Consider the following 57,671-nt stretch of genomic DNA (forward strand, 5'->3'; position numbering starts at 1 on the left):
AATGTTAAAGTTAGAATATCAGTTCAGGGGGTATTTATGATATCCCGCTTTCCTTGTATGAAATTACGATGAGCAACTAAAATTATAAAAACGCTTTTAGACAGTGTAAGAGACTCCTTAAACCTTAAAGAATCAGTTCATTATTATTGTTGATTTTCTTTTCAAAACAGTCAAGATTATAAATAGTGGTTTCAGCAATATTCTGAAGGGCGGTTTCGGTAAGAAAGGCCTGGTGGCTGGTGATAAGCACGTTCTTAAAAGTCATCAGCCGCGCAATGGTATCGTCCTGCAAAATATCTTCGGAATGGTCTTCGAAAAAAAGACCTTCTTCCTCCTCGTACACGTCCATCCCGAAATAACCGATGTGGCCGGTTTTCAATGCTGCAATTACAGCCTTGGTATCTACCAGTCCGCCCCGGCTGGTGTTGATGAGCATCACCCCCTTCTTCATCCTTTCAATTTTTCGTTGGTTGATGATGTACCTGGTTTTTTCGGTAAGGGGCACGTGCAGGCTGATGATGTCGCTTTCGGTACACAACTGCTCACAGCTTACATATTCCAGTCCGAATTTCTGTTGTAATTCCAAACCTGGCTCAAGATCGTGTGCCAGGATGCGGCAGCCAAAACCATCCAAAATACGAACCAGCACGGCACCTATTTTACCTACGCCTATAATGCCTACGGTTTTTCCGTTGAGGTCAAAACCCGTCAGGCCGTCCAGCGAAAAGTTTTGTTCCATTACCCTGCGGTTGGCACGGATCAGCTTGCGGTTAAGAGCCAAAATAAGGGCAGTTGCGTGCTCGGCAATGGCATAGGGCGAATAGGCGGGTACACGCGCCACTTGTATGCCCAGTTCTTTGGCTTTCTGTAGGTCCACGTGGTTAAAACCTGCCGACCGCAAAGCGATGTATTTGATACCGAACCCTTGAAGCTTTTCAAGGACGGAAGCTGAGGCATCGTCTCCGGCAAATAGGCATATGGCCTGGCTACCCTCAGCTAATATTGCGGTTTCTTCTGTAAGTCGTACATCCAGCCATTGGATATCATGTTTGCCTGCATTGGCTTTTTCCAGGCTGGGTTTATCAAATTTATGGGTGCTGTAGTTGGTTACTTTCATCATATATTATTTTGAGAGAATATTTGCAAAAGCCCACGTAGTCCATCATCTATCTGATGGTGTTTTACAACCTCTCCAAAAGAGGTCAGGCTCAGTTGATTATTGACAAGCCCCGCCATGGCATTGCTCTCTCCCTTCACTAAGGCTTCTACTGCCGCAGCTCCCAAACGTATCCCCAACACGCGGTCAGCAGCCGAGGGGCTGCCACCCCGTTGCACATGACCTAGGGTGGTTATCCGTAAATCCACTGTGGGGTTCACCTCCCTAATTTTGGAAGCCACCAGATCTACGCCCAGTTCATCTCCTTCGGAGACTACTACGATCAATGTTTCTTCACTCTGATAATGGCATACCTTATCAAGCAGCCGGATAAAGTCATCAGCACTTTCGGGTATAAGAATACCATCGGCCCCTGTACCCAAACCACTGTGGATGGCAATGTAGCCCGAGTCGCGCCCCATCACCTCTACCAAAAATACCCGATTGTGCGATTCAGCGGTGTCCCTGATCTTATCAATGTTTTGAATGGCGGTATTTACAGCCGTATCAAAACCCAGGGTGTAGTCAGAGCCTGTAAGATCATTGTCAATAGTTCCCGGAATTCCGATAAAAGGGAATTTGTATATTTCAGAAAATGCCAGTAGTCCTTTAAAAGTACCGTCTCCGCCTATGGCAATAAGGGCGTCTATTCCTTTTTCTTGTAGCTTTTGCAGGGCTGCCTTTCGGCCTTCCAACTTACGGAAGCGTTCACTGCGGGCTGTTTTGAGCAGGGTGCCGCCCCGGTGCACCGCTTTTTGAAGTACTTTCCCATCAAGTGCCACAAAGTCTCCATCAATCATTCCTTCATAGCCCCTGCGGATGCCGGTAATTTTGATACCTTCAGATATGGCTGCTTTGGTCGCTCCATAGAGGGCGGCATTCATCCCCGGGGAATCGCCCCCTGAGGTAAAAATGCCAATGTGTTTTACATTTTTGTCCATTCCTTATAATTCTTCTTTTACCTCACCACATTGCATCATCTTTTCACCAAAGTAGGGGTTACGGACTTCCCTGGCCTCTGCCATCCAATAAGCGCCCTTGCCTTCAAAAGCCATAGGGCAATAGGTGGCGTAGAGCTCCATATCTTTTTTCAGGTCGAAACTCTTTACTGTGCAGTACACTATTTCGGAGATATGGCTGAAGTAAGAGCGCTTCTCCTCTAGGTTCTTTACGTGCTGCAACTCTGCCAGTTTAGCGGTGTAAAGCGAGGAGTGTTGTTCCCAGGCTTCCGTGCCTTTGGTTTTAAGGGAAGAACCGTCCACTGCCGCTACTTTTTCAGCCATTTCCACTGCGGCCTTATCTGCTGCTGCAACATTGCTGTTTACCAAAGCATTTTTCATTTCGAGATAAGCGTCCACTACTTCCTCTAAGTCTTGATTGACAGCAGCATCTGCGCGGTAAGGATCGTCCAGAATAATGATGTCCTGATTGGCAAAATTATCCCGGATGGAGGTGTGTTGGCGATGGATATTTTCTCCCTGCTCCATTTTATTGTGATGTTCTTCCATTATGGAATGGTCATGCCCTGCTTCTGTGGCTTCCATTTCATCATGGTGTTCGTGGTCACCATGTTCGTTCTGTTGATTGCCGTTGCAGGCACCTAGCAGCATCAGAGCTGCTATGGTAGTTGCCATCAAAATTGATTTCATCGTGTTCATTGCTGTTTATTTTTTAGATTTTGATCAGTTTCCGCTTTTGGCGTAAGCTGTGGCGTTGGCCTCGTTTTTAAAGTATGCTATCGTTCCCTCTTTGTCCAGCAGCACGATGTAGGCTTCGGTCTTGTCCACTTTTTCACCTGTTTGTGGGTCGGTGGCCATGCGTGCAGTTTCCTGTTCGTTCAGTGTTTTTACACACATCTGGCAGCAGCCGTAGTAGGTTTTGCCATTTACCGGCACAGGAATCTGATCTTTGGCCATATAGGCATCGTTCACCATACATACCTGCTTAGCAGGCACCTGGTCGCCCACCACATAATTACCGGTTCCGCCCTGCGCACTCATTTTGTGTTCGTGTTCCCGGTGATTGGGATTACCTGCCTTATCTATGCCGTTCTGGCGTTCTTCCATTTGGGAATGGTCGTGGTTGTTATGCTCGTTTTGAGGGTTGTTGTTGCAGGCTGCGAAAGCTATTGTTCCTGCCATCAGCAGGATCAGATTCATTGTTTTCATTGTGTTGCTGCTTTAAAATTAGAATGGGGTGCAATGGCCGGTTTTTTACCGTACCAGCGGTTAAATACCATACAGGCGGTTAGGTCTCCGGTTACGTTTACGGCTGTGCGGAACATGCCCAGCAAGCGCTCTACACCAATAATGATGATGATGCCTTCGGCAGGAATGCCTACACTGCTGAGCACCGAGGCCAAAATGACCACTCCACCGCCTGGAATGGCCGGGGTACCAATGGAGGCAGCCACAATGGTAATGACCACTGCAATAATGTTGAGCAGGCTCATTTCCAAACCGTAAGCCTGAGCAATAAAGAGGGTGGTAACCGTTTGGTAGAGGGCAGTACCATCCATATTGACCGTGGCTCCAATGGGGATAATAAAGTTACTGATGGATTTGTCTACTTTTAGCTCTTCTTCCGCTGTTTTAAGTGAAAGTGGCATTACGGCTGCCGAGCTGGTAGTAGAAAAGGCAAGTAGTTGTACATCCCTGATTTTACGCAGAAAGTGAAAGGGATTGCTTTTGCCTAAAACGGCTACCAATGTAAGGTAAACGCCCACCAGTACTAATAATCCGCCTAATACCACCAGCACGTAATACCCCAATCCGGCCAACGAACTTAGCCCCACACTTGAGGTAAGTTGTGCCATCAGGCCAAATACGGCCAGAGGTACCAGTTTCATAGCCCACTTTACGACTGTCATACAAATTTCCTGAATGGCACTGAGGAGCAGTTTTACCGGACGCAGTAAATTATCTGGCAAGGCCAGTACTGCCACACCTATGATAATGGTAAATATAACGATGCTGAGCATTTCGCCACTGACCATAGCCGCCAGCGGGTTTTCAGGCAGCAGGTTGGAGATAGCTCTGGGTATGCTGTTGATACCAAAGGAAAGCTCCGCGCCTCCCTGAACAGCTCCGGCCAGTTCATTGGCATGTTCGGCTACCGCTTGCCGGTGCAGGTAGCTGCCCGATTTGAAAAGTGTGGCCAGTACCACGCCTATGGTTACGGAAATGGTGGTGGTACCCACAAAATAAAGAAGCACACCGCCTCCCAGCTTCTTCAGGTTTTCCTTATCGTTGCTGGCAATGCCGGTGATAATGGAAGCCACAATAAGGGGGATCATGATCATCTGCACCAGCTTTAGGAACAGTATACCCGGCAGGGCGAGCCAGTTGCCCAAAATATCGGCTGTACTCTTGGTCAACCAGCCATTTTGGGGGCTGAGCAAAAGACCAAGGCCTACTCCCAAAAACAGGGCAATGATCACCTTTAGCCACAGCCGGTTTTCTACCAGCTTTTGCAGGTAGGTATTCAGTGATTTTAAAGACTTAATTTCTGTGCTAAACATATTTTAATTATTAGGCAAGCCCTATTTTATTTTGGAGATAGACACACTGCACCGCATTAATTAATTCAACCCCTTCCTTAAACGGGCGTTGAAAAGCTTTTCTTCCCATTATCAATCCTGTACCTCCGGCTCTCTTATTGATAACTGCTGTCGTTATCGCGTCAACCAAGTCGGACTCACCTTTTGAACCACCCCCGGAATTGATCAACCCTATTTTACCCATATAGCAATTGGCCACTTGCAACCTGCACAAGTCAATGGGATGGTCTGTGGTTAACGCTTCATACATTGCATCGTCATATTTGCCAAAACCTATATCCTTAAAACCAAAGTTGTTTGTCGGCAATTTTTGCTTAATGATGTCTGCCTGGATGGTCACACCCAAATGATTGGCCTGCCCTGTTAAATCTGCCGCTGCGTGATAATCTCCTTTCTCTGTCTTAAAAGCTTCATTGCGCAGATAACACCACAGGATGGTCGCCATTCCCAAATTGTGGGCTTCTTCAAAGGCTTCAGCTATTTCTTTAAGCTGCCTGTCGCTTTCTTCGGAACCAAAATAGATGGTGGCTCCCACGGCAACGGCTCCCATATCCCAGGCATTTTTTACTTTTCCAAATAATGTTTGGTCATATTTGTTGGGATAGGTAAGCAGTTCGTTGTGGTTGATCTTAACGATAAAGGGGATTTTGTGAGCATACTTCCCAGCATTTAATCCCAGCACACCAAAGGTGGAAGCCACTGCATTGCAGCCGGCTTCCAGGGCAAGTTTTATGATGTTTTCGGGATCAAAATAAACTGGATTTTTATAGAAAGAAAAAGCCGCGCTATGCTCAACCCCTTGGTCCACGGGCAGAATACTCAAGTAACCTGTGCCACCAAGATTCCCGTGGTTGTACAACTGTGAGAGACTCCGCAGCACTTGTGGATTCCTGTTGCTATTTGCAAATACCTTGTCAAGACTATTTTTGCTTGGAGTTTGCAATTCATCCTTTGTTATTTTTTCACATACGTGATCCAGGTAGAAGGATGCTTTTTCTTCTAATAGATCTGTGATATTTATATCTGTTTTCATTTTAATACGAATTAATGAATCCCCAAACTTTCATTGGTTTTGGAAATGGATTTATGGGCATCGGTCTCAATTCCCGTAAGTGCCCTAATGGCATCAATGGTCTCCGGAATTACGATGGCCTGATTGTCCACCAAGTAGGCGTAAAACAACTCATCGTCCTGCACTTTCAGCATATCCTGCCAAAGGGCCACTTCGTACATATCGCCCCAAGGGCGGCCCATATCGAGGTATTTTTCCTTTACCGTATTGTTGGAAACGAGGCCATCCGAATAATTAATGAAAGTAATGCGCGTGGATGAACGAAAGGCTTCCAGCACTTCTTCCTTAGTGGTTTTACGGCTTAGCCGCACATTCCAATAGTGCAGGTGGCTCAGCGTTTCCGGCACCTTTACGGCCATGGTTACTACGTCCAGTTCGGGATCTACACTCTGTGCATCCGGCCCCTGGTGGCTGGGAATATCTCTTTCAGGAACCAGGGTATTCATGATCCCGCCCAAATGGCTCTCCCATGGGTCGGTTGCCCTGCGCAACAGTGTGCCCCGGGCACTTTGCAACAGATCTGCTTTTTTAAGCGCGGTAAGCGTACGCAAAATGGAGGTAGTGTTGCAGGAGACCACCCGTGTGCTGTCCCGGTTCAGGGCAGAAGCATAATTATTTTCTGCACTAAAAGAGTGACCGGTGGTTTTGTGTTTTTCGCCCCCTTGCAGGATAAATTTTATTCCCCGCTCTTTATAGGTTTCTACATTTTGTGCGGCTATCTTCTTGGGCGTACAATCTACCACCAGGTCTGCCATATCCAGCAGGTCTTGCATATTACCGACTACCGGGATTCCCGCCTGCTCCATTTGGAGTGCAGCTTCTTTGGTAGCGGCATATACCAAATATCCTTTATCTACAGCAGCTTGGATGCGCCAGTCGCTGATCACATCACAAACTCCACTGAGTACCATATCGTTTTGCAGCGCAATGGCATCGGCCACTCTTTTGCCGATTACGCCATATCCAATAAGTGCTATTTTCTTTTTCATGTTGTTATTGAGTTTTAATTGAGGTATGAATATTATTTATGTTTGATAAGCCGAATACGACCAATACGAAACTTTGACCGATCTCCATCATCACTAAAATTTTGGCGGGGGTAGTCACAGGCACGATATCTCCATAACCGATGGCCGCAAAGGTGACCACACTGAAATAAAATGTTTCGAATAAATACTCGAAGTAGCTGAAACCATCAAATGCCTTAAATCCGAGAAAAGAGGAGGTGTCGGCAGCAACCAGACAAGTGAAATCTGCCGCATAGGAGAAAATAATGAGCATGACGAGCAGCCCGAAGATCCAGAGAAGTTGCCCAAAGGAATGACATTGCTTGATGGATTTATTGACCTGCCTGAAGGTAAAAAAGGTAAAGTAACCGGTCTTGATAAAGGCCAGAAAGATAACGAGATAAGGCACCCAGCTTAGCGCATGATCTACGAACTGCATGAGATAGACATAGGCAATGGCCACGATGCCCACCAACAGAAGGGCTGGACGCATCCTGAGCAGCAGTTGCTTTAAGAAATTACCTGAGTTTAGTTTAGTGGTCATTATCCTATCTTTTAATTAGTGCCCAAGCTGCTATTAACCGGATTTGTCTGCCCGGATTGACGGAGAATAATTACCCCAATGAGCCCGGCAAGTACTGAAGCAAACAAAATGGCCAGCTTGGCAATGAACCTATACTCCTCTTTTTGAAAGGCGAGTTCCGTGATGAACAGCGACATGGTAAAACCGATACCGGCTATAACGGCTACTCCGGAAAGATGCCTCCAGGAAATGCCTTGCTGCAACTCTGCCAGCTTAAGCTTGACTAAAAGCCAGCTGACTCCCAAAATACCGGTGAATTTCCCCACCAAAAGGCCAAAAGTGATCCCCATGCTTACCGGATGACTCAAAATTTCCAACATATTGCCGTGAATGTGAATTCCGGTATTGACCAGGGCAAATAGCGGCAGAATAAAAAAGCCCACAATGGGCGCCAGATGATGTTCTATTTTTTGCAGGGGTGTTTCGGCATCATCGGATTTTTGTTTGATCTCTTCCAGAATACCGAGTTGTTCTTCTGAAATAAAGCTGCCGCTGATCGCTTTCGTCTCTATGAACTGCAAATGAAGATATTGAAGGTTTTTCAGATAGTCTTCTTCCTTGATTTTTACACGACCCGGAATGGCAAAAGCGGTGAGAATACCTGCGATGGTAGGGTGTACTCCTGAGAAGAAAAATGCGAGCCAAACCCCTCCGACCCCGATAAGGGCATAAAACCATGCTTTTCGAATTCCAATATAATTAGCACCTGCCAATACCAGAACGAACAGTAAACCGTGAAGTAGATCCACATACGAAATACCGGAAGTATAGAAAACAGCAATGATGAGTACTGCACCCAGATCATCCACTATGGCGAGTGCCACTAAAAACACTTTAAGTCCTGCCGGTACGCGATCTCCCAATAAAGAAAGTACTCCGATGGCAAAGGCAATATCTGTGGCCATGGGGATACCCCAGCCTTGTTCTGTGGGAGCATTTAAATTGAAAACGAGGTAGATCAGAGCCGGAACGACCATGCCACCAACAGCGGCTCCGATAGGTAAAATGGCTTTTCTGAAAGAAGATAGTTTTCCGCCTATGATTTCTCTTTTCAACTCCAGGCCTACCTGTAGAAAGAAGATGGCCATTAAGCCATCATTTACCCAGATCAGTAAAGACTCGGATAGGGAGAACTGACCAACGCCTATGGATATTTCGGTATGAATGAAATCCTGATATGCTCCCTGAAAGAGAGAGTTGGCCCAGATCATGGCGGCCAGAACTGCCAAAAAAATCGCAATGCCGGAAGCAGATTGATTTTTAAAGAGGTTGTTCAGGGTAGTATTGAGTTTGCCTATCATTTGGAACCCTCATTTTCCATGGCCTTCTTCTTATAATCCCGTATAATCAACCGGTTGCCTTTGTCATAGGTGAAATAATTCCAAACCCAGTTCAGGGCTACCATCAACTTGTTTCGGAAACCACTAATGGAAAACAGGTGAACTACAGACCATAGCATCCAGGCTATATATCCACCAAACCTGAACTTGCCCAGGTCGGCTACGGCCCTTCGTTTGCCAATGGTGGCCAGTGAGCCTTTATCCCGGTATTCAAATGGTTGAGTGGGCTCTTTGCCGGCTATTTTATTGCGGATTACTTTACCCAGGTATTTGCCTTGCTGCATAGCTACCTGAGCCACTTGCGGATACCCTTTGGGAGTTTTTTCAGTGATCATCGCAGCAATGTCTCCAATGGCAAAAATATTGGGGTAGCCTTTCACCCGCAGGGTATGATCTACCCGGAGCCTGTTGCCACGAACCACGCTTTCTTTATCTATTCCTTTGGGAAAACTGCCCGTAACACCGGCTGTCCAGATCAGGTTTTTTGCATATAGTTTGTTTCCGGAGTTTGTAGAGACCATTGAGCCATCATAGTGCGCTACGGCTTCGTTCAGTATCACATTCACACCAAGCTGTGTCAGGTATTCCAGTGCTTTTTCGGAAGCTTTATCCGACATGGAGGCCAGTAGTTGATCACCGGCTTCCAATAAATAGATATCCATTATTTCAGAGGAATATTCAGGATAATCTCCAGGCAGTACGTATTTTTTGAATTCTGCCAAAGCTCCTGCCATTTCCACCCCGGCAGGGCCGCCTCCCACAATGATAAAATTGGTCAGAAGGTCTTTTTCATGTTCATCGCAGGTGATCGCGGCCTGTTCCAGGTTCTGGATCATCATGTGCCGAATGTTTAAAGCATCCTGGATACTCTTCATCCCCAGCCCCCCATTTTCGATATCAGACAGACCGAAGAAATTGGTTTTTGTGCCGGTTGCTATCACCAGGTAGTCATAGTCAATTACCCCTTTATCCGTTAATACCCGGTTTTGATCTGCGTTTATTTGCTCTACCGTGGCATAGCGGAATATAGTGTTTCTGTTGTCACTGATTTGTTTGCGAAAGGGAAAAACGATGCTATCCGGCTCCAACCCACTGGTGGCCACCTGATACAAGAGGGGTTGAAATTGATGGAAATTATGCCTGTCTACCAATACCACCTGCGCTTTTGTCTTTTTTAAAGCTTTTGCCAGGGCAAGCCCTGCAAAACCACCTCCGATAATCACTATGCGGGGGGCATCTGCCGAAGGAAGACAAACTTTTTCCCCTATATCGCAGTGATCAATCATTGGCAGCAGAATATCACAGTAGTTTAATTGTATTTCTTATTAAAGGAAAAATTGTAAACGGAGGCGATCAATGCCCCAAAGAGCCAGCCTAAAATGAATGTTTCAACCAAGCCGATAAGGGCTTCGCTCAGGGGTACGTCCATGCGGATGATGGTGCTGGTGTCCAGGCCGTGGAGGAGGCTGTTGAAAAACAACACAGTACCTTCATGACCTACGGTACTCATAAGGATAATACAGCCCAGATATAACACAAGGCTCGCCACGCCCCAGGCGAAGGCAAATTTTTTAATGCTGATGTGTTGCATGATCTTTTTTGTTTTGGGATTGATTGTCTCGTTCAAGTCTATGGTCGTTATGTTCCGAATGGCTTCCGTGCCTGCCCATCATAAAGAGGTGGCCGAGGAAGAAAACAACCAGGAAAATAAAGAGGGAATTACTGTCGTTGAAGCCGAAAACAGGTAAGAGGAAGAGGAGCAGGAAAATGCTCAAGCATCCTACCAGCATCCATAACATGTGATTTTTCATAGTCCTATAGTTTAACGATTAAAAAAGCTCTGCCCATTTTATTTTACCTACTCCTTGAGGTTTAAGCTCAGTAAAGATGTTTCGGAATGGTTTGCCACACTCTCAGCAATACTTTTCCCTGCCAGATTTAAAAAGCCGGTTCTACCATGCGTGATCATTGCAATCAAATCGGCATTTACAGACTTTGCAAAACTGAGTATCCCGCTTTCTTCATTAAGAGCATTGTAAATATTAAGTGTACATGTGCCCTTACGGGGACAAGATTTGTGAAAAGCCTTCATTTTTTCAATGCTTTTTTCAGTCTCCTCAAAAGCGGTGGGTACATTCACGTTAAGCAAATGAATATTGGCTTCACTGAGATCAGCAAACTTTACCACAGTATGAAAAGCAGCTTGTACATCTTCTTCAAAACTGGAGGCAAAAACTATGTTCTGCATGGGCCACGCAGACCGTTCTTTTACAATGATCACGGGCACTGTGGTATGTCGTAAAATCTTTTGGGCATTAGATCCTATCAACAGTTCTTTGACTCCGGAGGCTCCGTTTGAACCCATTATCACAAAGTCGTGGTGATGGTGGGGGATGTGCTTGAGTATTTCATCCCGAGATACGTCAAACACCAGAAAGTCTTTAGCGACAAGACCTCTTTCTTCAGCCTTTTTCACCCATTTGTGTAATTCTCCCCGGGCATGCCCGATTTGTTTCAGGATGTGGGGGTAACGTTTCTCCTTTTGCTTGTCCAATTTTACCCATTCCAGAGGAGTTACCTGTAAATGCAGAAAGTGAATTTCCGCATGTGCCTTTTCCGCAATGGAAATGGCTATTTCGGAAGCCCGGTTGGCAGTATCTGAAAAATCGGTAGGGACTAATATATTTTTCATGCTTACTTTCTAGTTTTTAATGGCACCCGTTTTCTCCTTCTTTCATTTTTTTGCACATGGTGGCGGGTTGCGTCAAGGCATGTTAGCAAAAGACATCGCCTAAGTGGCCCTGTTCCTTGATCACCGGCATAAAGTGATGTACGGTCATCAACATGAGGTCCGGGCTTTGGGTAATTTCGCGGCTGATCCAATCGGCCAATACACTATCTTGGGCAACTGCAAAACCAGCCAAAGCGCTTCCTGAAGTGTTCACATCAAAGTAATTTAAAGGCTTGTTTATTTTCTTTCCAGCAACTTTTTCCTTTCTTCAAATTCCTGAGGATCGATCTCCCCTGAGGCCAGTCTCTTTTTAAGAATTTCCAAAGGGGATTCTTTTCTGGTTTTCTGGCCAGGTACGTCCCAAGGGGTAAGGAAGATCCAAAAGAGAAAAACGAGCCAGATGATCCACCAGATAAAGTGCATGCCCCAAAAATGTCCTTCGTATAAATGCATGATTTTATGATTTAATATGACAGGTGAAAATGGGCTCCTCCATAATATCCTGTCAACGATTTATATTACTACTCAAATTTAAACCGATACCGGGTCTTTTATTTTTGAAATTTTGTCTTTGATGTATGATATTTTGTTTATATCAACCCTTATTTCTTAGCATTAGACGCTTCTTTCAACTTGTTAGAAAGCTTTTTAAACAATGCCTTGTTCTGGAGATTGCTATTGTCAATGAGCAGTCCTTTAAGGCCATCTTTTGTTTCTATACCATAAATAACAGACTTGCCTGTTGGGTCTTCGTTTTCTGCAAAACGATAGAATTCTGAAACGTTTAAATCTTCAATTTGAAAACTGGTGCACAGGTCCTTACATTCAAGACAATCTTCCTTCCTATTGAAGTTGTAGGTATAGCCTTTTTCCCTAAGGTCATCCAGCGCTTCGGTTAAGTTCCGGTAGTAGCGGTTCTCATCTTTTATCACTTCTTTATAATCAGATACTGAAAGGCCGGTAACCCGCTTGAATTGGCTGGACAGATAATGTACCGAACTGTATCCAAGTTTTTCGCCAATTTCACTCAGGTTCAGTTCATCATATTGCACCAGTTCCTTTACCCTGTCTATGCGTTTATTTATATAGTAGGTCTCTATAGTAAGTCCCTCAGCCTTTGAAAAAAGTTTGCTGAGAGAGTTGTAATTTTTACCAATTTCATGTGCCAGAAAATCAGACAACATTACTTCTTTATTAGAACTTTTCAGTAGTTCTATATAGTGTTGGATTCCGAGCTTAATCTGCTCCAACAGAATCTTCTCTTTGTCTTCGAGTAATTCAAATCCGTACGTCTTTAATCTGGATGCAATGGTATCTCTCGTTAAGGTGGCGGGAATTTGTATGGTAGCATGTCCGAGCTGAATCATTGAAACGGTGGCTCCAAGTTCTTGAAGTTCATTCTGTATGACCAGAATACATCTTGGGCATACCATATTCTTAATATTTAGATTTATCGTTTTCATCTGTCTTTTTTTATTGGTGAACTATAGAAAAACGGTCTTTATACAAGTCTCTGGTAGAAAAGAACAGAGGATGGATGTACAAAGCAAAATAGAGGTAAAGCCGGAAGAGCCATGCCTGATCTAAGGGCATAGCAAGGCTACCTCTGACAGATGAGGGCTAATTAAGGAAGGACTGTATCCGCACACGTATACCAAATCCGCCAAGGGGCGGTGGAAGGTCTGTGGCCTGGAAAGAAATAAACCTTTTGTAAAAATAAAGGGGGCGCAGTTCAAAAACCGGGTGTTGGACGAATAAAAAAGCTACAGAAAAGGATATGGCTTTTTCAGCGCTTCGTTTTATCAGTGAAGCGTAAATGCTGTTTACCATATCATCACAGCAGTCATCTTTATCGGTGTCCTTATGCTCGTGTGATTGGGTGCCGTGATCGTGGTCATGACCAGAATCTTCTTGCTGGCTTTCGCGATTTGCATGGTGGTCGGAAAGAGCCACCTCACTCACGTTATAATGTTTAGGAAAAATTAGTCCTATATCACAAAGAAAATCGCAGACAAACACACTAATGAAGCCCGTAAGGAACAGACCTACAATTGTGGATTTATGCTGGTTTAATTTTCTCATCATACTCTTTAGCTAAATACGCTATGAAACAAAGGTAAGAAACCTTTGTCTGAAATATTATGATCTATATCATGGAATAGGCAAAGTGGTTTAGTCAGAACTGCCTGAACCACTTTGCAGGTAAAGAATTTCTCTTCTTTAATTTCATGCTCTGCTCAGTCTACTTACCTGTCTGACGGCTATATTGTTTTGCCCTAAATAGATTCATGGGTACTCATCCTAAAAGTAGCTAATTCGGAAAAATATTTACCTAATCAGAAAGTATATTTTCCTATTAGGAAAATATTTCGTAAAATTGGACACACAGATTTGATCGTATGTCGCAAAGTCCAGATCTCAAAGCCATTCGTACCTCTCTAGGCCTCGGGCAACAGTTTATTGCTGGTGCACTTGGTGTTGAAGTAGCTACTTACAGTAAACTGGAAAGAGGTAAAATTCAGTTGACAGTAGAGCGACTTTATAAACTTTCTGAAATTTTTAATTTAACTCCCGAAGAGATCCTCCATTTTGGCTCGGGCCAGGTCTCCAATGGAAAAGCAAAGCCTACTGATAATGTCACCTTTGTTCCTGTTGCTGCACAAGCCGGACTATTTAATGGCTTTTCTTCAGAACATTCCACAGACACTACTATTCCTTTTTCCCTCCCAATTTTTTATGAACGAGATCTGTTTCTTATAAATCTGGAAGGCGATAGTATGTACCCGACTTTCTGTAATGGAGATTATATTCTGGTAAAGCAATTAGACTTTACTAACAAGAATATAAAATGGGGCGAACCTTATTTGATCATTACTGACGATGGTCAAGTTGTTAAGCGGATTATGAAATCCCAATCTAAAAACGCTATTCTGCTCAAATCAGACAATCACCTTTATGAGCCCTATCAAGTAGAAAATACCAATCTTAAATCAATTTGGGAATTAAAGGGTGTGATCTCAAAAAACCTTGCACCTAGAACGGTCCGATAGCCAATGAATAAGATGTCAAAAAATAGTGTTCCCCTTTTAGATGAAGTCTATGAAAAGCTTGATTATCAATCCGGTGATCTGTTTGATGTAGATATTAATAGAAGTTCCATTGGGGTTGAAAACTATATTTCTAAAGGACAGTGGCTGGATACCTGTTTTTTGATCAATAGTCGCAATCAGTTTCATATCGATAAAATTTTCTTTGTTCAGGACAACCCAATAATAGTTTTTGTTGATGCCAATACTATAGAGCAGGACAAGATATTTAGTGTTTACAATGAGGTTTGGTCACTGGCTCGTCCACGGTTGGTTTTTGTTCAGAATGATTCTGCCATTACTGTATATGACCTGGCCTCAAATCCCGCCAGATCCAATGAAGACTTAACTCCCCTAAGCAAGACTATTAATGAAGCGAAACAAATTTTAAGAGAGCTTAAACGCTATAGAAGAGAAAGTATTGAATCAGGTGCTGTTTTTGGCGATGCACATTTTGATTCTGTAAATAAAAGAGCAGACCTCTCACTTATAAATGATCTGAAACAAGCCAGATCGAGACTGTTTGATCATGGTTTAAATGGTGAAAACCTGAAGTATGCGCATGCCCTTATAGGAAGGTCAATCTTTATTCGCTATTTGGAAGACCGTGGAGTATTGACCAAAGAGTATTTTTTAAAGGTAGCTAAAGACAATAAAAAGTGGCTGAACATTATTGAAACCCCTATACAGGCTATTTTTTATAGGAGTGATATGATGAACCTGGTCTTTCCTCGTATACTGGCTGATAAAGAACTTACATTCAGTTTGTTTAAAAAGGTTGCCGAAGATTTTAACGGGGATACCTTTAATACGGATGAAACAGAGGAGCAAATCGTAAATCAAACACATTTAGATCTTTTACAAAACTTTCTTATTGGTGAGGGTAACGATTCTCAACGCCCACTCTATTTATGGGCATATCGATTTGATGTGATCCCAATAGATTTGATAAGTAGTATTTATGAGGAGTTTTATCATTCTGAAAACCTTATTGATTCTAAAACTCAAAAGCTCAAAGATGGAAAAGGTACTCATTACACCCCATCTTCGCTGGTAGAGTTTGTTTTAGCACAGACCCTAACGTTAAATGTCTTGAAAAAAAGACCTAGAGTTTTAGACCCAGCGTGTGGATCGGGGATTTTTCTTGTGGAATCCTTCAGGAGAATGGTTCGATACGAACTGTTTGTGAAAAATAAAAAAGTGCTAGCTCTGGAAGATCTACTGCATATTCTAAGAACCCAAATTGCGGGCATTGAGATTAATTCCGAAGCGGTTAAAATTGCAGCCTTTAGTTTATACCTATCTCTACTGCACTACCTGAATCCTCCCAGTATTCTTTCCTATGTTAAAAAGGGAGGAAAACTACCCTATCTGATTTGGCATGGACAAAATAAAGACAATCATTTTAATATATTATTGGAAAGTAACTCCTTCAATGAGAATAGAACAGCATTAGTTTTTCAAAGAAACTCTTTTGACTTAGTTGTCGGGAATCCTCCCTGGGGTAGCCCTGGCACTGGTGATTTACAGGGCAGAGAGGCTTTGAAAAGTATAGAGGAATGGTGCAGTGCACAGGGTATAGAGTTTCCAGATAAAGAACCTTCTCATGCTTTTTTGTTTAGAGCGATTGATTTCCTAAAGCCAGGTGGTCTAAGCTCCTTATTGGTTTCGAGTGGCGTATTGTTAAAATTTTCACGCATAAGTAATAATTATAAGCAACAGCTACTAAGCCAATCCACAATTAAGAGCGTAGTCAACTTCTCACATGTGAGGCGGGTGTTTTTTTCAGGTGCTATTTCGCCATTTGTGCTTATACGCTTAGAAAAGAACGCACCACGCGGAGGATTCATTGATTATTTATCGCTTAAAAAATCAGGTATAATTGAGAAAAACAAAGTTGTCCTCATCGACAAAAATGACTTCAAGAAAATCAAGTACGAACATACCAAAGTCAATGACATCTGGAAAATTTTCTATTGGGGCAATGAGCATGATTTTAAGCTGATCAGTTCAATAAGGAGATTTAAACTCTTAAAGGAATACTGTGATCTTGAGAATTGTGCTCAAGGTTATAAAGAAGCTAATAAATCAAAGCCTAATGATTGGCTTTCGGAATATTTAGAAATGCCAGTTAAATATTTCAATCAGAAGTTTGAGAGTTTTGATTTAACGAAAATTGATGATTCTAAGAAACTGAAACCAATTCCTAAGCTTATTGAAGCCAGAGGGAAACAAGGTTTGTACAACGGGTTAAGAATTCTCATAAAAAGAGGTATTGCCCAAAAGAATATCAATCCAAAAGGACAAGTTATAGCTCGGGTTGAATCTGACCGGTTTGCCTTTAGACACTCCATTATATGTATTAAGCTAAACAGTGAATCGACCATTGATTACACAACTACAACTGGTATCATGTGGTCTTCTTTGTTTAGGTATTATATGTTCATGACTGCCAGTACCTGGGGTACCTGGAGAGAGGAAATTCATTTGAATGAGGTACTGGATTTCCCAATCGCCAACCCCAGCAAAAGTGAAGCAGCCCAGATCGGTAAAATTGTTAAAAGCCTTCAGGAAGAGCAACAGAATAACGATCAGTTCTTCACCCTTAAAGATGAAAGAAAACTCAGGTCTTTAGAAGAAGAACTGGATAATAAGGTATTTGACCTGTACCGGTTGACACCATTTGAGAGAACGCTGATAAGAAACCGGTGCAACTACGATATCGACTACTATTACAGAGGCACCAAAAGTTTAGCGAATGAACCGATCAAAGAAGAATCGGAATTGGAGGGTTACATAGAGAGTTTTGGTAGTAATTGGTCTTTATCACTTGAACCACATGAATATTTTGATTCAAGAATGCTTATATCTGCCGACAAATCAATGCTCGGAGTTGTTTTTATGCTTAGATCCGGCAAAGAGGAAAACAACCTAAATTATAACGACAATCCGAATATTGATGAATTTGAATCCCTTCTCCGAAATAAGGTATCAAAGAATGTGTATACCGAGGGATTGTTCAGGCAAGTTTCAGACGATGAAATAATCATAATTAAATACAACAAGAAGGGTAATTGGACTGAAACGGAGGCCAAAACGGATGCGGAGGCTACCCTTCTTCATGCTTTGACAGAACATCAAAATTGATTTAGGAAAATGTCTCTGCTCAATAGAAAAAAAGAATTCTGGAAGAAATTTGAAAATTCAATACTTGAGATCATTGAATTGGCTATTGATCTTTTTCAGGAAAAAAAGCCTTTTCCTGAAAAAGAAGATGACCTTAACAGAGCGTTCTTCTCTTGTTTAATAGAGGCTAATTATATACTACAGAAAGAGAAAAGAGGACAACCTTGTGCCCCTATGTATGAAGCCAATAATCAACCAAAATTTGAAGAAGGAAAACGCACAATCAGAGAGTTTAAGAGACCGGATTTTCAGTGGTCAATTATGGATACTTTAGAACCTGATCCTTTGAAAAGCTCCAAGCAATTTGTACTGGAATGTAAAAGGCTAGGTCTCCCAAATGGCAATTGGGTTTTTAATGAAAATTACGTCACACACGGTATCAAGCGTTTTGTGAGTAAAGAACATGGGTATGCGTATGGCGTGGAATCTTCAGCAATGCTGGGGTATGTTCAGGATATGGATATTTATGAGATCCTATCCGAAGTGAATATCAATATTGACAGTATAAAGCAACAACAATTGAGTGAAACTCAAAAGAAGAACATCACGTTGTACTTGAGCCATATTTTGAAACTGGAGTATAATGAAGATGCTATGAGGTTAATTCATTTATGGATTGACCTGCGAAAGTCTTACTAAAATCATTTATAATTCTATGGCATCAGGTATTTTAGTCAGAACTCCCGCGGCTCACCTTCAGTTTAGCGATCATGGCATCAGATAGGGCTTCGGCATATACCCCATAGGCATCCACGAGTACGCCTTTTAAACTTTTTCCGGATTGAATGGCATACACAATGGAATTGTCATCGGGGCTGCTCATACCCTCAAAGCGATAGGTCTCCTTGATCTCAAAATTCTCAGGGTGCAATTCCAGTTTGTAGGTGGGGCACTCAATGCAGTGGGGCTTCAGGTTAAAATCGAGGGTATAACCTCTTTTTTTCAGGTCATTCAAGGCTTCGTAAAGGGTATCGTAACTTTTCATTTCGGATAATTTTTTAATACGCACTATGGCTTGATCATGTAATCCATACGTATCTATACGAACCGGTGATCTATGTTGTTCTTAAGTTTCAACCCCTTTGGTACTTTAAACTTTGGAGGTACTAAATTATTTTTTTCAAGTGGAGTAGTGCCATAATAAAGGTAACCAGGAGTGTGATGATTATGAAAAATAATCCAAAAATCACCCACATAAATGGCTGGAATGGATCCTTGGAGGTGGCCAGGGCAGAACCAGGGTTATCTGGGGTATTCTCGCCTGGTTCTGCTACTTGACTGGCCACTTTTTCTTCTTCGTCCAGGGCTGTTGTACGAACTTCAATAAATGCCAGCAATGCTTTAACCTCATCATCACTCAACGGCTGATCTGGCATGGGAATGTTACTGAATTGATTGAATACTTTAACAGCTCTTTCATCACCATTAGCGACCATGGTCTGAGAAGATTTGATAAAATTCAATAACCAATCTTTTTCATATCTGCTGTTAACTCCTTTGAGATCGGGGCCTACCAAATTACCACTTCCTATCGTATGGCAAGCCATACAATAGCCGTTGAATATGGCCTCTCCGTCAATCTGTTGAGCGTTAACCGGAAAGGTAAGTGCAAAAGCCAGTATCAAACCAGTGGTATATTTAATAATCCACTTCAAAGCCTTATCAATTTGCAGATTTCAAAAATTCAACAATCTTATTGGCCTCGTCTTCTGTAATCTGTGCTCTAAACTGCATGTGTTTCACAGCAATATCCCAGTCCACATCACTGAAAGTGCTAGGTGACGCAGTATTGTGGCATCTTCCGCAAGCCTCTCCCCAGAGTTGGGCACCACTCTTAGCGGATATATGGGCGGGAGTTGCACAACCTCCTATGATCATCATGGCCATGAAAATCATAAATGCTATAGTCAATATTATCGGGTTCTTTTTCATGATCGTAGTATTAAAATCCTATAGTCCATTGAATAAAAAAGAGATCGGTTTTAGTCAGCCCCGGAGAGTCATGCCCTCCTTCAACCTCATCTGATTGTAAGGCAATTTTAATGGCGGTTCTCCAATCCACCCAATAGTTCAGGCCGAGTGTCCATTGGGTACTTTGTGACTCCCAGGGGGCTTCTTCAGGAGTAGTAAGGGTGGAATATCTCCCTACCAACTCAAGGTTCTGCACGAACTGATTACCGAAAGTGGGTCGGTAAGCGAGTTGGTAGAAAGCAGTTTTCGATTTGTTGTCAAAATCAAAGGTTTCCAGGCTCCCATCTTCTAAAACCTCGTAAGGTCTATTGTCTATATTGACAAAATTCAACTGACCCCGAAGATCAATCCGGCCTCCCAGTGCAGGTAAGGTTTTCACTAAAGTCCAATCGAAGGAATAAAGGAATGCTCCGATATCTTCAAAATCAGATCCTTTATCACCCAGTTTGGCTGATTGTGCGGAGAATCCAAGCTCAAGTGACTGGTCGGCAAATGGAAACAATCCAAAGCGCCCACCAAATGCTTTGTTTTTATTATTGTCTATATCGGCTTCTGGCACAATCATACCGATCTCATCAGCCTCCTCTTCACCATCATTGATACGTGGGCCATTGGTAAGGTAGACCGAATAATTCGTCCTCATACCTGCCAGATAAGCACCACCCCGTACCTCTATTCCCAGGTCTGAGGTTGGCAAAAGGCCATCGTGTCCATACCCCAGCGGAACAGTCGGTAATTTATTGATCCATGAGGGGTGTAGCCTGTCGAAAAAAGTACCAAAGGGAACGAGAATTTTTCCCATCCTTACCGTCATGCGCGGTGTAAGCTGGTAGTAGAAATTGGCATATTCCAAAGCCATCTTTACTTCCCCATCCTCTATTTCCAATTCCAATTCCCCTTCAAACAGCAAACGGTCTGATTGCTTATAAATAAAGAGTGGGACAAGCCGGGCATTGCCAAAGGAGATTTCACCTTCTCCCGCAATAAAGTTGGCATCGGCATAGCCTCTGATCATGTAGCGGCTATTGCCCGGTTTTGGTGAGAATGAACTATCTGTTGTTTGTGCCAGCAAAGGCGCACTCAACACCGCCAGAAACCCAAGTAAAAATTGTCTCATATCGCTATTTTTTGAATGTTCTCAGATAGTTGACCAACTGCCATCTTTGCTCTTCTTTGAGAATAGTTTTGTAGGAAGCCATCGGGCTTCTGCCTTCCGTTATTTTCCAAAAAATGGCTCCATCGGTTTGCGCCTGAACGGAGGCTGAAGTAAAGTTGGTTGGTTTTGGGTTCAAAGCAGCTCCGGCTACACCATCACCTTTTCCCTTAGCTCCATGACACACCGCACACATTTGATTATACAGCTTCTTGCCTTTGAGCAATTCGGTGGTATTATCAACAAATGGATTCTTTAGGCCATCCGCTTCTTTTGGGGATTTCCAAGGGCCTTTTTGTTGATCTGAAGTATGCGTATTCGAGCTTGAAAAGGCCAAAAATGACAGGACGGAAAACACTAAAATCAGGGTAAAAATCTTCATGTCAGACATAGTAAAAAATGTTTTGTTCTATATCTAAAAATAGACTTGTGCGGCCTTAAAAGGGGAAAAGATTATGTTTTAGATGTATGATATTTTGGCCGCTCTGCTTCCGGTAAAAACAAAGATTCCAATCCGGGATAAGTCGGGGCTTTTAAGCGATGAGCCAAAAGATAGTTTTTTTACTCCTCCTTTTTGCTCAAAAACCATTTTTCCCCGGCAAACACCACACCCATCAATAGGGCTGAAACAATCACGACCAAGATATCGCTGCTGCCCTTTATCCATAAAAAAGCGCCCAGTACTACTACATCCAGTACAATAGCTGTAATGACGATGGCTATTTTGGGTTTTAGTTCTTCGCGCAGTTTGGTGAGCACCCCCCAATGGATGGTAATGTCCATCACCAGGTAAAAAATTGCCCCAATGGAGGCAATGCGACTAAGGTCAAAGAACACGGTCAGTAAGATAGCTACTACCACGGTGTAAACCAGCATATGCTTTTGTATGCGTCCGGGCATTCCGAAATGGCGGTGCGGAATGAGATTCATATCGGTGAGCATGGCCGTCATGCGCGACACGGCAAATATACTGGCGATGATACCTGATACGGTAGCAATAATGGCGATACCTACCGTAAACCACAGGCCGTATTGTCCAAAGGCAGGGCGCGAAGCTTCTGCCAGGGAATAATCCTTGGCTTTTATTATTTCTGAGATAGAAAGATTGGAGGAAACGGCAAAGGCCACCAAAAGGTAAATCACCGTGCAGATAAGGAGCGAAAAGATAATAGCACGGCCTACGTTCTTGTGTGGATCTACAATTTCATCTCCACTGTTGGTAATGGTGGTAAAACCTTTGTAGGCCAGTATGGAAAGCGCCAGTGCCCCTATATAGCTGGTAATGGAATAGTCACTTGCAGGGTTGGCCGTAAGCGATGCACCAAAGGAAAAACCGGCTGCCCACAGGCCACCGATAGCAAATATGGCAATACCACCAATTTTGACCACCGCCATGATCAGGGAAGATTTACCGATAATAGTGTTACCGGAAATATTGATCAGAAAGGCGATGATCAACAAACCCACACCAAGCAGAGGAACCAAAACGCTGTTTTCTCCTACATCAAATAATTGCAGGGTATAAGTGCCGAAAGTCCGTGCCACCAGACTTTCATTAATGACCATGGAAAGGGCCATTAAGAGGGCTGCCGAAGCAGTAATAGTGCCTTTGCCATAGGCTTTTATTAAATACTTGGCAATGCCTCCGGCTGAAGGGTAGGCATTAGACATTTTGATATAAGAATAAGCACTGAAGCCGGAAATGATAGCTCCGGCCAAAAAAGCCAGGGGAAATAAACTGCCTGATAATTCAGCTACCTGACCGAGCAGGGCAAAAATACCTGCGCCTATCATTACACCAGTACCCAGGGCTATTGCTCCACTCAGGCTCAGGCTGTTCTTTTTGTATTGTCCCATATTGCTTTAATTGTTTTGAACCTGCATTGCTTACTAGCGCTTGGCATTTGCTATAGGCTATCGATCGCTGCTCTCAATTTCGATTGTATTTCATTAGCTATTCCCTCTAAATCTTTATTTTCCACAGCCTGCATGGAGGCTACCGGGTCTACGGCTGCTATTTCCACACCGTTTTCAGTTTGTTGTACAATGACATTGCAAGGCAGCATCGCACCAATTTTATCTTCGGCCAGCAGGGCTTTGTGCGCAAAGGGAGGATTGCAAGCACCCAGAATTTTATAGGGACGAAAATCTTCGTCCAGCTTTTTCTTCAGGGTTTCCTTTACGTCAATTTCGGTAAGGATACCGAACCCTTCCACTTTCAGGGCGTCTGTTACTTTTTCAATGGCTTCTTCGAAGCCAGTGTCTTTCAATGTTTTTTCGAAGTAATATTTCATGTGGATATTATTTATTTAAGTCAGTTTGTTAAAATCTGATAGAGAGGCCTCCTCCCGCCCCAAAGCGGTTGTCATAGCTTCCCATTAGAGAAAAGTTTCTGGAAAGAAAATATTCGAGCCCGGCTGACCAGGTAGTTTCTCCCTTAAAATCCAATGGGGCACCCGTTCCTTCTTCGGTAAGTTCATTCACCCAGCCAAAATCTGCCTGATATTCATAATTACCAAAAATGGCAGTGCGGGGGAAGATCATGATCTCTCGGCTTATCCTAATCTCAGGCCTTAATTTGTTATCCATTCTGACATCCAGGTTAAACATATAAGGAGTGAAAAAGCGGATACCGGCAATAGCGGTGGTGGATATCTCCTCCAGGCTGTTTTCCATTTCGTTTTCCATGTTTACCCCGGCAAATACCCGGAAGTAATCATAGAGGTAGCGCTCGTAGGTAAATTCGGCTTCCATATTTTCATTATAACCCAGTTCGGCATTTAGGTTAAATTGATTGCGGGTATTCGAGGTTACCAGGTTGAGCTCAGTCATGTGCGAGGCCACATCGGCCATGCCCCAGCTATAGTACTGATCGGTTTCATGGATGAGTTTAGAAAGTGGAAAGGGTTTCATGCGCGGGTCACGGGGGGTATCGTAGCTATACACCCGGGCCATACCGCCCATCATATGGTAGAGTACATGGCAGTGAAAAAACCAGTCTCCGGATTCATTGGCATCAAATTCAATGACGGTTTTTTGCATGGGGGGCACATTTACGGTGTGTTTGAGCGGAGAGCGATCTCCGTTTTCGTTGATCACCCTAAAAAAGTGGCCGTGCAGGTGCATGGGGTGGTGCATCATGGTGAGGTTGTTCAGGGTAATACGCACCACTTCGCCTTTTTCGATCTTGATCTTATCGGCTTCGGACAGGGGCACCCCATTCATACTCCAGATGTAGCGCCACATATTCCCGGTGAGGTTGAGCAACACTTCCTTACGTGGCTTATCTTCTGCAAAATCAGTGGGTTCGGGGGATTGGAGGTAATTGTAATTGTATTCTGAAAACATCCCCATACCGGTCATTGAGGCATCTTCCTTCTCCATTTTCATTGCTGGTTCAGACTGCTTTTCATGGTCCATTTTGGAGTGATCCATGCCTTCCATTTCCATCTTTTGGGTGGTGTCTTGTTTCATTTTAGAATGATCCATCCCCTTCATTTCACCGTCCATCTGCATGCCCCAGTTTTGCATGAGCTCGTAGGGTTCTTCTTTGCCGGGTCTGTATTTCATGGCAGGGGCACCCATGCGCATATCCATTTGCGCCATTTGCATCATCATCCCGATCTTATCGGGTCGGGGTACTTCAGCGGCAGGTAGTACATCTCCTTTTCCGATATAGGCCGTAGAATAACCGGAACCATCCTGTGCAGTAGCGCGGAATTCTATTTTTCCGCTGTCGGGAATGGTGATGATAAAATCATAGGTTTCGGCAATGGCGATGAAGGTTTTATTCCGTTCCACGGGCACTACATTAAGCCCATCTGCCGCTACCAGCAAGGGATTTCCTCCGCCAAAGGTCATCCAGAATTGTGTGGAGGCTGCCCCGTTAATAATACGCAGGCGTACTTTTTCACCGGGTTGGAACTGTGAATATTCCTGACTTTCCTGCCCATTGTTGAGAAAAGCGGGATAATAGATGTCGGCTATATCGGCACTTTCCATACGCTGCTTCCAAAAATTGAGCTGTGCGGCCAAACCACCGCGGGCTATTACCTGGTTCAGCGGAGTGGCCGTTCCTTTTTTAATGTTGTACCACTCATTGCCCCGCTTGAGGTTGCGCAATACGTTCATGGGCTTTTGGTGTGGCCAATCGGAAAGCACCATTACTAATTCCTTATTGTATTCCAGGGTTTCTTCTTTAGGATCTATAATAATGGAGCCGTACACCCCGCTTTGCTCTTGCAGCATGGTATGGGAATGATACCAATAGGTACCTGACTGAATAAGTGGGAACTCGTATTTCTGTGTTTCCCCGGGTTTGATGGGCGGAGTGGTGAGATAGGGCACTCCATCGTAAAAATTGGGTAATAGTAATCCATGCCAGTGGACGGAGGTCTCCACATCCATTTCGTTTTTTACATAGATAACGGCATAGCCACCTTCTTTAAAACGAAGCGTAGGGCCTGGAATACCACCGTTTACTGTCATACCAGTGGTTTCTTTTCCTCCTATGTTTACACGTTCCTGCCGGAGAGTGATAGTATACGTAGAGGTATCCATCTGCGCCCAAGCAGAAAAACTAAAAAGTAAAAAAGAGAGTATTACAATGGATTTACAATAGGTATGTATCATGCTTATTTTCTCCTTATTGTGTTATTTCGTAGAGATTCTGTAGCGGCTAAGATTAATTGTCTTATGTTATTTATTTCTTGAGGAACTATGGGTTTTCATGATCTTCCATTGGCCATCTACTTTTTTTAAAACAGAGGTAGCTACTCCTTTTTTCTCAATCACCCTTTCTCCTTTTGCCAACTCAATTCTGTACGTGTATGCTTCAGTAGCAAAAGCATAATCCCCATCTACAATTACATCCACACTGTAATCATTGAATTTAAAGGACTTAAAAGCCTTGAGTTCAGGCCCGAGATGATGATCCAGATAATGATTAAAAGTACCTTCGACTCCACCGGATTCAAATACCTGAGAATTTTCCATAAAAAGGTTTGCTAAGTCAGTTGTTTTTAAAGATTCAACTCCTGTTTTATAGGCATTTAATACCTGTTTTACCTGCTGCTGGTCATTTTGGCCAAAGGCAGTAAACGATGAAACAAAAAGAACTAAGGTAATTACTATTGTGTAAAGCTTTTTCATAGGTTTATTTTTAAATAATTTTTTAGAAAGTATAATGAGCTCCCATATTTTACACGGGAGTTGTGATCTCTTATCTGTTACTTATTCATCTTCAAGAATGGCTGTTTCAATAGACTTTAGCTGCACCTTGCCGGTGCCTTCCAGCATTATGCCTATAAAACCTTTTTCCATTTTATCGCCATGTCCGTGGGTAATGGTCTGGTCGCCCATATAACCTTTAAAATGAGTACCTGCGGCAGTAACCTTTAACGGCATCCAGCCGGAACCAGCCTCAAAGTTACTTTCATCAAATACTTCTTCCTTGCCGTTTACTACCCTTCCCAGTTTCATATTGGCTCCATCAATGGCTACAAACTCATAGTTGGACAGGTCTTTGGCGTGATGGATTATCTTAACAGACCCTTTAAAATCGAGTTTTTTAAGGGTGGCGATCATTCCTACATTATCGTATTGATTATGAAAAACAAAGGCCGTTGGTGTGCCATCTGCGGTTAATTCAAGCACCATGGCTCCCTCTGCATTTTTAACTTCAGGCTTTATGTTTGTTGCAGCACCCGCCAAAAAGTGAAAATCTGACCGCATAAGCTCGGCACCATTTCCGCTGGGTGTCCATGTTTTATCCTCCCCGGTTTCCATGCTCATAGAATGGTCATCTCCAGAATGGTCTTCGCCCCCCATATGAAGATCCTCTCCACCCATCATTTCATCGTGATTTTCTTCTTCTGATTGTTCTTCTTGTTTTCCTTGTGAACAGCCGGTAAAAACCATGGTGCCCCCAATAAAAACAATTGCGTAAAACACTACTTGTAACTTCTTCATGATATTATTGATTTAAAGATTTATTTTTTGATTCCTACTCCATATTTGTATACCAGCTTCCCACCCAGGTCGGCTGTTTTGGCTACTATGCCCAGACCACTTGTGCCCAGTGTAAACAGTGCAATGGCCACCCATTTGTTTTTATCCCACTTTTTCCATAAAAAGAGAAGGCGGATGAGGGTATAGCCCCCAAAGAAATACAGGGTGTAATGGCCCCAGTCAGAATGCTTACCGGCAGTAAGCTCGCCCTGCATGGGGACGGATACTCCGTCAATAGCCTGTTCTCCACTAAAATAGGCAGCCAAAGCGGACAGTGCCCCCAGGGTATAAAGTGCCACTGCCATATGTTTCAGCCAGCTTTTACCGGAGAACAGGGAGGTCAGATCGGCCAAAACCGCTACGGCCCACAGCACAATGGGAAAGTGAATGATCAGTGGGTGTAGATTGGGTGCCCAGTCGGGAAGTAGCGCTTCCATGATCTAATGGATGATCTCCTTTACACTTCCACATTTCAACATCCGATCACCGAAATAGGGGTTCTTGATTTCCTTTTGGTTGGAAAGCCAATAACCTCCAGTATTTTTGTTAGCCATGGGGCAATACTCCAGGTACACTTCTCCCGAAGTAAGTGTACTGCCTTTCACCAGAGTGGCCATTTCATTGCTCAGTGCCGTAAAAGCTTTACGTTGAGCATCCAAGGTGCTGGCAGCACTTACTTTTGCTGCTTCTGTCTTTGCCTTTTCTCCTTTGCTTACCGTGCCTAAAGAAGCTTCCAGTTTTGTGGCCGCTTTTTTGGCTTCATCCGTCTTCGAGGCCACCAGTGCTTCTTTAAGATGAATATAATGACCGTAGGCTATACCTGTATTCTTGTCTTTGAAGGTGGGTTCAGCCTTCTGATCCATCTCCTTTTTGTCATCATGATTGCTGTGATCATGTTGTGCAAAGGCTCCCCAACTTATCAGGGTCATGCAAACGATTAGGGTTGTTTTTTTCATTTTACTTGATTTTGTGGCCTGCTCAGTGTCAGGCCGGGATTAAACATTTCGATTAGAGATTAAAAATTTGCATCAGGGCGATTACCACAACCAGTAGACTTACAAGCCCCCAGGTGATGCGTTTCGCCCATATTCCAAATTTTGACTGGGGCATTTCATCCCCTGTTTTACAACAGTCTTTCATTTAATAGTGTCGGTTATTTCTCCACAGGTCAGCATTGCTTCCCCGAAATAGGGGTTCTTGATTTCAGCTTTAATGCTCAGCCAATCCGCCCCTTTGTTGCTATCGGCCATTGGACAATGCTGTATATAAAGAGGTGTGTCAAACGGGGTAAAGGATCGGGTTAAATTGATCATTCCCTCGGACACCTGTTGAAAAGCACCCCGAATTTCTTCCATGCTTTTAAAATGCGGAAGATGTTCCAGGGCTTTTTTCAGTGTGCGGCTGTATTCCATCCAGGCATTGTGTGCCGCTCCGGTAAACAAGGCCATATCTACTTTCTCAATAGCTGTTGCCAACTGGCCACCATACTGTTTCGCTTCAACCAGTTGATCCGCTACCAATGCGTTTTTGAAATCGAGGTAAGTGGTATAAAGTGGCCGCAGGGACTTTTTTGCTTTTTGATCGATGGTAAATGATTGCACTGTTTTTGGCTTTACAGGACTTGCTGTGGAAGGCATTTCGCTACCTCCGTGGTTATGCCCGGTCATGGCGGGCCCGCCTTCCGGATTCATCATACTGGGCTTGCCAGCGAGTTGAGCGGCTGCATCTATGCTAAAGGTACCGTGTACGGCAATTTCTTCACCCAGTTCAATCCCTTCCTTAATAATAAAACCTTCACCCAACTCAGGCCCAAGTACCACTTCCCGCATCATAAAGTGCATGCCCTTGGCGGAAGGTGTTTTTACATATACTACCGAGCGTTCGCCTGTCCACATCACAGCCGATTTGGGTACAATCAGGGTATTCGCCTTATTTTCAAGTGCTGCCTGTACAATACCACTGGCAAACATTTCTGGTTTAAGTGTATTGCCTTTATTGGTTGCTTCCACCCGGGCTTTGGCTACTCTGGTTCTAGGATCAATAACCGGGTCTAAAAAGCTGATGGTGCCGTTAAATTCCTGACCGGGCAGAGAGGCTACAGTAAAATTGACTTTATCGCCTTTTTTTATCCAGGCCAGGTCCGATTCATACACATCAAACAATACCCATACTTTTGACAAATCGGCAATTTCATAAATGGCCTCTCCCTTACGGATGTAATCGCCCAGATTGACATTTTTGCTGATGACATAACCGGATACATCGGCTACAATCGGAAATTGTTCTTTGGTTTCTCCCTCCTCCAGTATCTCCTCTATTTGTGCTTCGGAAAGTTTCCAGTTTTTAAGTTTTTCCCGAGCGGACTGATAGAGAGCGGGTTGGGTGGCCTTGATCTTTTGGGCTTCAAAAAGCTCTTCCTGGGCGGTAACGAGTTCGGGAGAGTAAAGGGAGGCGATCACCTGACCTTTGCGCACGTATTCCCCGGTAAAATTGACCTTTAACTGCTCTATCCTGCCAGGAATATGACTGGTTTGAGAAAATACCAGCCGTTCATCTTCCTGTATCTTGCCATTGAGCCTTACACTTTTCACAGGGGCAGTAGTGCCTACTATAGCAGTACTGACACTGGCCAGTTGCATGGCCGTAGCTGACATAGATATGGCCATCGGGTCAAGTTCCTGGTTATCATCATTTTCAAGAGGGATGAGGTCCATGCCACAAATTGGGCAATCTCCCGGCTCGTTTTGCCTGATCTGCGGGTGCATAGAACATGTCCATATAGTTTCGCCTGCTATTTCATTGGTGTGTTGGTGGTCTTCTTCCATTTTTTGGCCAGACGAGCCACCAAAGATCAGCCACCCCATCAACAGACCGGTGACCAGTGTGAGTAGCATGACGATAATTGTTTTTCTATTGATTTTCATCTTAATATGTTTTTGCCGTTAGATAGTTAAGCTGGGCCAGGGCTATGTGGTACTGCACCTGTGCCGTGGCTTTCATTTTTTCATATTTCAGCAGTTGCTGCTGCATCCGTAGCACTTCCTCAAATTCCTGCCCTGAGTTGGCATAGGCCGAAAACAGCAGGTTAAGCGCCTGTTCCGATTCCAGGGTCTGTTGCACGTACAAAGCGATCAGATCGGATTGCTGTTGTATTTGGAACCAAACCATCTCGTAGCCCGAAGTCAGGTTATTGGTATACTCCTGCTTTTGCAAAGTGTAGCCTTCCTGCATCAGTTGCGCTTCTTTTACCGAAGCCCTGTACTTACTTCTGAAAATCGGAATGCTGACAGATAACATAGGCATCAGGGCATTCCGGCCATTATCGGGCACATCGGCATCGGTTCTTTCCCCCACCATCATGTAATCCAGCCCTATGCCCAGCCGGGGCAAACCTTGTTTATGAGCTACCTGCTCACGGGCTGCACTGGCTTTTATTTGTAAATCCAGTGCGTTTAAAGCCGGGTGGTTGGTGAGCAGGGAATCCTTTCGGAAGTGATCGGGTAAAGTTTCTATGCCCAGTGAATCCATTATAAGCACCTGATTGTCTTCGTCCCGGTTGAGCAGTTTGTTAAACCCGGTCAGCAGCGGCTTTTCCTTATTGTTGAGTATGTCCAGGCTGGTCTGGGCATCTTTGAGCATGATATCCACCCGCAGCACGTCCACCATAGTGCCATTGCTGTTCTCAAACTTTGCGTTGGCAATGGTCTTGAAGGATTTAAGGATGTCAATGTTCTCCTGTTCAATCCGTTTCCACTCCTGCAATTCGTATAGCGGGTAGTAGGCAGCCGCCATCTGGTAATACAGTCGATTCCGAGCATCCACAAAAGATTGGTATTTCGCCTCTGCCATTAACGCTGCAGCATCGCCCTGCGCCTTTAGCGCCCCGAACCACGGAAACATCTGGGTAAGGGAAAACCGAGCCTGTTGTGGGCCTACCCTTGTTTCTACCGGAGATATAAAATAGCCAAAAGAAAAGGTGGGATCGGGCAGACTGCTCACCTGTGGCACCCGTTGCAATGCAGCTTCAAAGTCCTTGTATTTGGCTTGTAAGCCCGGGTTGTGCTCGGCTGCTATTTTGAAATAGTCGTCCAGTGTTTGGGCATAGCCCACAGTGTTTCCGAGCAGCACAAGTATGATAATATTTACAACTGATTTCATGATTGTGTTTTTTTAAATTTTCGCTCCTCTCTCATACTGTAGAGCACGGGAACAATGAAAATACTCACCAGCGCAAAGGCCATCCCGCCAAAGGATGGAATCGCCATCGGTATCATGATATCCGCTCCACGTCCGGTTGATGTTAATACCGGCAACAATGCGATCATGGTAGTGGAAACGGTCATCAAAGCTGGCCGTATCCTGCGCAATCCTGCTTCTACTACTGCCTCTCGTACTTCTTTTAAATTGGTCGGTCGATTGCGCCCGAAGCTCTGATCCAGGTAGGTGGCGATCAGCACTCCATCATCGGTGGCAATGCCAAAAAGGGCGATAAACCCTACCCAAACAGCTACACTGAGGTTGATGGTGTGCATCTGGAAGAGGTCCCGCATATTGGTGCCGAAGACAGAGAAATCAGCAAACCAGCCCTGCCCATAGAACCAAAGCATGATAAAGCCACCACTGAAGGCCATAGCGATCCCCGTAAACACCATGAGGGAGGTTGTCACCGATTTGAACTGGAAATACAGGATCAGAAAGACAATCGCCAAAACCAGCGGAACGATGATGGAGAGTCTTTTCTCCGCTCTAACCTGATTTTCATAGCTGCCAGAAAACTTATAGCTGATGCCGGCAGGAACTGCTAAATCACCTCTGTCTATTTTATCCTGAATTGCAGCCTGAGCATCATTAACTACTCCAACCTCCGAGTATCCGTCCCTTTTATCAAACAGCACATAACCCACTAAAAAGGTTTCCTCACTTTTAATGGCCTGAGGGCCACGTATGTATTCAAAATCGACCACCTGACTGATGGGGATTTGTGCCCCTGTAGGTGTAGGTATTAAGATCTTGCCCAGGGAAGCGGGGTCGTCCCGCAATTCACGCGGATAGCGTACCCGTACAGGGAAACGTTCCCGGCCTTCTACGGTAGAGGTTATTTTCATGCCTCCGATAGCGGTTTCTATCGTCTGCTGCACATCCTCTACATTTAAGCCGTAGCGCGAAATCTCGTCCCGGTCTATATTGAGATGCAGATAGGGCTTGCCTACAATACGGTCAGCAAATACGGCTTCGGCCTTTACCGAAGGTATCTCCTTTAATATCCCTTCCAGTTGCATTCCAAAATTTTCGATGGTTTTCAGGTCGGGGCCATACACCTTGATACCCATCGGGGCGCGCATTCCGGTTTGGAGCATCACCAGCCGGGTTTCAATGGGCTGTAGCTTGGGTGCAGAGGTAACGCCTGGTATTTTGGTAACCCTGATAATTTCCTTCCAGATGTCATCAGGAGATTGAATGGAGGGTCGCCAGTTGCGGAAGTAATTTCCATTATTATCAGGTATGAGTTCTTCTACTGTGACACCCCGCCCTATAGCTTCCTCATTGCTAAGGCTATCACCGCTGCTAAGGATATAGCGATTGTCCTTATCTACCTTAAACCTGACCCGGTGCCCTTTTTCATTGAGCATATACTCCGGTTTGTAGTTGATGATGTTCTCATACATGGAAATCGGGGCGGGATCAAGGGCTGATTCCACCCTGCCGAGTTTACCCACGGTAAGGTCTACTTCAGGAATGTTGGTCAATAACATGTCCAGTTGCCCTACTACTTTGCGGTTGTATTCCATTCCGGAATGAGGCATGGAGGTGGGCATTAGCAAAAAGCTGCCTTCATTGAGCGAGGGCATAAATTCTTTACCAACACCCGGAAAGCTATGGGTCAGGCCTGACCATACTTTGGTGGGGCGTATATTCCAGCCCACGGTATCCAATCCTTTGGCTACGAAACCAAAAATGCTGTTAAAGCCAATCCAGGTAGTAGCGCCTAAAAGGATCAGGAAGCTGGGGATCAATAGAAATTTGACCTTATTATCCAGACACCATTTTAAAATGGGTTTGTAGAAATGTTCTAAAAGCGTAAACAACCCTAAGATCAATCCTACCAATAAGGCAACAAAAAGTACGTTGACCCATAAGCTGTTGCCCGCCCCAAGTGGTAGCCAGTACTTGCCCAAGAGCCAGGTAGTAGCCAGCACTACAATAATGAGGTCGGCCTTTTGAATAATTTTCACATACCATTTTCGGGAGTCTGTATGATCTTCAGGGTAACGGTTTTTCAGGATACCAGCCAGACCGTAGAGCACCAGAATAATACCTGCCCAATAGTACCCGGGAACAAGCACGAGCAGGCCAATCGCCAATAAGGCCACATTCACCCATTTTGCAATGGACTTATTTTTGATGCGGGTTCCAAAAAACCAGTGCGCCAGGGTTGGTAAAATGATTAAGGATACGATCAATGCGGCAATCAGCGCAAAGGTTTTGGTAAAGGCCAATGGCCCGAATAACTTACCCTCGGCTGCCTGCATGGTAAACACCGGGATAAAACTGACGATGGTGGTAGAAACGGCTGTAAGTATGGCGGTGGCTACTTCCGTAGAACCTTTGTAGATGGTATCTATAAGCTTTTGCCCGGGTGGGGCTTCATCTATGTGCTTAATAATGTTTTCGGACAGGATGATGCCCAGGTCTACCATCGTACCAATGGCAATGGCGATTCCAGATAAAGCAACGATGTTCGCATCAACTCCAAAATAGCGCATGGCAATAAAGACCATCAATACGGCTATGGGCAGAATGCTGGAAATGAGCAGGGATGCCCTGAGGTTGTACACCATTACGATCACGACCAGGATGGAGATCAGGATCTCCAGTGACAAAGCTTCCTCTAAAGTTCCTAATGTTTCATAAATGAGTTCGGAACGGTCGTAAAAGGGTACAATGGTCAACTGGCTCTCCCGGCCATCTGCCAATATCTTCTTGGGCAGTCCGGGGGCAATTTCTTTGATCTTATCCTTGACGTTGTTGATAACCAGGAGGGGGTTGGCACCATAGCGAGCCACCACAACTCCTCCGACTACCTCTGCACCATCTTTATCCAGCAGTCCCCTTCGGGTGGAAGGTCCCAGAGAAACCACCCCAATATCTTTAATGCGAATGGGTACGTTGTTCTTGCACGGCCACTACAGCCTTTTCAATGTCTTCTACTTTTTTGATGTAGCCCAGGCCACGTACCAAGTATTCCGCCTGGTTGATCTCAATGGTTTTGGCACCTACATCTTTATTAGACTTCTGCACGGCCTGCATTACTTTATGCAACGGAATGTTGTAGGCTTTGAGAGCATCGGGGTTTACATCTATCTGGTACTCTTGGACAAAACCACCGATGGAGGCTACTTCGGACACACCTTCAGTAGCATTCAGTCCATACTTCACGTAGAAGTCCTGTACGGTGCGAATCTCATGCAAGTCCCAACCTCCAGTAGGTTTTCCCTCTTTATCGCGCCCCTCAATGGTATACCAATACACCTGACCCAAAGCCGTGGCATCGGGTCCAAGTGCCGGTTGTACGCCTTCCGGCAAGAGGTCTGAAGGCAGGGAACTCAGTTTCTCGAGTATTCTGGAACGCGACCAATAAAACTCTACGTCTTCACTGAAAATAATGAAGATACTGGAGAAGCCGAAGATGGAGGAGCTACGAATGGATTTCACTCCGGGTATTCCCAGTAAATAAGTAGTCAGGGGGTAGGAGATCTGGTCTTCGATGTCCTGTGGAGAGCGTCCTTGCCACTGGGTAAAAACGATCTGCTGGTTTTCGCCAATATCGGGGATGGCATCTACGGGCACGGGGTCGGAAGGCAAAGCCCCTACCTGCCAGCCGAAGGGGGCGGTAACGATACCCCAGGCAATGAAACCAATAAGAATAAGCAGGGTGACAAGCTTATTCTCCAGAAAATATTTGATGATCTTATTGAGCATTTAAACGATAATTTGATGAAGTACTGATTTGAGTCCGAAGTGTCGGGACAAGCTGTGCCTTTTCTGAGATTGGCACACAGGGAAATCAAATAGTATTAAATCAAATCAGGAAAGACTGGAAAAGGGCTTGGATATCCTGTTTCGGCAGTGGAGGGCTGTAATTCCTGTATTGAGGTAATGAGGTGGGGGTATAAAGCGCAGGGTTTAAAAAAGTCTGCACAAAGGCGGATACAAACATCCAGTTGGGGGAGGCCTGTATTACCGGGGTTTTAAAGGTGTCTTCTATCTGGAAGGTCTGGTATTCGTTTTGGCAACAGGGTTTGGAGCTAAATTGGTGACCATTAGGCATGTCTTCTTCACACCCTTGTTCGATGTCAGGCATACCACAATCCAGATTGTGCTTCACTAACATTAACTTACTCTCCACAGCTTCCCCACCACAATAGTGGGTAGCCATAGTATAACCTATGTTGCTTAGCAGCAGCATAAGGGCTAATGTTATGGAGAGTATTTTGTTCATTAAGAACAAATGTACAACAAGCTAAAGGCGGATAGTTTATGAAATCTTGTTTAAATGTTATGAAGTTATGGTTTTTGTGCCCTGATTGTCGTTACTGTGTCCCTACATCCGTTTGGTTTAATGAGATTTACAGAGGTTGAAAGAGCGTAATCCTGATAAGTACCGGAAGCATTGGAGAGACTCAAAACTTAAGATCGGATCTCTTTTAATTAGCCAACTTCAAAATCCTTAGTGCCCCGCGCATCACAAAGGCGAACACAATCCCACCAATGGCCAGATCAGGCCATTTGCTATCCAGCCAGTAAACCAGCACCCCGGCTAGTATCACTCCACCATTCACAATAATATCGTTTGAAGTAAATATGGCACTGGCCTGCATGTGAGCTTCATCACTTTTGGCTTTATTGATCAGCCAGAGTGAAACCAGGTTGCCTATGAGAGCCAGTATTGATATGATAATCATCCATTGAAACAGAGGTGTCCCGCTTTCGCTGAAAAACCTTCGCAATACTTCTGAAAAGCCCAATAGTGCCAACCCCATTTGGAAGTAACCACTGATCTTGGCTACTTTTTTCTTGCGAGACATGGCCGCACCTACAGCCAATAAACTCAGGCCGTAGACGATGGAATCTGCCAGCATATCCAGTGAATCGGCTATCAAGCCCATGGAACGGGATATCCATCCGGTGGTCATCTCTACTACAAAGAAGCTGAAATTGATGACCAGCACCCACCAGAGTATTTTTCGCTGTTTGGAATCATCAGTGGCCAAGGGCAGTTCCGCCTCTTCGGTTTTTTTCAGGCGGTCGTTGAGTTTGAGATCACTGATGGCTTGATGGATCTTTTCTACTTCCTCAGTATGATATACCTCCAGTTTACGATTGGGAATATCAAACGAAAGCTGCTTTACATCGCTATAAGGTTCCAGCTTCATGCGGATCATTTGCTCTTCAGAAGGGCAGTCCATTTTGCTGATAATGAAAGTGCTTTTTTTCATAGTATTTTTAGCAACAACTCTTGTCTTGCTGAATTGGTGGACATTTTTCCGAACCATAGCTGCAAAATACACAGCAGTCCCCTTGCTTTGGTTTCAGAACGGTTTTACAGCTTTCGCACTTATAGAAGAATTGACAAGCGTCAGTTGGCATTTCCTCTACTTTTTGATGCCCGCAGTTTGGGCAAGTGATTTTTGATTTTAAGATGACCTTCATTTTTCTATAAGCTTTTTTTAAACCATATGTGATATGTCGGAAGCAAGGGTTGGGTAAGAGAACACCATGTTTTTCAGTTGGCTGGTTTTCAAGCCAGCGTTCATTGCCATTGCGAACAGGTTAATGGTTTCTTCTGCTTTTGGCCCGTAACCTTATAGCCAGTTGAGTTAATTGTCTTTTCAATTTGTATGTTGCTGGCCCTTGTTTGGTCAAATTCGACAATTGCATTTCCATTTTCGTAGGAAGCATTGACTGCTATTATTCCGTCAAGTTTGTTCACTTCATGTTTTACGTGTTCTGCACACCCGTTGCAGGTCATGCCGCTGATTGTAAACTCAATGGTTTGTATATCCGCCTTGTCAACAACCATTATTTGTTTATTGTACTTTGGATAGAAAACATCTGCATACAGAGGAAATGCAAGCATGAGTGCTGCAAAAACAGTAACGATTCCCAGGGATGTTTTGGATTGCCGAAAAGAAGGTTTTCCTGCCTTGCCGGCCAGGTCATCATCCTCGCAAGCACATTCGATTTCTTCTTGGGAGCGGGGTTTCAATTTTTGATACCAAGCAAAAACCAGGACTACAATCGTCAGGCCTATTAAATACGGTCTAAATGGTTCAAGCCAGGAGAAAGTTGAAGCAATCCCGCTTGTTCCCGCAATAAGGGCTAAGACCGGTGTTATACAGCACAATGAAGCTGCAATAGCTGTCACGAGCCCGGCTCCGGCTAGTTTTTTATTTGATCTCATATCGTTTCCAATATTTGGTTTTCATCAAGAATTTTGAAAAATGGGATCATCAATTCTTCGTAAGTTTTTGTCAAAGAGTAAAAAATGGTTTGTGCTTCCCGTTCAGTCTGAATGAGCTTTCTGTCTTTCAGTTTACGTAAATGTTGGGATACCGCTGAGATGTTCATTCCAAGAATGTCGCTCAGGTCGCAGACACAAAGCCGTTTTTCTTCGTAAAGCAGGTATAGGATTTTTAACCTCACATTGTTACCCACCAAAGCCAGTCCGTTGGATAAATAATGGAATGTGTCATTAAGCTCTGAAACCCTGTCTTTACAGCGGTTTATTTGTTCAGGGTCTGCCTGTTGTCTTACGCAAGAGTTGTGATCCATGCTTACAAAGGTAGTTTATTTGCTTATTTAAGCAAATTCTTAAATACATTCCTCAAGAGGGCAATAGAGAATCCTTAGTTTCTCTTATACCCCAACAACCTCAGCGCATTAAATACCACTACCAAAGTGGAGCCTTCATGGATGAGTACTGCAATACCGATATTGGCAAAACCGAAAACCGTGGCGGGTATCAACAAGGCTACTATTCCCAAACTAACCCAAAGGTTTTGTTTAATGATACTTTTGGCCTTTCTACTTAAGCCAATCGCAAAAGGTAATGTTTCGAGCTTGTCAGCCATCAAGGCAATATCGGCCGTTTCCAAGGCTACATCACTACCCGCAGCTCCCATGGCAATGCCCACTGTGCTATTCGCCATGGCCGGGGCATCATTTACACCATCGCCTATCATTGCCACTTTAGATTCTTGTTCTTTGAGTTTCTTAATGGCTTCTACTTTTTCTTCCGGCAGCAGGCTGCCCCAGGCATCCGTAAGCCCTATTTCTTTGGCTACCGCATCAGCCACTTTCTGGTTATCTCCGGTAAGCATGATCATACGCTTGATACCAAGTTTTTTTAATTTTTTCAGGGTGTTTTTTGCTTCTTTTCTGGGCGTATCCATAAGAGCAATGATGCCAATGTAGTCGTCATTTTGACGGATCAACATAGTGGTATTACCATTAGATTCCAATGATCTTACTTTTTCTTCTGTTTCCTTTGATGGCTTCTTGTCATCCAGCGACTCAAACAGGTCCAGATTGCCAATGAAAACTTTGTTACTTCCCAGTGAAGCTTTTACCCCTTTCCCAAGCACTGCCTCTAGGTCTTTCGCCTCAGGTATGTCAGCATCTTTCAGTCGCTCTTTCCCATCACGTACTACGGCCTTTGCCAGTGGGTGATCACTCAGGTTCTCTACCGCTACTGCTATTTTCAATAGTTCCTCTACTTTTACATCACTCAGGGCTACTACTTCCGTTAACTTAGGCTTACCTTCTGTTAGTGTTCCGGTTTTGTCAAAAGCAAGGGCAGTAAGTACTCCTAAATCTTCCAATGGGCGGCCACCTTTGATAAGCACCCCATTTTTGGCTGCTCGGGCTACTCCACTAAGTACTGCACTCGGGGTGGCTATAGCCAATGCACAGGGGCTGGCAGCTACCAGTACGGCCATAGCTCGGTAAAAGCTTTCACTAAAAGTTTCGTCAATCACCAGAAAAGCAAAATTGAGCAATCCCACCAGTACCAAAACAGCAGGCACAAAGTATTTCTCAAACTTATCGGTAAGGTGCTGAGTAGGCGACTTCTGTGTTTGGGCTTCATTGACCAATTTCACCAGTCGCGAGAGCGTGGAGTCCTGGGCTACTTTTATTACTTTGATTTCCAATGTACTATTGCCGTTGATCGTGCCTGAAAAAACGCAGTTCTCGCCTTTTATGTCTTTTTCCTGAGACCAATCTTTTTCTGGATCATCTACTGGTGTCTTATCTACAGGTACACTCTCTCCGGTGATTGGAGCTTGGTTCACACTACTGTTGCCATTTACCACCACACCATCGGCAGAAATCTTACTGTTGGGCTTCACTACAATGATGTCTCCAATTAGCAGCTCCTCAATACCGACTTCTTCTGTTTTTCCATTTCTCTTGAGCAATGCGGTTTTAGGAGCGAGTTCTGCTAAAGCAGCAATGGACTTACGAGCCTTGTTCATGGCGTAGTGTTCCAGTGCATGCCCCATGCTGAACAGAAATAACAACAAGGCACCTTCTGCCCATTCGCCCAGAATAGCCGCACCGATGGCTGCTACCAGCATTAGGAAGTCAATCTCAAAACCACCTTTGGCGACTGTTTGAATAGCTTCTTTAGCTGTAAAAAACCCACCAAAGAAATATGCAGCAATGTATAATGCTAAGCTCACCCAGGAAGGGATAGCTTCCACATATGAAAGACCAAAACCAATTCCGAGCAATACCCCGCAGGTGATGGCAAAGATCAGCTCGGTATTTTTCCCGAAAATACCACCGTGTGAGTGGTCATGGTTCTCTCCGTCCTTATGTGAATGCGCTTTTTTTTCAGTTTGCCCCATTTGTTCATCGTCTCTGGCAGTCTCTCTTATGTATCTTTCGACTTCCACTTCTGTGGTAATAATGTTCAAACCTTCTTTACGTAATGATTTAAAGATTTCCGATTCATCTATTTTTACTGTTTCAAATTCTAATCCAATCATACCAGAAGCAGACACTGAAGACTGTAAAACTCCATCTAATCTATTGAGTGCTTCTTCAATTTTTCTGGCATGACGGGTATGACGAATCCCTTCCACCTCGATTAATCGATGACTGTACTTATCAATAATGGAAGCCCCAGCCCGTTTAGCTAATTTTTGAATCTGATCAATCGAAATTATTTCGTGGTTATAATGAATGCAAAGCTGTGGCACACCATTATCTGTTACATCAGCCACATGCACTTTTTCCAGCCCGTTTTTACCCTGAAGTTGCTCGATGAGTTTTTCTACGCATTGGTCTTTTTCATCAGTCACTTCGGGAAGTATCAGGGGAATTTTTATCTGTAGTTTTTTCATTGAATTAGTTTTAACTAGAGCAATGGTTACAAACTCCCTTTACTACTAAGTTTGCCTCTTCAGCAATGTGCTTTGGGGGCAGTTCTACTTTAGGAATTTTATAGCTGGTGAGACATTTGGTTTGTCCGCATATTCTACAATGAAAGTGCAGGTGTAAGTCTCTTCCTATATCGCATTTGCAGCCATCTTCGCATAAGGCATATTTAGGCACACCCGTACCATCATCTATGCTATGTATTATGCCATTTTCCTCAAATACTTTCAAAGTTCTGTAGATGGTAGTTCTGTCTGATTTCTCAAATTCCGTATACATATCAGTAAGACTAATAGCTGCCTCCTTATCCATGAGATACTCCAACACCAAAAGCCGCATGGCAGTGGGTTTTATATTGTGCACCTTTAAATTTTCTTCTAGTTCTTTTATCATAGCTAGCTTTATTAATGGCCATGCTCTGTAGAGCCTTTCTTCATTTCAGAGATCAGGTAATAAGCATTGTTCCATGCTACCTGGGTGTTTTTTGGTAAAAACTCCAAAAGCTTGATTTCTACCCAACCATCATCGCTTATACCGGTTCGTACCTCTATCGGTCTAAATGTCCATTCGGTCTTTCCATCTTCTTGATGTGTTTCTACTATAAAAATATAGGGCTTGCCTTCTTCTTCAATTAAAGCACTTTCAGGTAGTGCTTTAACAGAGTTGTTACTGGTTTTTATTTTACCATTGATATACATTCCCGGGATCAGAAAGTCTTCTTTTTGATCTATCTCTGCATGCACATGAACTGCTTTGGGATTTTGTTCAAATTGCTTACCCACCGAATATATTTTTGCGGTTAAAGTGGCACCAGGTACTGACTCTACAGTAAAAGATATAGTTTGGCCTTTCTTTACCTTATATATATCTTTTTCAAAGACCATCAGATCAGCATGAATGTGATCATTATTGACAATCATAAACATGCCTTTTTGAGGATCTACATACTGACCAATCTGAACTTCCACTTTCTCGATGTAACCGTCAATAGGACTCACTACAGGTACATATTGATAGATATCTCCACTCTGAACTTTCTCTACATTCAAGCTAAGCTGTCTCAGCTGTACTTCATAACCTTTTACTTCTCCCTTCATAGCCTGGTAGTCCGCCTGAATTTGCTGATAGGTTTTCCCGGAGCCCACTTCTTCTTCGTATAACCTTTTTTGCCGTTTATTTTCCTTCTCCAGAAACTGTAACTGACTGTATGCCCGTACATAATCTGTCTGAATTTTAGTTAGGTTTGGATGTGAGAGGTATGCCAATACCTGGCCTTTGTTTACTTTATCACCTTCTATTACTTTGATAGAAGTAACATTTGCCCCCAATATGGCGGTAACAGTGGCTTTATGCTGTGGTGGCACCTCTAGCTGACCATTAGCCTCCACTACTCCTGAAAGCGACTTATCGGGCAGGGTATCCACTTTAATATTCAAACTTTCAAACTTCATGTCTAAAAGGTGGAGTTCAGCCATTCCTTCTTCGCCATGCCCGCCCTCTTCTTTGTGTCCTTCTTCACCTTCTTTATGTTCATGAGAAGGATCTTCCGTGTTATCAGTAGACTTGCTTCCGCAACCTGTAAATACTGATATTATAAGTACCAGTGCTGCTATATATATGATTTGCTTTTTCATTGTACTTCTATTTTTAAATCTGATGACCCCTTTATTTTTAGTTTGATGTTCTTAAGTAGTATTCCAGTTGGTAGCGACTGTTTAGGTAATTACCGAAGGTATTCCAGGAGTTTACCTCTATGCGAATGGCATCGCGAATATTTTGCAGGAAGGTGACGTAATCAATTGCGCCTTCGCGATAAGCCAAAATGGCCCCTGCTCTTTGCTCTTGTGCCAACGGAAGTGCTTTATCTCTATAGTAGTTCCATGAGTTAAGCCATTTCAGGTACTGCTCTTTCATCACCTGATAGGCTGTATTCAGTTCCAACTGGTTTTGTCGCAGGTTTTGACCGGCAATGTCGCGCTGGATTTTGGCCGACTGCGTCCTTCCCAGCTTTGGTCCAAAAAACAAAGGGATTCTGATGCCTATCTGGTACTGATAAAATCCCGATTGTCCGGCAACCTGCTGTCTGCCATACTGGCCTTGTAGTTGAGGAAGAAATTGAGAGCGCCTTTCTTTTATAGTAGCTTCTGCTACATCAATCCGCTGTTTTGACATATTCAGCAAGGGATGATTCATCAGGGAATCAGCCCTATAGTTTAGCGGTTCATCCAACTGACTGGTCGGAACATCCGGTACAGTAAACAGGGTATCGTTGACAAACCAAAGGTTCAGGCGTTGTAAGGCACTCAGGTAATCCCGGTAAGCCTGCTCTTTTTGTATCTGTACCTGGTTGGCCTGGTTAGAAGTAGCGAGGTATTCCAGTTTGGAGGTGGCTTCCGTTTCTAAACGAATCCTGGCGGCCCTTTCAATATCGGTAAATACTGAATCCAACTGCTCATAAACCTGGTAGTTGTTTTTGGCGACATATACCATACCCCAGGCCTGGCTTACTTCACGCTCCAATTCAATGACGGACAGGTCAAGTGCCTTCTCGGCCAGGGCTACCCGTTCCTTTTGCAGCTTTACCCTTGGAGCTATTCCAAATACATCTATCTGTTGTTGCTGGATGCCGAATTTTGTATATACTCCATCAGAACCGTTGCCTACTTCTTCTTTTCCGGTAAAAACCTGTGTGTTGCCAAAATCCCAGGCGGTCTTCTTCAAAACTTCCTGATTTTTAATTTCCAGTCTGGCTGATTGGATTTTCGGATAGCTTTCTAGGGCACGTTTTCTGGCTTGTTCCAGTGTAATAGTCGGTAAACTGTCTTGTTGCTGTTTCTGCGCATTAGCCATTGAGGGTAACCCAATAAGTCCACCAAAAACCATCAGGGCAACGATCACATTGCCACTAGAACCTTTCAGGCTTTTCCTTTTGTCATTTCTGCTTTCTACGAAAATGTAAAGTACCGGCAGCACTACCAACGTAAGCAATGTGGCCGTTAGCATTCCTCCAATCACCACGGTAGCCAATGGTCGCTGTACTTCCGCACCGGCAGACCCGGAAAAGGCCATCGGTAAGAATCCGAAAATATCAGTGGTAGCTGTAAGCATGATCGGCCTGATCCTTTCTTTGGTGCCGGTAAGAATCCGGTCGCGAATACTGGTAACGCCTTCTTTTTTTAGGGAATTAAAGCGGTTGATGAGTACCAGTCCGTTCAACACGGCCACTCCAAATAACACGATAAAACCTACACCTGCTGAAATGCTAAAAGGCATATCCCGTATCCACAAGGCAAACACACCACCAATAGCCGCCAGGGGAATGGCGATATAAATCATGATGGATTGGGAGAAGGATTGTAAGGCGAAATACAGCAGCACAAAAATCAAAAAGAGTGCAATGGGCACTACGATCTGCAACCGGCTTTTGGCCCGTTCAAGGTTTTCAAACTCACCACCATAAGTGATGTAATAGCCCGGAGGTAAGTCTAACTGTGCATCTAGCTTTTCTTGTATGTCGTTTACAACTGACTCCACATCACGGCCCCTGGTATTCACCCCGACATACGTCCTGCGATAGGTATTATCCCGTGAGATCTGCATGGGGCCGGGCACGTAGCTGATGTCAGCAACTTCTTTAATGGGTACCTGGGTGCCACCTGGCAGGTCGATGTATAAGGTGCGCAAGTCATCTATACTTTTTCGATGTGCCTCATCAAACCGAATTACCAGATCGAATCGTTTTTCTCCTTCAAAGATGACACCGGCAACTCCCCCGGCAAACGCAGAACTTACATATTCATTTACCTTTTGAATATCAAGACCATATTGGGCGATCTTATCACGGTTATAGCGAACAGTCATTTGAGGTAAGCCAGAAGTTCTTTCAGGGTTTACATCACCAGCACCAGGAACTGTTTGTATAATCTCGGCCATTTCCTGTACTTTGGTAGCCAGGATTTCCAGATCCTCGCCATATAACTTCACAGCAATATCTTCCCTGACTCCTTCGAGTAGTTCATTAAACCTCAATTCCACGGGTTGGGTAAATACTAAATTCACCCCTGTTAATTGCTCATCCAGTTTGTCTTTAATAGCAGCGATCAAGTCGTCCTTACTTTCAGCAGTAACCCATTTTTCCTTGTCTTTTTCCAGGATCAGGTACATATCTGCTATATCCATCGGCATGGGGTCTGTAGGGATATCTGCCACGCCTATCCGGGCAGTAACTGTTTTTATTTCGGGGAAATTATCCAGAAGTATATTTTCAATTTTTATTGATACTTCTTTGGACTCACTAAGTGAGCTACCCGGCCTGATCAGTGCTTGCATGGCAAGGTCTCCTTCATCCAACTGTGGCACGAATTCTCCACCCATCCGCGAAAAAATGAAGCCTGCCGCTATCAGGAGTATAACTCCTGAAATGATAACCAGTGCTTTTAGCTTTAATGCGCCTTTGAGTAAGGGCAAATAGGCCCATTCTATGCCTCCTATGATTTTGTCACTTACTTTTTCTAACCATCTTTCAAACTTTCCAAATCCATTTTTTTTGTTTTGGATGGGCTTCATGAATAAGGCCGACATCATGGGCACGTAAGTAAGGCATAGCACAATGGCACCAATCATAGCAAAGCCAAAAGTATAGGCCATGGGCTGAAACATTTTACCTTCTACACCGGTAAGAAAAAGGATAGGTGCAAAAACAATCAGAATGATTATTTGCCCAAAAAATGCCGAACTCATCATGGTGCTGCCAGCGTCATAAGCTACTTTGTCCATAACACCCTGATCAAACCTTATTTTACCAGACCGCATCCGCTTTTGGATCTCGTAAACCGTCCCTTCAATAATAATGACCGCGCCATCAATGATGATCCCAAAGTCTATGGCACCCAAACTCATCAGGTTGGCCCAAACATTGAATTGCTTCATCAGGATGAAGGCAAACAAGAGGGAAAGTGGAATGGTAGTGGCTGTGATGATACCACCACGCAGACTACCCAGCAAGATGACCAAGGCAAATATCACGATCAGTGCTCCTTCCAACAGATTGGTTTTTACCGTATCGGTTGTCCTTGCTATTAGATCGCTTCGGTCAATAATAGGTGTGATCTGTAAACCTTCAGGAAGTGACTTCTGCACTTCTTCCATTCGCTCTTTTACATTCTGAATTACGGCATTCGGATTGGAACCTTTCAGCATCATAATTATTCCCCCAACAGCTTCTTTTCCGTCCTGGGTGAAAGCCCCATAGCGCACCTGACTTCCGAAATGAACTTTCCGGGCTACATCTCCTACCGTAACTGGAATTCCATTTTCATTTTTAATAACGATTTTCCTGATATCATCAAGTGAGCGTATCAGCCCTTCGCCACGGATGAAATTGGACATCCTGTTTTTCTCAATATATGCCCCTCCCGTATTGACATTATTTCTGGCTAAGGCATCATATACCTGAGAGATACTCACATTCATTGCATTGAGTTTCTCAGGATTGATCGCTACTTCATATTGTTTGATGTAGCCACCGAAGGAGTTTACTTCTACTACACCCTCCAGTAAAGTCAATTGTCTTTTTACGATCCATTCCTGGATAGTACGCAACTCCATGGGGGAATAGAGTGAATCATAGCCCTCCTGTGGCTGAATGGTATACTCATAGATCTGCCCTAAACCAGTGGAAATTGGTCCCATTGAGGGGCTACCAAATTTTTCAGGTATGGTCTCCTGTAATTCATTCAGCTTTTCCAGCACCAGTTGCCGGGGTAGGTAGGTCCCCATATCATCTTCAAAAACAATGGTGACTACTGACAGCCCGAACCTGGAAATGGAACGTATTTCATCTACACCGGGCAGATTGCCCATAGCCAACTCCACCGGATAGGTTACAAACTGCTCTATGTCCTCAGTGGCCAGGTTGGGTGATACTGTAATCACCTGCACCTGGTTATTTGTGATGTCCGGGACGGAACCCAGGTTTACCGTGTTCATGGAGTAGATACCCATGGCGATGAGCGCCAGAGTGAGCAGACCCACGATGAATTTATTCTTTATGGAAAAAGAAATGATTTTATTGATCATTGATTATGATTTAATATCAGTTAGAAAGAAAGGATGGCTCGTCCAGGCGTAAATACTGCATGGAGAAAAAAGGCCGGTAAAGACTGATATTAAACCTTCGGGGGTTCTAAAAAGGATTCCTTAAACCCTTCAGACAGAGAGCAGGCATGACCCGTAAGCGGATCTTCGAAGGAAAGAGGCTGGGAATTTAATTTGTATGATTGATACACTACCAAGTGGCTATGACAGCAGTGACACGAGCATAGGGGGTGAACATAAGTCCTCAGTAGAATTATGATCGTGATTATCTCCTATATCACTTATTGCTACTTCAATATGTCCTTCTGCTGATTGATTATCAGCACATGGAAGTGCTGACAAACCCAAAATCCAAACAGATAATATGATTGATATGAATCGCACTATGCAAAGTTATGACAAAATCAATGCAATAGGTTTGCAAAGTTCAACTTAAAAATTCTTAAAAAGGAGTTTTTAGGGCCGTTTAAATACGTAGAAACCCTCGTACTAAAAAGGAAGCCAATTGATGGCTCCCTTTTAGCTAAATTTTTCCAATCATTAACTTCTGCAAGCTTCTGCACACTTACGACACGCTTCCGCACAGGCCTTACAATGGCGGTGATGATCGGCATGTTTTTCGCATTCTTTAGCACAGGCCTCACACACTTCAACACACAGTGCTCTGAGTTTTGGGGCAAAAGCGCTGTTACGGGCTTCCAGTTTAGCGGTCACACTACACAGGTCAACACAATCCAGACAGGCCCTTATACAGGCTTCCATTTCAGCACCTTCTCCGAGGCATCCGTCAATACAAATTTCGCAGGCCTTTACACAGGCCAGGCACTCGTCTATACATTTTTCATCTATCATCATACTATTTGTTAAGTGTTATTAATCAGTGAATGGGTTCGGCTTTGAACCCTATTTTATCGAGTGTAGAAATTACTTGCCCTTCAGTGGCTCCATCACTTTCTACCGTCAGCACCTTATCGGGATTTTTAAGATCAACCTCCCATTTCTCAATGCCTTCCGTTTCGTTGAGGCGGGGGCTTACTTTTTCTAAACAGCCGTTACATTTTATCGAAGTTTTAAACTTTAGTATTTCCATTTTTATCTGATTTTTAATGATTCAAATCTATCCGTTCTAACCCCGGCAACCGTTATAGATTTTTGTTCTTTTTTTATGAAGTTTTGACCCATCAGGTATAAGCCAGGACGATGCATTCACTCATGGGCAGGCTTTGACACAGCAATACAGAACATTCTTTAAGCTCATCTTCGTTAAGGGCATAGTTTGCCTTCATATACACCTCTCCTTCCAGTAGTTTGGCGGCACATTTTCCACAAAGGGCTTGCTTACATGAATGAGGCAGTTCGAGTCCCTTTTCCAGTCCACTCGTGAGAATAGTTTGGGATTCAGATACTTCTAGCTGTATCGTACCCTCTTTCAAGCCTTTAAGGTGTACCTCTGCTTTTTTTATCGTCTTTTCCATCCCTATCAAATTTTAGCTGCCTTCAACCGCAGGCTATTGGCCACAACCGATACTGAACTGAAAGCCATCGCCATCCCGGCAATCATTGGGTCTAGCAAAAACCCATTGATGGGATACAAAAGTCCTGCTGCTATTGGGATGCCGATAATGTTGTAAATAAATGCCCAAAACAGGTTCTGACGGATACCCAAAACCGTCTTTTTAGAAAGGTTCAATGCCTTAGGTATGGACTGCAAGTCTGAAGTGATGAGGGTTATTTTGGCTACATCCATCGCTATATCAGAACCATGCCCCATCGCAATACTCACATCGGCTTGTGCCAGGGCATGTAAGTCGTTGATACCATCACCCACCATAGCCACAATTTTGCCTTTAGCTTGTAATTCTTTTACAAAATCTGCCTTGTCGGAGGGCAACACTTCTGCTTTGAAATGCTTCAGTCCTACCTGGTTGGCAACTGCCTGAGCGGTTTGCTGATTATCCCCTGTGAGCATATACACTTCAATGTTTCTGTCTTGAAGGGTTTTAATGGCCTGTCTGGACGTTTCCTTGATCTTATCAGCTATGGCCAGTACGGCTAATGCCTGATTTTGATTGGCAAAGAAGATAACCGTTTTAGCTTCTTCCCGAAGGGCTTTTGCTTTTTTGTCAAGTTCATTGCTGACGTTGATATTATGTTCAGTCAGCAATTTTTGATTACCGATATAGAACATCGTGTCATCTGCATACATTGCCTCAACACCACGCCCCGTGATACTGTTAAACCGGGTAATGGTTGTAGATTTAATTCCTTCCTCCTTTAGCTTTTGAACCACAGCCTCTGCCAGCGGATGTTCGGATTGCGACTCCATTGCAAGCAGTATGGGTTTGAGTTTTTCGGATTGACCCTCATCTTCCCAAATGATATCGGTTACTACCGGCTTCCCTTCTGTGATGGTACCTGTTTTATCCAATACCACAGCATTCACTTTATGTCCCAATTCCAGGCTTTCGGCATCTTTGATCAGGATATTGTTTTCGGCTCCTTTTCCCACACCTACCATAATAGCCGTTGGTGTGGCCAAGCCTAATGCACAGGGACAAGCGATTACGAGTACCGCCACCGAAGTAAGCAGCGCATGGGTAAAGGCATCATCTCCACCGATAAACATCCAGGTGATGAAGGTGATAATTGAAATGGCCATGACTACGGGAACGAAAATACCAGCTATTTTATCGACCAGCTTTTGCACCGGGGCCTTACTGCCCTGAGCTTCCTGCACCATTTTAATGATCTGGGCGAGTAGGGTTTCCCCGGCCACTTTCTCAGCAATAAAGCGGAAACTACCTTTTTGATTCACTGTCCCGGCAAAAACTTTTTCACCTTTGGTTTTCTCCACCGGAATAGGTTCTCCGGTGATCATGCTTTCATCCACAAAAGAATTTCCCTCGGCCACTTCACCATCTACAGGGATTTTTTCTCCTGGACGAACCACGATGGTATAACCTTTTTGCACAGAGGCTATAGGCATTTCCACTTCTTCACCATCCACAATCACTTTCAGGGTCTTGGGTTGCAAGCCCATCAGTTTTTTGATGGCAGTAGAAGTATTGGATTTAGCCTTCTCTTCCAGCACTTTCCCCAGAGAGATGAACGTGATAATTACGGTAGCCGCTTCGTAGTAGACATGAGGATGTATACCCCGGCTGTGCCAGAACTCCGGAAATAAGGTATTGAACAAACTGAAAATAAAGGCAATACCTGTGCTTAGCGCAACCAAGGTATCCATATTGGCTTTCCCATGTTTGGCTTGCTTGAAGGCATTGATGAAAAAATTACGACCAAACCAGAACAAAACCGGAATGGTAAACACCAATGAAATCCATCGTCCCGGCACCCAATCCATGTAGAACATCCCTATAATGAATACGGGCAAGGTTAAAATGGCCGACCAAATGGTTCGTTTTTTTACCTCCTGATAATGCTTTTCTTGTAGTTCCTGTTGCACTGCCGAAGGGTCTTCTACATCTACAATCAGATCATAGCCCACAGATTGTAAGGCTTTGCGCAGGTCAGCAGACGTCACGGAGGGTTCATACTCTACCAAAACAGAACTGCTGGCAAAGTTTACACTGGCCTCATGCACCCCTTCGATATGACCCAAGATAGATTCTACGCTTGAAGCGCAAGCGGCACAGGTCATCCCTGTTACGGGAAAGGCCTGTTTTACTGCTTTTATCTTTTGGGTTTCCAGTGCCTTTATATCTATAGTATTCATAATAGTAATCTCGCTTTTATTGAACACCACAAATTTGGTAAAGGGCACAGCAATCACCGTTACAGAATCCTGTTTAAGAATTACATGATTTTGTCAAGGGGTATCTAGGGGAGTATTGTTTGGTTTTTGGACTGCTTGTTTTTCTCTCCAAACGGAAAAACTATGAGCCATAAATCTGAAGTTCTACAATTCGCGTATAATCATGCCTTTTATCAGAAGAAGTTTTTATTCTTCTCTTTCACCCGTCCCTGATCAATAAAGGATCTAATAATCTCAAAGTCTAGTGTTTTCATTTCTTCCAAAAACTTCTTTCCGGATGTAAATTTGGAAGCGAGGTCATCAATCGCAAAACATAATAAAAATGAGGAAAAGGTAATAGCAAAATTCCGGGCTTTATATGATTTTCTTTTATCCATTTCGGTCAAATGACAAACGGAAAAAAAATTTGAGTGAACATACATTGAAAGAAAACCATAAGCTCTGTTCATTACTTCCAGATTAATCCCAGTTTGCTGGAACAATTCAGTCCATGATATCCTGTGTCCGTTTCTTGATAAGCGAGATGGGAAGAATTTCCAATTAGCAAACTGCCTTTCATGATCTAATATGAAATTCTGCTTTTGAGGTTCATATGATTTGAAAAGGGAATTGTTTTCAATATTAGACTTCAATTCCTCTAATTGTTGTAGATCGTACTCGATTCCCATTTCAAGGTTTATCCTTTGTACGTGAGAATCATATCTCCAAAGGTCAAAGCGTAAACGCTTGGTTTCCCAATCTACATCATCAAAGAATATGTGATGAAAAGTTGAATAACAATCTATTTGAAGTCTTAGGTTGGCAAAAAGAGCGGGGACATCAACAAAAGTATTTTCTTCATTTTTTTGAGACGTTTCATTAAACAAAGTGTCAGCTGAATGTAGGCAAAAGCCTTTGCAATGAAAAAGAAGCTTGCGACTTACCCTGAGGGAAAAAAGAAACCATCGTGGGTCATTCGGGTATTCCTTGTCTATCTCATTTACAAGGTTCTCCAGAAGGTTGATTAAACGGTAGTATCTGGTTAACGAATCTTTAGGGAATTCTGGCATTCTACGTCAAAGTTATTATTTAATAACTAGGCTTATCTTTTTTTATCATTTGCCTTATTCTCAAAGATAAAAAGTAGTTGTCCTGCACCTTAAGGTTATTAAAGTGCATCTAATGAAGCGTGGCCGGGCTTTTTGGATTTTTTAAATGTAGAAGGGGTCATACCGGTTTCCTTTTTAAACTGGGCAGAAAGGTGTGCTACACTACTATAGTTCATTTGGAAAGCAATTTCAGACAGGTTCATTTCATTGTAAAAAAGTAATTCCTTCACACGCTCTGTTTTTTGCCGAGTAATGAATTTCTCAATGGTAACGCCCTCCACCGAAGAAAACAGGCGGCTCAAGTTGCTGTAGTCATGGTGTAATTGATCGGACAGAAAGGTAGAAAAGTTGACCTGTAGATTTTCCTTTTTATGGTGGATCTGCTCCACAATCAGGGTTTTAATACGGGAGATCAGTGCGGATTTACCGCTTTCCAGCAATTCAAAACCCAGGGCTTGTAACTTTTTATTCAAGGCCACTTGCTGGCTCAGAGTGATTTCTTTGTTCAGACTTACTTCGCCCAGTGTCACTTTGTTGTAATCAATATTTAGCTCTTTCAATACTCCTTCTATCGCCATAATACAGCGGGGGCAAACCATGTTTTTGATGTGGAGAAGAGGAAGTGGTTTCATAGACTTTTAAGAGTAGGTAAATTTAGTTTCAAAGCCATTAGCTAAAACAATGAAACTTTCAAGTTTGGTTTTTGGAGGGTTCGATTCTCTAAATTAGTCCTGCCATGAATAATCAAAGTTCGTGATTTTCAACTAGGAATCTATCACAAGCGATAAATTCATACACAGACTAATTTACTTTTTTCCAAAGATCGAAGTCCTTAACAACCAGTTGGGATATTACAAAATGGGTTACAATTCACCAACAGCAAAGCACGGCTGAGGTATGGTCAGGCCGGGGTAACCGTATGATAACCCGGGGATATAGAGAAGCTATAGGTGCGTCTGTTATTTTGGTCAGAATATGTATGGGTTCATATCTGGTTGACATTGGGCTCTATGGAGTAGCATGAGTTTCGAGGTGAACCTTGCTCAAATCACCAGCACATCTTTTATCCTGACTTTTAGAATAAAACACTTACCAAGCCATCTGTAAAAAAACCACATCCTGATACAAATCAGGATGTGGGCATGATTTAAAAATTGCTTTTATTGCGGGTCACAAGCACCGGGCGGAAAGGTACTTACCGAATGATCGCATTGGCCAACACCAGGGGAGCGGTTGCACAAGCAACCTGTAATGCAGTCATTATTGTCTTTCCTGAAAATACATTCCGAACAGTTGGAACCCTCACAGGTGTGTCCGTTACACGGGCATTCAAGCATGGCGGCCTTGCGGAAATCTATCCCTGCTTCTATAGGGCTACCATAGAGGTAAACGCCTTTTTTATCCTTATAGACGGGAAAAGCAGCCTTTAGGTGGATGTCTCCATAATCCGCGTTGAAGGTCAAATAACTCATCTGCTCACCTTCCATAATATCCATTTGAGTTAAGCGCAGGCCCGAGATGGGCACCTCAGAAATTATTTCTGACCTTCTTTCTGCGGCTTTTACAAAATGATCGGTCAAATAAGCATGGTAGCGCACTTTAAGCTGCTTTTCCTTTTGCAGTACCAAAAACCCTTCAGGGGCCTGCATGGCAATGGCAGACTTCTGTGCTTCCCGATCTGAAGAAACTTCATTTTTATTACAGGAAGAGAACAACAAAACGCTTAAGAAAAGCGCAGGCCAGGACAGTAAACGCTGCCCGGTGATGGAATAATTCATGACTTGTTGTTTTTGATTAGTATAAATATATGGCTATTTTCTTGTGTCAATACAATGATCTGATTAACTTGTAGTTATGCGTTTTCTCACCCCTAATTCTACCTTTCTTGTGGCCGGACTGGCACTGTCTTTCATCGTTACTGGCACTGTCTTTCATCGTTGGCCTGATCCTTTTCAACACTGTCAGCTGGCACAACACTTATGATACCCACCTCGACAAACAATCGGACATTTTCCGTGTATCGGTGACCACCCAAAGTGATGGTCAGCTTAAAAAACACCCTGCCTTACCTGCCGGGCTTTTGTATAATTTAGAATCTCCCGATGCGGTGGATAAGGTGGGGCGGATATTGACCGAAACCTCCCGATTGTATGTCCGATTGGGCGAACAGATGTTCATTGTGCGCAAAAGCCTATATGCAGACCCCGCTGCGGTGTCCCTGCTGTTGCCCAACAATGGGTATGCCCAACTCATAAAACCTTCCCAGATTATTGTAACCCAAGAGCTTGCCGAACGCATGTTTGGCCATACCAAGGTAGAAGGCCAGGTTCTACATGTCGATAAAAAGGGTGATTTTGAGATTGCCCGCGTGGTAGAAGATCAAACGCATTCACACCTCTCTTTCGATATGATTTTGCCTTTGTCAGAAAGCGACAATTGGGATTCCTTTAAAACCGCAACTGATCTTGACCGTGCCTATTATGCTTTCTATCTTTTAAAGCCTTCACATGTTCCGCCCTCGGCACTCCAAAATCAGGTAGAACAGACCTTGCGCTCCGCCCTGAAAACCACGGACAATATGCAGGTATCGCTTACTCCCTTAAAACAGGTGCATTTGACTTATGGGGATATAGGAGAAGAAAACCCCATGATAGACCAAAGCAACATCCGCATGTTGTCTTTGGCCGCAATTTTTGTGCTGGTGGTTGCCCTGGCAAATTATACAGTATTTAGCTTTTCTGCCTACAGGCGCAAGCTAAAAAGTTATGCAATCCGCAACATTCTGGGGGCATCAAAACAGCACTTTGTCCGGTCTTTTGTGCGCTACAACCTTTCCCATATGGGTGTGGCATTGCTGCTGTCATTGGGACTGTTGTACAGCTTGCCCGGATCACTTTTGACACGCTTGGGGCTTGGTGAAAGAATGCCCTTAACCTATATACAGGCTTTGTGGTTGGCCGTTATCGTGCTGGGTTTCTGTTTGCTGCACGGGCTTTTGTTAGGCCGCACAGCACATCGTCAGGCGGGTGTTTCGCGCAGGCCCTCCAGCCTGTTGGCAGAAAGTGGTAAAAACCGCCTTGGGCAGGTCTTTACTGCATTGCAGCTCACCCTTTCCCTTGGGTTTATCCTGTTTGCTTTTACCACCATAAGGCAATTTCAGTTTCAACAGCACCACAATCTGGGCTATGACCCCTCCAACGTGATGATCCTTCAAAAGCCCCTTTTGGCAAACAGCGATTCCATCCGTTATCAGGTCGAACGTTTTAAGCAAGAGATGAGCCGGATGCCACAGGTTAAGTACATGGCCAATTCTACCGCCATACCCGGTAGTGCCATACAGTGGAAAACCTATCAGGCACATGGGTTTGAAAGTTCCTCCAGAACTATGGTCAGCGCTGCGGTGATCGAAGCGGATTACATTGACCTCTATGGTTTTGATGTAGTGGCAGGGGAAAAGCTCTATGCCCATCTTTCCAAGGACAATACCGCTCAAAATGTCCTTTTGAATGAACAGGCCGTGCGCCAGTTGGGCCTGGGTACTCCCGAAGAGGCCATTGGCAAGCGCTTGTATCTATTCAGCAACCGTGTGGGCAATACAGTTAAAGGGGTAATCCGTGACTTCAACCAGGAATCGCTCAAAGAAAACATTCAACCGGTGGCCTATATGCTCAATCCGGTCATAGGGCGGTATTTCAGTCTGAAACTGGCCGATGGTGTATCCTACGCCAGCGTATTGCCTCAAATAGAAAGTATCTGGAAAGAGGTTTTTCCAGGGGCTGAACTGCACTACAGCTTTTTGGAAGACCAGCTCCATGCCCAGTACGCGTCTGAAAAATTGCAATCAGACCTGGCACTGGGTGCAGGTTTGGTAAGCTTGCTTATCAGTCTGATCGGTTTGGTTGGGGTTTTAAACCAATTGATCCTGCAAAAAACCAAAGCACTGAACATCAAAAAGATTCTGGGTGCTTCAAGGAAAGCTCTGTTTGGCTTTGTGAGCCGCGAGATTGCCCTACTCTTTGCCTTGGCCATCCTTATTGGTCTTACCGTAGCTTATTACGCCTCCGAGCAATGGCTGGAAGCCTATGCATACCGCATAACATTGTCACCCGCCCATTTTTTGTTGCCCATTGGTATACTTGCAGCCCTCTTATTTGGCTATGTGAGTGCACGGGTATTTCGGGTGATCTGTAAAAACCCGGTAGCGTTTTTGAAAGATGAACGTTAGGGAGTAAAACCTAAAAAACAGCCAAGCTTTAAGAGATTCCTTGTAAACCTTTTTAGTCTGCTTTTAATGAAATGATAAACATGAATATACCCATAGTAAAGAGATTTGCGCAGTACGCTATGAGAGTTACTGCTACTAAGTTTAAGGATTTAGCCAGTGGCAAGGCATATATTTCCTTAAAGCACAACCCTTTGATAAAATAATTTTATCTATTGCTTGCGATATCAAGCAAAGCTACATATATTTGCTTGCGATATTTAGCAACGAAACAATTTTTAAGCAATGGATGGATATGGTCAATATTTCAAAGCCCTTAGAGAATCAAAAGGAGCGACCTTAAGAGAGGTGGAACGTCAGACAGATGTGTCAAATGCTTATCTGAGCCAATTGGAATCTGGTAAAGTCAAGCAACCATCACCCAATACCCTATATAGACTTGCCAAATTTTATCAGGTTTCTTATGAAATGCTAATGGAAAAAGTGGGCTATCCGGTTTCTAAAAGCAATGCTCTGCCAAAAGACCAGAGCATTTCATCAGCTGCTAAAAATAAACTTGGTGAGATAAGCAATGAAGAAGAAGTAGAACTTCTTCAGTATCTAAAATTCATCAGGAACAGAAAGTCATAATAATGAATTGGTCATACTCTGGATATAGGCAATTTCTCAAATGTAACCGTCAATGGTACTATAAAAATATTGTAGCGCACGGAACGGTCAAAGATCCTTTTCGCAGGGAAGTGACAATCCTTTCCAAACTAAAGACACTTGATGCCTGGAGAGGAGATATTGTTGATGAAGTTATAGGTCAGGTAGCGATCAGTAGAATTCGTAAGAAAGAGAGCTTGCACGAGGATACCTTGTTATGGGTAGCCAACAGAAAGTTTGATGAAAGACTTGATTTTGCCAGAAAAAAGAAATACCGTGAACCCAACATTGTGTTTTCAGATTATGATGATTTTTCAGCGATTATTGATTTTGATAACGATAAAGGAATAGCAGAAAGCGAATTACAACGCGTTAGAAACGATACACATCAAGCCCTCAAGAATTTCATAGAAAGGGAAGATTTAATTGAGTATTTACGCACGGCCGATCAATGGCTAACCCAACGGACACTTTCCCTCCCTTTCAGTAGGTTTCGGGTAATCGGCCGTCCAGATTTAATCCTGTTTTTTGAAGATGAACCACCGCACATTATTGATTGGAAGGTTCACACTTTTGCTACTAAAACGTACCAAGATCAGTTACTGGCCTATGCATTTTCGCTGAGCAAAGTAAACCCTCATAAGGATTTTCCAGCGAATTTGAAAAGCTATAGCGTGCTTGACTACAGGTTGACCGAGTTTCAACTGCTTACCGATGAGTCCCGTGATAATGAAATCACCCAAGATGACATTAGGAATACCGAAGACGAAATCGCCACAGGTCTTTTAAAGATGTACCGATTAGGAGCTAATCGAAAATTTAGTGAATGTTCCCCAGAGGAATTCCCGACCACAACCGACCCATCGGCCTGTGGTAATTGTTCTTTTAAACCAATTTGCAAACCCGATTGATATGATTAAAGAAAGCAACATTTTCCCAATTGAGAATCTATCGGCCTTATCAGCTGACTATAGACTTTTGGAAATTATCGGCCTTAACAGCACAGGAGATGATTATGATATCAACATACAGTATATCACCAAAAAGCTTTCCTATTCCCTAAGACATCCCGTTATCGTCATTCACCGTGAGGGCATACCTTTCTTGATTGTGAAAGATGAAGCAGAGATTTTACGGGCTATCCCGAATGATGGTTTGGAAGCAAAATATGGTGATTTTGTTTATTTTAAAGATACCGATCAGGTAAGGTTTCTTGATTTTGAAAGTGAGGATGAATCAGAAAAACAGATCATCCTACGCTTTTTGCAGTTTGACCTTTCGGGTGAGATAAGAAAAGACCCACGCTTATGGCAGCCACGAACAGGTGATGCCTTTTATAGCAAAGAACCAGCACGAAATGCAGGGTCAAACCAAGTTGCTATCTTCAATGGATTTATACCTCGTGTTGTGGCATTGCCTACTGGTGGATATGGGATTTGTGTAGATATCACCAAAAAGTACATGGCCAAAAACCCCTTACGCGCGCACCTTTCCAATGCCGAATTCAACAACCTCAAAAGACAGAAAAGAAGGCTGGTTTACCGCTACG

At 43.7% G+C, this 57,671-nt stretch carries 54 protein-coding genes and 1 pseudogene (1 of these 55 cut by a window edge); 7 read left to right on the forward strand and 48 right to left on the reverse strand.

Going from position 1 to position 57,671, the window contains the following annotated elements:
• Positions 1-124: 124 nt before the first annotated feature.
• From ACXACJ_RS15330 to ACXACJ_RS15405, 16 genes are all read right to left on the reverse strand, one after another.
• Positions 125-1,117, reverse strand: coding sequence for a 2-hydroxyacid dehydrogenase (locus tag ACXACJ_RS15330; protein ID WP_062303681.1), 993 nt, complete (start codon positions 1,115-1,117; stop codon positions 125-127).
• Positions 1,117-2,097, reverse strand: coding sequence for an ATP-dependent 6-phosphofructokinase (locus ACXACJ_RS15335; protein ID WP_062303410.1), 981 nt, complete (start codon positions 2,095-2,097; stop codon positions 1,117-1,119). The genes ACXACJ_RS15330 and ACXACJ_RS15335 overlap by 1 nt, the downstream gene beginning before the upstream one ends.
• A gap of 3 nt (positions 2,098-2,100) precedes the next feature.
• Positions 2,101-2,814 carry a DUF3347 domain-containing protein gene (locus ACXACJ_RS15340; RefSeq protein WP_071387174.1) on the reverse strand — a complete coding sequence of 238 codons (714 nt, stop codon included), beginning with the start codon at positions 2,812-2,814 and terminating at the stop codon, positions 2,101-2,103.
• A 24-nt stretch (positions 2,815-2,838) separates the two neighbouring features.
• Positions 2,839-3,324 carry a hypothetical protein gene (locus ACXACJ_RS15345; RefSeq protein ID WP_062303408.1) on the reverse strand — a complete coding sequence of 162 codons (486 nt, stop codon included), beginning with the start codon at positions 3,322-3,324 and terminating at the stop codon, positions 2,839-2,841.
• Positions 3,321-4,676 carry a dicarboxylate/amino acid:cation symporter gene (locus ACXACJ_RS15350; RefSeq protein WP_062303406.1) on the reverse strand — a complete coding sequence of 452 codons (1,356 nt, stop codon included), beginning with the start codon at positions 4,674-4,676 and terminating at the stop codon, positions 3,321-3,323. Before ACXACJ_RS15350 ends, ACXACJ_RS15345 begins: the two co-directional genes overlap by 4 nt.
• Before the next feature lie 10 nt (positions 4,677-4,686).
• Positions 4,687-5,748, reverse strand: a complete 1,062-nt coding sequence (locus tag ACXACJ_RS15355; RefSeq protein ID WP_475135312.1) for a class I fructose-bisphosphate aldolase — start codon at positions 5,746-5,748, stop codon at positions 4,687-4,689.
• An 11-nt stretch (positions 5,749-5,759) separates the two neighbouring features.
• Complete coding sequence (locus tag ACXACJ_RS15360; RefSeq protein ID WP_062303403.1) at positions 5,760-6,776, reverse strand: type II glyceraldehyde-3-phosphate dehydrogenase; 1,017 nt, start codon at positions 6,774-6,776, stop codon at positions 5,760-5,762.
• 4 nt (positions 6,777-6,780) lie between these two features.
• On the reverse strand, positions 6,781-7,338 hold the full coding sequence (locus tag ACXACJ_RS15365; protein WP_260311512.1) for an ion channel: 558 nt from the start codon (positions 7,336-7,338) through the stop codon (positions 6,781-6,783).
• 11 nt (positions 7,339-7,349) lie between these two features.
• Positions 7,350-8,678: a Na+/H+ antiporter NhaA gene (gene nhaA / locus ACXACJ_RS15370; RefSeq protein WP_062303400.1), complete on the reverse strand. Its 1,329-nt coding sequence runs from the start codon at positions 8,676-8,678 to the stop codon at positions 7,350-7,352.
• Positions 8,675-10,003, reverse strand: a complete 1,329-nt coding sequence (locus ACXACJ_RS15375; protein ID WP_062303398.1) for an NAD(P)/FAD-dependent oxidoreductase — start codon at positions 10,001-10,003, stop codon at positions 8,675-8,677. The genes nhaA and ACXACJ_RS15375 overlap by 4 nt, the downstream gene beginning before the upstream one ends.
• 23 nt (positions 10,004-10,026) lie before the next feature.
• Complete coding sequence (locus ACXACJ_RS15380) at positions 10,027-10,344, reverse strand: DUF5676 family membrane protein (RefSeq protein WP_475135313.1); 318 nt, start codon at positions 10,342-10,344, stop codon at positions 10,027-10,029.
• A gap of 231 nt (positions 10,345-10,575) precedes the next feature.
• On the reverse strand, positions 10,576-11,409 hold the full coding sequence (locus ACXACJ_RS15385) for a universal stress protein (protein WP_062303395.1): 834 nt from the start codon (positions 11,407-11,409) through the stop codon (positions 10,576-10,578).
• An 82-nt stretch (positions 11,410-11,491) separates the two neighbouring features.
• Entirely contained in the window at positions 11,492-11,662 is a 171-nt protein-coding gene (locus tag ACXACJ_RS15390; protein ID WP_176700074.1) for a hypothetical protein, read from the reverse strand.
• Positions 11,663-11,685: 23 nt separating this feature from the next.
• Positions 11,686-11,901 (reverse strand): SHOCT domain-containing protein, encoded by a 216-nt coding sequence (locus tag ACXACJ_RS15395; RefSeq protein WP_062303393.1) that lies wholly within the window; start codon positions 11,899-11,901, stop codon positions 11,686-11,688.
• A gap of 149 nt (positions 11,902-12,050) precedes the next feature.
• Positions 12,051-12,911: a helix-turn-helix domain-containing protein gene (locus tag ACXACJ_RS15400; RefSeq protein ID WP_475135314.1), complete on the reverse strand. Its 861-nt coding sequence runs from the start codon at positions 12,909-12,911 to the stop codon at positions 12,051-12,053.
• 157 nt (positions 12,912-13,068) lie between these two features.
• Entirely contained in the window at positions 13,069-13,533 is a 465-nt protein-coding gene (locus ACXACJ_RS15405) for a hypothetical protein (protein ID WP_062303389.1), read from the reverse strand.
• Positions 13,534-13,847: 314 nt separating this feature from the next.
• Here ACXACJ_RS15405 and ACXACJ_RS15410 point away from each other — a divergent pair, with 314 nt between their 5' ends.
• Genes ACXACJ_RS15410 through ACXACJ_RS15420 form a run of 3 tightly spaced genes read left to right on the forward strand, consistent with a single transcriptional unit; the run spans position 13,848 to position 18,359 of the window.
• Positions 13,848-14,498, forward strand: a complete 651-nt coding sequence (locus ACXACJ_RS15410; protein ID WP_475135315.1) for an XRE family transcriptional regulator — start codon at positions 13,848-13,850, stop codon at positions 14,496-14,498.
• Positions 14,499-14,510: 12 nt separating this feature from the next.
• Positions 14,511-17,681, forward strand: a complete 3,171-nt coding sequence (locus ACXACJ_RS15415) for an N-6 DNA methylase (protein ID WP_475135316.1) — start codon at positions 14,511-14,513, stop codon at positions 17,679-17,681.
• A 9-nt stretch (positions 17,682-17,690) separates the two neighbouring features.
• On the forward strand, positions 17,691-18,359 hold the full coding sequence (locus ACXACJ_RS15420; protein WP_475135317.1) for a hypothetical protein: 669 nt from the start codon (positions 17,691-17,693) through the stop codon (positions 18,357-18,359).
• A 31-nt stretch (positions 18,360-18,390) separates the two neighbouring features.
• Here ACXACJ_RS15420 and ACXACJ_RS15425 read toward each other — a convergent pair whose 3' ends face one another.
• The 32 genes and pseudogenes from ACXACJ_RS15425 to ACXACJ_RS15580 all read right to left on the reverse strand — a co-directional run bounded on the left by ACXACJ_RS15425 (position 18,391) and on the right by ACXACJ_RS15580 (position 53,030).
• Positions 18,391-18,705, reverse strand: coding sequence for a hypothetical protein (locus ACXACJ_RS15425; protein WP_062303387.1), 315 nt, complete (start codon positions 18,703-18,705; stop codon positions 18,391-18,393).
• A gap of 121 nt (positions 18,706-18,826) precedes the next feature.
• Positions 18,827-19,375, reverse strand: a complete 549-nt coding sequence (locus ACXACJ_RS15430) for a c-type cytochrome (protein ID WP_062303385.1) — start codon at positions 19,373-19,375, stop codon at positions 18,827-18,829.
• 7 nt (positions 19,376-19,382) lie between these two features.
• Positions 19,383-19,652 carry a c-type cytochrome gene (locus ACXACJ_RS15435; RefSeq protein WP_089082058.1) on the reverse strand — a complete coding sequence of 90 codons (270 nt, stop codon included), beginning with the start codon at positions 19,650-19,652 and terminating at the stop codon, positions 19,383-19,385.
• A gap of 10 nt (positions 19,653-19,662) precedes the next feature.
• Complete coding sequence (locus ACXACJ_RS15440) at positions 19,663-20,808, reverse strand: hypothetical protein (RefSeq protein WP_062303384.1); 1,146 nt, start codon at positions 20,806-20,808, stop codon at positions 19,663-19,665.
• A gap of 4 nt (positions 20,809-20,812) precedes the next feature.
• Positions 20,813-21,235 carry a c-type cytochrome gene (locus ACXACJ_RS15445; RefSeq protein WP_221405279.1) on the reverse strand — a complete coding sequence of 141 codons (423 nt, stop codon included), beginning with the start codon at positions 21,233-21,235 and terminating at the stop codon, positions 20,813-20,815.
• A 170-nt stretch (positions 21,236-21,405) separates the two neighbouring features.
• Complete coding sequence (locus ACXACJ_RS15450) at positions 21,406-22,701, reverse strand: APC family permease (RefSeq protein ID WP_475135319.1); 1,296 nt, start codon at positions 22,699-22,701, stop codon at positions 21,406-21,408.
• A gap of 50 nt (positions 22,702-22,751) precedes the next feature.
• On the reverse strand, positions 22,752-23,138 hold the full coding sequence (locus tag ACXACJ_RS15455; protein WP_475135320.1) for a DUF302 domain-containing protein: 387 nt from the start codon (positions 23,136-23,138) through the stop codon (positions 22,752-22,754).
• Positions 23,139-23,166: 28 nt separating this feature from the next.
• Positions 23,167-25,476: a multicopper oxidase domain-containing protein gene (locus ACXACJ_RS15460; protein WP_475135321.1), complete on the reverse strand. Its 2,310-nt coding sequence runs from the start codon at positions 25,474-25,476 to the stop codon at positions 23,167-23,169.
• Between the two features lie 66 nt (positions 25,477-25,542).
• Positions 25,543-25,995 (reverse strand): YybH family protein, encoded by a 453-nt coding sequence (locus tag ACXACJ_RS15465; protein ID WP_062303377.1) that lies wholly within the window; start codon positions 25,993-25,995, stop codon positions 25,543-25,545.
• An 81-nt stretch (positions 25,996-26,076) separates the two neighbouring features.
• On the reverse strand, positions 26,077-26,814 hold the full coding sequence (locus tag ACXACJ_RS15470) for a hypothetical protein (protein WP_475135322.1): 738 nt from the start codon (positions 26,812-26,814) through the stop codon (positions 26,077-26,079).
• A 20-nt stretch (positions 26,815-26,834) separates the two neighbouring features.
• Positions 26,835-27,290 (reverse strand): DUF2231 domain-containing protein, encoded by a 456-nt coding sequence (locus ACXACJ_RS15475; RefSeq protein WP_475135324.1) that lies wholly within the window; start codon positions 27,288-27,290, stop codon positions 26,835-26,837.
• Positions 27,291-27,293: 3 nt separating this feature from the next.
• Complete coding sequence (locus tag ACXACJ_RS15480; protein WP_260311511.1) at positions 27,294-27,809, reverse strand: DUF3347 domain-containing protein; 516 nt, start codon at positions 27,807-27,809, stop codon at positions 27,294-27,296.
• Positions 27,810-27,989: 180 nt separating this feature from the next.
• Complete coding sequence (locus ACXACJ_RS15485; RefSeq protein ID WP_475135325.1) at positions 27,990-29,777, reverse strand: efflux RND transporter periplasmic adaptor subunit; 1,788 nt, start codon at positions 29,775-29,777, stop codon at positions 27,990-27,992.
• Position 29,778: 1 nt separating this feature from the next.
• Entirely contained in the window at positions 29,779-31,011 is a 1,233-nt protein-coding gene (locus ACXACJ_RS15490) for a TolC family protein (protein ID WP_475135326.1), read from the reverse strand.
• Positions 31,008-34,833 (reverse strand): annotated as a pseudogene (locus tag ACXACJ_RS15495) (efflux RND transporter permease subunit). Before ACXACJ_RS15495 ends, ACXACJ_RS15490 begins: the two are co-directional and overlap by 4 nt.
• Positions 34,834-34,933: 100 nt before the next feature.
• On the reverse strand, positions 34,934-35,353 hold the full coding sequence (locus ACXACJ_RS15500; RefSeq protein WP_475135327.1) for an HYC_CC_PP family protein: 420 nt from the start codon (positions 35,351-35,353) through the stop codon (positions 34,934-34,936).
• Positions 35,354-35,558: 205 nt separating this feature from the next.
• On the reverse strand, positions 35,559-36,350 hold the full coding sequence (locus ACXACJ_RS15505; RefSeq protein WP_475135328.1) for a cation efflux transmembrane domain-containing protein: 792 nt from the start codon (positions 36,348-36,350) through the stop codon (positions 35,559-35,561).
• Positions 36,351-36,357: 7 nt separating this feature from the next.
• Positions 36,358-36,564, reverse strand: a complete 207-nt coding sequence (locus ACXACJ_RS15510; protein ID WP_475135329.1) for a GDCCVxC domain-containing (seleno)protein — start codon at positions 36,562-36,564, stop codon at positions 36,358-36,360.
• 17 nt (positions 36,565-36,581) lie between these two features.
• Positions 36,582-36,674, reverse strand: coding sequence for a hypothetical protein (locus tag ACXACJ_RS15515; RefSeq protein ID WP_475135330.1), 93 nt, complete (start codon positions 36,672-36,674; stop codon positions 36,582-36,584).
• The gene (gene merTP, locus ACXACJ_RS15520; protein WP_475135331.1) at positions 36,665-37,315 is read right to left on the reverse strand and encodes a mercuric transport protein MerTP; all 651 of its coding nucleotides are present in this window, start codon (positions 37,313-37,315) and stop codon (positions 36,665-36,667) included. The genes ACXACJ_RS15515 and merTP overlap by 10 nt, the downstream gene beginning before the upstream one ends.
• Positions 37,312-37,686, reverse strand: coding sequence for an ArsR/SmtB family transcription factor (locus tag ACXACJ_RS15525; RefSeq protein ID WP_062303357.1), 375 nt, complete (start codon positions 37,684-37,686; stop codon positions 37,312-37,314). Before ACXACJ_RS15525 ends, merTP begins: the two co-directional genes overlap by 4 nt.
• A 74-nt stretch (positions 37,687-37,760) precedes the next feature.
• Positions 37,761-40,262, reverse strand: a complete 2,502-nt coding sequence (locus tag ACXACJ_RS15530) for a heavy metal translocating P-type ATPase (RefSeq protein ID WP_475135332.1) — start codon at positions 40,260-40,262, stop codon at positions 37,761-37,763.
• A 10-nt stretch (positions 40,263-40,272) separates the two neighbouring features.
• On the reverse strand, positions 40,273-40,689 hold the full coding sequence (locus ACXACJ_RS15535; RefSeq protein ID WP_475135333.1) for a Fur family transcriptional regulator: 417 nt from the start codon (positions 40,687-40,689) through the stop codon (positions 40,273-40,275).
• Between the two features lie 11 nt (positions 40,690-40,700).
• Positions 40,701-41,930, reverse strand: a complete 1,230-nt coding sequence (locus ACXACJ_RS15540) for an efflux RND transporter periplasmic adaptor subunit (RefSeq protein ID WP_475135334.1) — start codon at positions 41,928-41,930, stop codon at positions 40,701-40,703.
• Between the two features lie 37 nt (positions 41,931-41,967).
• On the reverse strand, positions 41,968-46,374 hold the full coding sequence (locus ACXACJ_RS15545) for a CusA/CzcA family heavy metal efflux RND transporter (protein ID WP_475135335.1): 4,407 nt from the start codon (positions 46,372-46,374) through the stop codon (positions 41,968-41,970).
• Positions 46,375-46,932: 558 nt separating this feature from the next.
• Positions 46,933-47,247, reverse strand: a complete 315-nt coding sequence (locus ACXACJ_RS15550) for a four-helix bundle copper-binding protein (RefSeq protein ID WP_475135336.1) — start codon at positions 47,245-47,247, stop codon at positions 46,933-46,935.
• 22 nt (positions 47,248-47,269) lie between these two features.
• Positions 47,270-47,482 carry a heavy-metal-associated domain-containing protein gene (locus tag ACXACJ_RS15555; protein ID WP_475135337.1) on the reverse strand — a complete coding sequence of 71 codons (213 nt, stop codon included), beginning with the start codon at positions 47,480-47,482 and terminating at the stop codon, positions 47,270-47,272.
• Positions 47,483-47,573: 91 nt separating this feature from the next.
• A complete protein-coding gene (locus ACXACJ_RS15560) occupies positions 47,574-47,867 on the reverse strand; it encodes a 2Fe-2S iron-sulfur cluster-binding protein (RefSeq protein ID WP_062303346.1) in 294 nt (97 codons plus the stop codon).
• A gap of 5 nt (positions 47,868-47,872) precedes the next feature.
• The gene (locus tag ACXACJ_RS15565; protein WP_475135338.1) at positions 47,873-50,125 is read right to left on the reverse strand and encodes a heavy metal translocating P-type ATPase; all 2,253 of its coding nucleotides are present in this window, start codon (positions 50,123-50,125) and stop codon (positions 47,873-47,875) included.
• A gap of 212 nt (positions 50,126-50,337) precedes the next feature.
• Positions 50,338-51,213, reverse strand: a complete 876-nt coding sequence (locus tag ACXACJ_RS15570) for a hypothetical protein (protein ID WP_475135339.1) — start codon at positions 51,211-51,213, stop codon at positions 50,338-50,340.
• Between the two features lie 98 nt (positions 51,214-51,311).
• Positions 51,312-51,884: a helix-turn-helix domain-containing protein gene (locus tag ACXACJ_RS15575; protein ID WP_475135340.1), complete on the reverse strand. Its 573-nt coding sequence runs from the start codon at positions 51,882-51,884 to the stop codon at positions 51,312-51,314.
• Positions 51,885-52,412: 528 nt separating this feature from the next.
• A complete protein-coding gene (locus tag ACXACJ_RS15580; protein WP_475135341.1) occupies positions 52,413-53,030 on the reverse strand; it encodes a hypothetical protein in 618 nt (205 codons plus the stop codon).
• 107 nt (positions 53,031-53,137) lie between these two features.
• Between ACXACJ_RS15580 and ACXACJ_RS15585 the strand changes: the two genes are divergently transcribed.
• The 4 genes from ACXACJ_RS15585 to ACXACJ_RS15600 form a co-directional block, all read left to right on the forward strand.
• A complete protein-coding gene (locus ACXACJ_RS15585; protein WP_475135342.1) occupies positions 53,138-55,477 on the forward strand; it encodes an ABC transporter permease in 2,340 nt (779 codons plus the stop codon).
• A gap of 282 nt (positions 55,478-55,759) precedes the next feature.
• Positions 55,760-56,104 carry a helix-turn-helix domain-containing protein gene (locus tag ACXACJ_RS15590; RefSeq protein WP_062303335.1) on the forward strand — a complete coding sequence of 115 codons (345 nt, stop codon included), beginning with the start codon at positions 55,760-55,762 and terminating at the stop codon, positions 56,102-56,104.
• Between the two features lie 2 nt (positions 56,105-56,106).
• Complete coding sequence (locus ACXACJ_RS15595; protein ID WP_475135343.1) at positions 56,107-57,033, forward strand: PD-(D/E)XK nuclease family protein; 927 nt, start codon at positions 56,107-56,109, stop codon at positions 57,031-57,033.
• A 1-nt stretch (position 57,034) separates the two neighbouring features.
• Positions 57,035-57,671 carry the start of an argonaute/piwi family protein gene (locus ACXACJ_RS15600; protein ID WP_062303332.1) on the forward strand. The gene runs 1,793 nt beyond the window's last position, so the window shows 637 of its 2,430 coding nt (coding positions 1-637); the start codon lies at positions 57,035-57,037; the stop codon falls past the right edge of the window.

The organism is Roseivirga sp. AWQ4_251 (genome assembly GCF_056158225.1).

Excerpts from the sequence above, each read along its gene's own strand:
- ACXACJ_RS15550 (WP_475135336.1), bottom strand. The coding sequence starts at position 47,247 with ATGATGATAGATGAAAAATGTATAGACGAGTGCCTGGCCTGTGTAAAG.
- ACXACJ_RS15460 (WP_475135321.1), bottom strand. The coding sequence starts at position 25,476 with ATGATACATACCTATTGTAAATCCATTGTAATACTCTCTTTTTTACTT.
- ACXACJ_RS15490 (WP_475135326.1), bottom strand. The coding sequence starts at position 31,011 with ATGAAATCAGTTGTAAATATTATCATACTTGTGCTGCTCGGAAACACT.
- ACXACJ_RS15485 (WP_475135325.1), bottom strand. The coding sequence starts at position 29,777 with ATGAAAATCAATAGAAAAACAATTATCGTCATGCTACTCACACTGGTC.
- ACXACJ_RS15345 (WP_062303408.1), bottom strand. The coding sequence starts at position 3,324 with ATGAAAACAATGAATCTGATCCTGCTGATGGCAGGAACAATAGCTTTC.
- ACXACJ_RS15510 (WP_475135329.1), bottom strand. The coding sequence starts at position 36,564 with ATGAAGGTCATCTTAAAATCAAAAATCACTTGCCCAAACTGCGGGCAT.
- ACXACJ_RS15330 (WP_062303681.1), bottom strand. The coding sequence starts at position 1,117 with ATGAAAGTAACCAACTACAGCACCCATAAATTTGATAAACCCAGCCTG.
- ACXACJ_RS15420 (WP_475135317.1), top strand. The coding sequence starts at position 17,691 with ATGTCTCTGCTCAATAGAAAAAAAGAATTCTGGAAGAAATTTGAAAAT.
- nhaA (WP_062303400.1), bottom strand. The coding sequence starts at position 8,678 with ATGATAGGCAAACTCAATACTACCCTGAACAACCTCTTTAAAAATCAA.
- ACXACJ_RS15515 (WP_475135330.1), bottom strand. The coding sequence starts at position 36,674 with ATGGCAATGAACGCTGGCTTGAAAACCAGCCAACTGAAAAACATGGTG.
- ACXACJ_RS15570 (WP_475135339.1), bottom strand. The coding sequence starts at position 51,213 with ATGCCAGAATTCCCTAAAGATTCGTTAACCAGATACTACCGTTTAATC.
- ACXACJ_RS15470 (WP_475135322.1), bottom strand. The coding sequence starts at position 26,814 with ATGAAGAAGTTACAAGTAGTGTTTTACGCAATTGTTTTTATTGGGGGC.
- ACXACJ_RS15575 (WP_475135340.1), bottom strand. The coding sequence starts at position 51,884 with ATGAAACCACTTCCTCTTCTCCACATCAAAAACATGGTTTGCCCCCGC.
- merTP (WP_475135331.1), bottom strand. The coding sequence starts at position 37,315 with ATGAGATCAAATAAAAAACTAGCCGGAGCCGGGCTCGTGACAGCTATT.
- ACXACJ_RS15375 (WP_062303398.1), bottom strand. The coding sequence starts at position 10,003 with ATGATTGATCACTGCGATATAGGGGAAAAAGTTTGTCTTCCTTCGGCA.
- ACXACJ_RS15545 (WP_475135335.1), bottom strand. The coding sequence starts at position 46,374 with ATGATCAATAAAATCATTTCTTTTTCCATAAAGAATAAATTCATCGTG.
- ACXACJ_RS15540 (WP_475135334.1), bottom strand. The coding sequence starts at position 41,930 with ATGAAAAAGCAAATCATATATATAGCAGCACTGGTACTTATAATATCA.
- ACXACJ_RS15335 (WP_062303410.1), bottom strand. The coding sequence starts at position 2,097 with ATGGACAAAAATGTAAAACACATTGGCATTTTTACCTCAGGGGGCGAT.
- ACXACJ_RS15435 (WP_089082058.1), bottom strand. The coding sequence starts at position 19,652 with ATGAAAAAGAACCCGATAATATTGACTATAGCATTTATGATTTTCATG.
- ACXACJ_RS15595 (WP_475135343.1), top strand. The coding sequence starts at position 56,107 with ATGAATTGGTCATACTCTGGATATAGGCAATTTCTCAAATGTAACCGT.
- ACXACJ_RS15505 (WP_475135328.1), bottom strand. The coding sequence starts at position 36,350 with ATGAAAAAAAGCACTTTCATTATCAGCAAAATGGACTGCCCTTCTGAA.
- ACXACJ_RS15560 (WP_062303346.1), bottom strand. The coding sequence starts at position 47,867 with ATGGAAAAGACGATAAAAAAAGCAGAGGTACACCTTAAAGGCTTGAAA.
- ACXACJ_RS15385 (WP_062303395.1), bottom strand. The coding sequence starts at position 11,409 with ATGAAAAATATATTAGTCCCTACCGATTTTTCAGATACTGCCAACCGG.
- ACXACJ_RS15535 (WP_475135333.1), bottom strand. The coding sequence starts at position 40,689 with ATGATAAAAGAACTAGAAGAAAATTTAAAGGTGCACAATATAAAACCC.
- ACXACJ_RS15450 (WP_475135319.1), bottom strand. The coding sequence starts at position 22,701 with ATGGGACAATACAAAAAGAACAGCCTGAGCCTGAGTGGAGCAATAGCC.
- ACXACJ_RS15400 (WP_475135314.1), bottom strand. The coding sequence starts at position 12,911 with ATGAAAACGATAAATCTAAATATTAAGAATATGGTATGCCCAAGATGT.
- ACXACJ_RS15530 (WP_475135332.1), bottom strand. The coding sequence starts at position 40,262 with ATGAAAAAACTACAGATAAAAATTCCCCTGATACTTCCCGAAGTGACT.
- ACXACJ_RS15340 (WP_071387174.1), bottom strand. The coding sequence starts at position 2,814 with ATGAACACGATGAAATCAATTTTGATGGCAACTACCATAGCAGCTCTG.
- ACXACJ_RS15395 (WP_062303393.1), bottom strand. The coding sequence starts at position 11,901 with ATGCATTTATACGAAGGACATTTTTGGGGCATGCACTTTATCTGGTGG.
- ACXACJ_RS15425 (WP_062303387.1), bottom strand. The coding sequence starts at position 18,705 with ATGAAAAGTTACGATACCCTTTACGAAGCCTTGAATGACCTGAAAAAA.
- ACXACJ_RS15580 (WP_475135341.1), bottom strand. The coding sequence starts at position 53,030 with ATGAATTATTCCATCACCGGGCAGCGTTTACTGTCCTGGCCTGCGCTT.
- ACXACJ_RS15555 (WP_475135337.1), bottom strand. The coding sequence starts at position 47,482 with ATGGAAATACTAAAGTTTAAAACTTCGATAAAATGTAACGGCTGTTTA.
- ACXACJ_RS15355 (WP_475135312.1), bottom strand. The coding sequence starts at position 5,748 with ATGAAAACAGATATAAATATCACAGATCTATTAGAAGAAAAAGCATCC.
- ACXACJ_RS15440 (WP_062303384.1), bottom strand. The coding sequence starts at position 20,808 with ATGAGACAATTTTTACTTGGGTTTCTGGCGGTGTTGAGTGCGCCTTTG.
- ACXACJ_RS15365 (WP_260311512.1), bottom strand. The coding sequence starts at position 7,338 with ATGACCACTAAACTAAACTCAGGTAATTTCTTAAAGCAACTGCTGCTC.
- ACXACJ_RS15500 (WP_475135327.1), bottom strand. The coding sequence starts at position 35,353 with ATGAACAAAATACTCTCCATAACATTAGCCCTTATGCTGCTGCTAAGC.
- ACXACJ_RS15465 (WP_062303377.1), bottom strand. The coding sequence starts at position 25,995 with ATGAAAAAGCTTTACACAATAGTAATTACCTTAGTTCTTTTTGTTTCA.
- ACXACJ_RS15415 (WP_475135316.1), top strand. The coding sequence starts at position 14,511 with ATGTCAAAAAATAGTGTTCCCCTTTTAGATGAAGTCTATGAAAAGCTT.
- ACXACJ_RS15350 (WP_062303406.1), bottom strand. The coding sequence starts at position 4,676 with ATGTTTAGCACAGAAATTAAGTCTTTAAAATCACTGAATACCTACCTG.
- ACXACJ_RS15525 (WP_062303357.1), bottom strand. The coding sequence starts at position 37,686 with ATGGATCACAACTCTTGCGTAAGACAACAGGCAGACCCTGAACAAATA.
- ACXACJ_RS15455 (WP_475135320.1), bottom strand. The coding sequence starts at position 23,138 with ATGAAATATTACTTCGAAAAAACATTGAAAGACACTGGCTTCGAAGAA.
- ACXACJ_RS15360 (WP_062303403.1), bottom strand. The coding sequence starts at position 6,776 with ATGAAAAAGAAAATAGCACTTATTGGATATGGCGTAATCGGCAAAAGA.
- ACXACJ_RS15405 (WP_062303389.1), bottom strand. The coding sequence starts at position 13,533 with ATGATGAGAAAATTAAACCAGCATAAATCCACAATTGTAGGTCTGTTC.
- ACXACJ_RS15480 (WP_260311511.1), bottom strand. The coding sequence starts at position 27,809 with ATGAAAAAAACAACCCTAATCGTTTGCATGACCCTGATAAGTTGGGGA.
- ACXACJ_RS15445 (WP_221405279.1), bottom strand. The coding sequence starts at position 21,235 with ATGTCTGACATGAAGATTTTTACCCTGATTTTAGTGTTTTCCGTCCTG.
- ACXACJ_RS15590 (WP_062303335.1), top strand. The coding sequence starts at position 55,760 with ATGGATGGATATGGTCAATATTTCAAAGCCCTTAGAGAATCAAAAGGA.
- ACXACJ_RS15410 (WP_475135315.1), top strand. The coding sequence starts at position 13,848 with ATGTCGCAAAGTCCAGATCTCAAAGCCATTCGTACCTCTCTAGGCCTC.
- ACXACJ_RS15475 (WP_475135324.1), bottom strand. The coding sequence starts at position 27,290 with ATGGAAGCGCTACTTCCCGACTGGGCACCCAATCTACACCCACTGATC.
- ACXACJ_RS15565 (WP_475135338.1), bottom strand. The coding sequence starts at position 50,125 with ATGAATACTATAGATATAAAGGCACTGGAAACCCAAAAGATAAAAGCA.